60 protein-coding genes and 1 pseudogene (1 of these 61 cut by a window edge) are annotated in these 56,130 nt (G+C 53.1%); 16 read left to right on the top strand and 45 right to left on the bottom strand.

Translation table 11 applies throughout. The features are described from left to right. Positions 1-188 carry the final stretch of a nucleoside deaminase gene (locus FWJ25_RS12535; protein ID WP_149600597.1) on the top strand. 283 nt of this gene lie to the left of the window's left edge, so 188 of the gene's 471 nt are visible here — the last part of the coding sequence; its start codon lies beyond the left edge, outside the window; it ends in the stop codon at positions 186-188. On the opposite strand, the gene FWJ25_RS12530 is transcribed toward FWJ25_RS12535, so the two are convergent. Next, positions 185-1,078: a LysR substrate-binding domain-containing protein gene (locus tag FWJ25_RS12530; RefSeq protein ID WP_149600596.1), complete on the bottom strand. Its 894-nt coding sequence runs from the start codon at positions 1,076-1,078 to the stop codon at positions 185-187. The genes FWJ25_RS12535 and FWJ25_RS12530 overlap by 4 nt on opposite strands. Positions 1,079-1,196: 118 nt before the next feature. On the opposite strand from FWJ25_RS12530, the gene FWJ25_RS12525 reads away from it, so the two are divergent. Next, complete coding sequence (locus FWJ25_RS12525; RefSeq protein WP_149600595.1) at positions 1,197-2,087, top strand: PhzF family phenazine biosynthesis protein; 891 nt, start codon at positions 1,197-1,199, stop codon at positions 2,085-2,087. A gap of 113 nt (positions 2,088-2,200) precedes the next feature. After that, a complete protein-coding gene (locus FWJ25_RS19635) occupies positions 2,201-2,344 on the top strand; it encodes a hypothetical protein (protein ID WP_188093625.1) in 144 nt (47 codons plus the stop codon). Between the two features lie 81 nt (positions 2,345-2,425). Here FWJ25_RS19635 and FWJ25_RS12520 read toward each other — a convergent pair whose 3' ends face one another. The 5 genes from FWJ25_RS12520 to FWJ25_RS12500 form a co-directional block, all read right to left on the bottom strand. Then, complete coding sequence (locus FWJ25_RS12520) at positions 2,426-3,187, bottom strand: BUD32 family EKC/KEOPS complex subunit (protein ID WP_149600594.1); 762 nt, start codon at positions 3,185-3,187, stop codon at positions 2,426-2,428. Between the two features lie 191 nt (positions 3,188-3,378). Further along, positions 3,379-4,332, bottom strand: a complete 954-nt coding sequence (locus FWJ25_RS12515; protein ID WP_149600593.1) for a LysR family transcriptional regulator — start codon at positions 4,330-4,332, stop codon at positions 3,379-3,381. Positions 4,333-4,492: 160 nt separating this feature from the next. Further along, positions 4,493-5,881 (bottom strand): group II intron reverse transcriptase/maturase, encoded by a 1,389-nt coding sequence (ltrA, locus tag FWJ25_RS12510; RefSeq protein ID WP_149600592.1) that lies wholly within the window; start codon positions 5,879-5,881, stop codon positions 4,493-4,495. Between the two features lie 504 nt (positions 5,882-6,385). Beyond that, positions 6,386-6,709 carry a thioredoxin gene (trxA, locus tag FWJ25_RS12505; protein WP_149600591.1) on the bottom strand — a complete coding sequence of 108 codons (324 nt, stop codon included), beginning with the start codon at positions 6,707-6,709 and terminating at the stop codon, positions 6,386-6,388. A gap of 117 nt (positions 6,710-6,826) precedes the next feature. Then, positions 6,827-7,852: a lipid A-modifier LpxR family protein gene (locus tag FWJ25_RS12500; RefSeq protein WP_149600590.1), complete on the bottom strand. Its 1,026-nt coding sequence runs from the start codon at positions 7,850-7,852 to the stop codon at positions 6,827-6,829. Positions 7,853-8,143: 291 nt separating this feature from the next. Here FWJ25_RS12500 and FWJ25_RS12495 point away from each other — a divergent pair, with 291 nt between their 5' ends. Beyond that, entirely contained in the window at positions 8,144-8,395 is a 252-nt protein-coding gene (locus FWJ25_RS12495) for a hypothetical protein (protein ID WP_149600589.1), read from the top strand. A gap of 57 nt (positions 8,396-8,452) precedes the next feature. Here the strand turns inward: FWJ25_RS12495 and FWJ25_RS12490 are convergent, their stop codons facing one another. Beyond that, on the bottom strand, positions 8,453-9,283 hold the full coding sequence (locus tag FWJ25_RS12490) for an alpha/beta fold hydrolase (RefSeq protein ID WP_149600588.1): 831 nt from the start codon (positions 9,281-9,283) through the stop codon (positions 8,453-8,455). Between the two features lie 246 nt (positions 9,284-9,529). On the opposite strand from FWJ25_RS12490, the gene FWJ25_RS12485 reads away from it, so the two are divergent. Genes FWJ25_RS12485 through nrtS form a run of 3 tightly spaced genes read left to right on the top strand, consistent with a single transcriptional unit; the run spans position 9,530 to position 11,507 of the window. After that, a complete protein-coding gene (locus FWJ25_RS12485) occupies positions 9,530-9,823 on the top strand; it encodes a glutaredoxin family protein (RefSeq protein ID WP_246166808.1) in 294 nt (97 codons plus the stop codon). Positions 9,824-9,853: 30 nt separating this feature from the next. After that, a complete protein-coding gene (locus tag FWJ25_RS12480; RefSeq protein WP_149600587.1) occupies positions 9,854-11,275 on the top strand; it encodes a dihydrolipoyl dehydrogenase in 1,422 nt (473 codons plus the stop codon). Continuing rightward, positions 11,262-11,507: a nitrate/nitrite transporter NrtS gene (gene nrtS, locus FWJ25_RS12475; RefSeq protein WP_149600586.1), complete on the top strand. Its 246-nt coding sequence runs from the start codon at positions 11,262-11,264 to the stop codon at positions 11,505-11,507. Before FWJ25_RS12480 ends, nrtS begins: the two co-directional genes overlap by 14 nt. Positions 11,508-11,533: 26 nt before the next feature. Here the strand turns inward: nrtS and FWJ25_RS12470 are convergent, their stop codons facing one another. Next, entirely contained in the window at positions 11,534-12,103 is a 570-nt protein-coding gene (locus tag FWJ25_RS12470) for a TetR/AcrR family transcriptional regulator (protein ID WP_149600585.1), read from the bottom strand. Between the two features lie 189 nt (positions 12,104-12,292). Here FWJ25_RS12470 and FWJ25_RS12465 point away from each other — a divergent pair, with 189 nt between their 5' ends. The 3 genes from FWJ25_RS12465 (at position 12,293) to dsbG (ending at position 14,320) form a co-directional block, all read left to right on the top strand. Continuing rightward, the gene (locus tag FWJ25_RS12465) at positions 12,293-12,889 is read left to right on the top strand and encodes an RNA polymerase sigma factor (protein WP_149600584.1); all 597 of its coding nucleotides are present in this window, start codon (positions 12,293-12,295) and stop codon (positions 12,887-12,889) included. A 46-nt stretch (positions 12,890-12,935) separates the two neighbouring features. Further along, on the top strand, positions 12,936-13,406 hold the full coding sequence (locus FWJ25_RS12460; protein ID WP_149600583.1) for a nuclear transport factor 2 family protein: 471 nt from the start codon (positions 12,936-12,938) through the stop codon (positions 13,404-13,406). A gap of 146 nt (positions 13,407-13,552) precedes the next feature. Beyond that, positions 13,553-14,320, top strand: coding sequence for a thiol:disulfide interchange protein DsbG (gene dsbG / locus FWJ25_RS12455; RefSeq protein WP_149600582.1), 768 nt, complete (start codon positions 13,553-13,555; stop codon positions 14,318-14,320). Positions 14,321-14,389: 69 nt separating this feature from the next. On the opposite strand, the gene ccoG is transcribed toward dsbG, so the two are convergent. From ccoG to FWJ25_RS12415, 8 genes are all read right to left on the bottom strand, one after another. Next, a complete protein-coding gene (ccoG, locus tag FWJ25_RS12450; protein ID WP_149600581.1) occupies positions 14,390-15,784 on the bottom strand; it encodes a cytochrome c oxidase accessory protein CcoG in 1,395 nt (464 codons plus the stop codon). Between the two features lie 114 nt (positions 15,785-15,898). Beyond that, positions 15,899-17,299 carry an aminotransferase-like domain-containing protein gene (locus FWJ25_RS12445; protein WP_149600580.1) on the bottom strand — a complete coding sequence of 467 codons (1,401 nt, stop codon included), beginning with the start codon at positions 17,297-17,299 and terminating at the stop codon, positions 15,899-15,901. Positions 17,300-17,436: 137 nt separating this feature from the next. After that, a complete protein-coding gene (locus FWJ25_RS12440; RefSeq protein WP_149600579.1) occupies positions 17,437-17,775 on the bottom strand; it encodes a thioredoxin family protein in 339 nt (112 codons plus the stop codon). A 107-nt stretch (positions 17,776-17,882) separates the two neighbouring features. Next, positions 17,883-18,338, bottom strand: coding sequence for a DoxX family protein (locus FWJ25_RS12435; protein WP_121206439.1), 456 nt, complete (start codon positions 18,336-18,338; stop codon positions 17,883-17,885). A gap of 12 nt (positions 18,339-18,350) precedes the next feature. Further along, positions 18,351-19,100: an HvfC/BufC N-terminal domain-containing protein gene (locus FWJ25_RS12430; RefSeq protein ID WP_149600578.1), complete on the bottom strand. Its 750-nt coding sequence runs from the start codon at positions 19,098-19,100 to the stop codon at positions 18,351-18,353. Next, on the bottom strand, positions 19,097-19,999 hold the full coding sequence (locus FWJ25_RS12425; protein WP_149600577.1) for an MbnB/TglH/ChrH family RiPP precursor modification enzyme: 903 nt from the start codon (positions 19,997-19,999) through the stop codon (positions 19,097-19,099). Before FWJ25_RS12425 ends, FWJ25_RS12430 begins: the two co-directional genes overlap by 4 nt. 5 nt (positions 20,000-20,004) lie before the next feature. Beyond that, positions 20,005-20,289, bottom strand: a complete 285-nt coding sequence (locus FWJ25_RS12420) for a BufA1 family periplasmic bufferin-type metallophore (protein WP_149600576.1) — start codon at positions 20,287-20,289, stop codon at positions 20,005-20,007. An 84-nt stretch (positions 20,290-20,373) separates the two neighbouring features. Beyond that, on the bottom strand, positions 20,374-20,844 hold the full coding sequence (locus tag FWJ25_RS12415) for a YHS domain-containing (seleno)protein (protein ID WP_014421588.1): 471 nt from the start codon (positions 20,842-20,844) through the stop codon (positions 20,374-20,376). Between the two features lie 110 nt (positions 20,845-20,954). On the opposite strand from FWJ25_RS12415, the gene FWJ25_RS12410 reads away from it, so the two are divergent. Then, positions 20,955-21,824, top strand: coding sequence for an AraC family transcriptional regulator (locus tag FWJ25_RS12410; RefSeq protein ID WP_149600575.1), 870 nt, complete (start codon positions 20,955-20,957; stop codon positions 21,822-21,824). Positions 21,825-21,889: 65 nt separating this feature from the next. Here the strand turns inward: FWJ25_RS12410 and FWJ25_RS19630 are convergent, their stop codons facing one another. Continuing rightward, complete coding sequence (locus tag FWJ25_RS19630; protein ID WP_188093624.1) at positions 21,890-22,060, bottom strand: hypothetical protein; 171 nt, start codon at positions 22,058-22,060, stop codon at positions 21,890-21,892. Between the two features lie 75 nt (positions 22,061-22,135). Continuing rightward, a complete protein-coding gene (locus tag FWJ25_RS12405; protein WP_149600574.1) occupies positions 22,136-23,116 on the bottom strand; it encodes a LysR family transcriptional regulator in 981 nt (326 codons plus the stop codon). 183 nt (positions 23,117-23,299) lie between these two features. On the opposite strand from FWJ25_RS12405, the gene FWJ25_RS12400 reads away from it, so the two are divergent. After that, on the top strand, positions 23,300-23,764 hold the full coding sequence (locus FWJ25_RS12400) for a MarR family winged helix-turn-helix transcriptional regulator (protein ID WP_149600573.1): 465 nt from the start codon (positions 23,300-23,302) through the stop codon (positions 23,762-23,764). Between the two features lie 7 nt (positions 23,765-23,771). Here FWJ25_RS12400 and FWJ25_RS12395 read toward each other — a convergent pair whose 3' ends face one another. The 7 genes from FWJ25_RS12395 to FWJ25_RS12370 all read right to left on the bottom strand — a co-directional run bounded on the left by FWJ25_RS12395 (position 23,772) and on the right by FWJ25_RS12370 (position 28,345). Beyond that, positions 23,772-24,341 (bottom strand): pyridoxamine 5'-phosphate oxidase family protein, encoded by a 570-nt coding sequence (locus tag FWJ25_RS12395; protein ID WP_149600572.1) that lies wholly within the window; start codon positions 24,339-24,341, stop codon positions 23,772-23,774. A gap of 100 nt (positions 24,342-24,441) precedes the next feature. Further along, entirely contained in the window at positions 24,442-24,855 is a 414-nt protein-coding gene (locus tag FWJ25_RS12390; protein WP_149600571.1) for a hypothetical protein, read from the bottom strand. Between the two features lie 97 nt (positions 24,856-24,952). Beyond that, positions 24,953-25,795: an NAD(P)H-binding protein gene (locus tag FWJ25_RS12385; RefSeq protein WP_149600570.1), complete on the bottom strand. Its 843-nt coding sequence runs from the start codon at positions 25,793-25,795 to the stop codon at positions 24,953-24,955. Between the two features lie 105 nt (positions 25,796-25,900). Further along, complete coding sequence (locus FWJ25_RS12380; protein WP_149600569.1) at positions 25,901-26,902, bottom strand: AraC family transcriptional regulator; 1,002 nt, start codon at positions 26,900-26,902, stop codon at positions 25,901-25,903. Between the two features lie 493 nt (positions 26,903-27,395). Then, positions 27,396-27,608: a GNAT family N-acetyltransferase gene (locus FWJ25_RS20050; RefSeq protein WP_368732301.1), complete on the bottom strand. Its 213-nt coding sequence runs from the start codon at positions 27,606-27,608 to the stop codon at positions 27,396-27,398. Further along, positions 27,520-27,822, bottom strand: coding sequence for a hypothetical protein (locus FWJ25_RS19885; protein WP_246166806.1), 303 nt, complete (start codon positions 27,820-27,822; stop codon positions 27,520-27,522). Before FWJ25_RS19885 ends, FWJ25_RS20050 begins: the two co-directional genes overlap by 89 nt. 310 nt (positions 27,823-28,132) lie before the next feature. Then, a complete protein-coding gene (locus tag FWJ25_RS12370; protein WP_149600567.1) occupies positions 28,133-28,345 on the bottom strand; it encodes a DUF1127 domain-containing protein in 213 nt (70 codons plus the stop codon). A 99-nt stretch (positions 28,346-28,444) separates the two neighbouring features. Here FWJ25_RS12370 and FWJ25_RS12365 point away from each other — a divergent pair, with 99 nt between their 5' ends. Then, positions 28,445-29,338, top strand: a complete 894-nt coding sequence (locus FWJ25_RS12365; protein ID WP_246166804.1) for a LysR substrate-binding domain-containing protein — start codon at positions 28,445-28,447, stop codon at positions 29,336-29,338. A 339-nt stretch (positions 29,339-29,677) separates the two neighbouring features. Here the strand turns inward: FWJ25_RS12365 and FWJ25_RS20035 are convergent. The 10 genes and pseudogenes from FWJ25_RS20035 to FWJ25_RS12315 form a co-directional block, all read right to left on the bottom strand. After that, positions 29,678-30,038, bottom strand: a pseudogene (locus tag FWJ25_RS20035) (transposase); the annotation flags it as partial. Positions 30,039-30,206: 168 nt separating this feature from the next. Beyond that, positions 30,207-30,647 carry a GNAT family N-acetyltransferase gene (locus FWJ25_RS12355; protein WP_149600566.1) on the bottom strand — a complete coding sequence of 147 codons (441 nt, stop codon included), beginning with the start codon at positions 30,645-30,647 and terminating at the stop codon, positions 30,207-30,209. A 142-nt stretch (positions 30,648-30,789) separates the two neighbouring features. Further along, entirely contained in the window at positions 30,790-31,590 is an 801-nt protein-coding gene (locus FWJ25_RS12350) for an SDR family NAD(P)-dependent oxidoreductase (protein ID WP_149600565.1), read from the bottom strand. A gap of 49 nt (positions 31,591-31,639) precedes the next feature. Continuing rightward, positions 31,640-31,999 (bottom strand): YybH family protein, encoded by a 360-nt coding sequence (locus FWJ25_RS12345; protein WP_149600564.1) that lies wholly within the window; start codon positions 31,997-31,999, stop codon positions 31,640-31,642. An 84-nt stretch (positions 32,000-32,083) separates the two neighbouring features. Further along, entirely contained in the window at positions 32,084-32,551 is a 468-nt protein-coding gene (locus FWJ25_RS12340) for a cupin domain-containing protein (RefSeq protein WP_149600563.1), read from the bottom strand. Between the two features lie 823 nt (positions 32,552-33,374). Then, entirely contained in the window at positions 33,375-34,337 is a 963-nt protein-coding gene (locus tag FWJ25_RS12335) for a helix-turn-helix domain-containing protein (protein ID WP_149600562.1), read from the bottom strand. Between the two features lie 105 nt (positions 34,338-34,442). Next, positions 34,443-35,237, bottom strand: a complete 795-nt coding sequence (locus FWJ25_RS12330) for a hydroxyacylglutathione hydrolase C-terminal domain-containing protein (RefSeq protein WP_149600561.1) — start codon at positions 35,235-35,237, stop codon at positions 34,443-34,445. Positions 35,238-35,293: 56 nt separating this feature from the next. Further along, positions 35,294-35,797 (bottom strand): lactoylglutathione lyase, encoded by a 504-nt coding sequence (gene gloA, locus FWJ25_RS12325; protein ID WP_149600560.1) that lies wholly within the window; start codon positions 35,795-35,797, stop codon positions 35,294-35,296. Positions 35,798-36,297: 500 nt separating this feature from the next. After that, positions 36,298-36,912, bottom strand: coding sequence for a tyrosine-type recombinase/integrase (locus FWJ25_RS12320; RefSeq protein ID WP_149600559.1), 615 nt, complete (start codon positions 36,910-36,912; stop codon positions 36,298-36,300). A gap of 125 nt (positions 36,913-37,037) precedes the next feature. Continuing rightward, positions 37,038-38,084 carry an AraC family transcriptional regulator gene (locus FWJ25_RS12315; RefSeq protein WP_149600558.1) on the bottom strand — a complete coding sequence of 349 codons (1,047 nt, stop codon included), beginning with the start codon at positions 38,082-38,084 and terminating at the stop codon, positions 37,038-37,040. Between the two features lie 155 nt (positions 38,085-38,239). Here FWJ25_RS12315 and FWJ25_RS12310 point away from each other — a divergent pair, with 155 nt between their 5' ends. Continuing rightward, positions 38,240-39,856: a sterol desaturase family protein gene (locus tag FWJ25_RS12310; protein WP_149600557.1), complete on the top strand. Its 1,617-nt coding sequence runs from the start codon at positions 38,240-38,242 to the stop codon at positions 39,854-39,856. Between the two features lie 292 nt (positions 39,857-40,148). Here FWJ25_RS12310 and FWJ25_RS12305 read toward each other — a convergent pair whose 3' ends face one another. The 4 genes from FWJ25_RS12305 to FWJ25_RS12290 all read right to left on the bottom strand — a co-directional run bounded on the left by FWJ25_RS12305 (position 40,149) and on the right by FWJ25_RS12290 (position 45,486). Beyond that, positions 40,149-40,847 (bottom strand): PEP-CTERM sorting domain-containing protein, encoded by a 699-nt coding sequence (locus FWJ25_RS12305; protein WP_149600556.1) that lies wholly within the window; start codon positions 40,845-40,847, stop codon positions 40,149-40,151. Positions 40,848-41,178: 331 nt separating this feature from the next. After that, positions 41,179-41,439, bottom strand: coding sequence for a hypothetical protein (locus tag FWJ25_RS19880; protein ID WP_246166803.1), 261 nt, complete (start codon positions 41,437-41,439; stop codon positions 41,179-41,181). Between the two features lie 445 nt (positions 41,440-41,884). Next, complete coding sequence (locus FWJ25_RS12295; RefSeq protein WP_149600555.1) at positions 41,885-43,510, bottom strand: GMC family oxidoreductase; 1,626 nt, start codon at positions 43,508-43,510, stop codon at positions 41,885-41,887. Positions 43,511-43,512: 2 nt separating this feature from the next. Then, positions 43,513-45,486, bottom strand: a complete 1,974-nt coding sequence (locus FWJ25_RS12290; RefSeq protein ID WP_149600554.1) for an alkyl/aryl-sulfatase — start codon at positions 45,484-45,486, stop codon at positions 43,513-43,515. A 143-nt stretch (positions 45,487-45,629) separates the two neighbouring features. On the opposite strand from FWJ25_RS12290, the gene FWJ25_RS12285 reads away from it, so the two are divergent. Next, complete coding sequence (locus tag FWJ25_RS12285; protein WP_149600553.1) at positions 45,630-46,526, top strand: LysR family transcriptional regulator; 897 nt, start codon at positions 45,630-45,632, stop codon at positions 46,524-46,526. A 256-nt stretch (positions 46,527-46,782) separates the two neighbouring features. Here FWJ25_RS12285 and FWJ25_RS12280 read toward each other — a convergent pair whose 3' ends face one another. Beyond that, positions 46,783-47,781, bottom strand: coding sequence for a lipid A deacylase LpxR family protein (locus FWJ25_RS12280; RefSeq protein ID WP_149600552.1), 999 nt, complete (start codon positions 47,779-47,781; stop codon positions 46,783-46,785). 768 nt (positions 47,782-48,549) lie between these two features. Between FWJ25_RS12280 and FWJ25_RS12275 the strand changes: the two genes are divergently transcribed. Continuing rightward, complete coding sequence (locus FWJ25_RS12275; RefSeq protein WP_306462857.1) at positions 48,550-49,284, top strand: substrate binding domain-containing protein; 735 nt, start codon at positions 48,550-48,552, stop codon at positions 49,282-49,284. Between the two features lie 15 nt (positions 49,285-49,299). Here FWJ25_RS12275 and FWJ25_RS12270 read toward each other — a convergent pair whose 3' ends face one another. From FWJ25_RS12270 to FWJ25_RS12245, 5 genes are all read right to left on the bottom strand, one after another. Continuing rightward, positions 49,300-52,350: an efflux RND transporter permease subunit gene (locus tag FWJ25_RS12270; protein WP_149600551.1), complete on the bottom strand. Its 3,051-nt coding sequence runs from the start codon at positions 52,348-52,350 to the stop codon at positions 49,300-49,302. 1 nt (position 52,351) lies between these two features. Beyond that, on the bottom strand, positions 52,352-53,506 hold the full coding sequence (locus FWJ25_RS12265) for an efflux RND transporter periplasmic adaptor subunit (protein ID WP_149600550.1): 1,155 nt from the start codon (positions 53,504-53,506) through the stop codon (positions 52,352-52,354). Between the two features lie 23 nt (positions 53,507-53,529). Beyond that, the gene (locus tag FWJ25_RS12260; protein ID WP_011784907.1) at positions 53,530-54,114 is read right to left on the bottom strand and encodes a TetR/AcrR family transcriptional regulator; all 585 of its coding nucleotides are present in this window, start codon (positions 54,112-54,114) and stop codon (positions 53,530-53,532) included. 353 nt (positions 54,115-54,467) lie between these two features. Continuing rightward, the gene (locus FWJ25_RS12250) at positions 54,468-55,196 is read right to left on the bottom strand and encodes an HNH endonuclease family protein (protein ID WP_246166802.1); all 729 of its coding nucleotides are present in this window, start codon (positions 55,194-55,196) and stop codon (positions 54,468-54,470) included. Between the two features lie 53 nt (positions 55,197-55,249). Continuing rightward, the gene (locus tag FWJ25_RS12245; protein WP_149600549.1) at positions 55,250-55,567 is read right to left on the bottom strand and encodes a hypothetical protein; all 318 of its coding nucleotides are present in this window, start codon (positions 55,565-55,567) and stop codon (positions 55,250-55,252) included. Positions 55,568-56,130: the final 563 nt, after the last annotated feature.

Here is a 56,130-nt window from a genome sequence, read left to right as displayed (position 1 = left end):
TGGCAATTCGTATGGTGGGGATTGAGAAAGTTGTTGTGTTGTCGAATCGATATGAGGCGCAACAACACGGGTTTAATTATCTCTGGACATATGAGTACCTCAACGAGAGCCTCTTTCAGGATATTGAGGTGCTTACGCTTGATCACGAGCGGAAGTTGCTACCATTTCAGTTGGCCCAGATGAATTAGAGCGATTCAGAGCCGACTTCGCCAGTAATCCACGATACAAATGCGCGAACTTTGTCCGTGCGAAATTTCGCTTCTGGCGCAACCAGGTAATACTGGTATTGCGCCGGGACCGAAATTTCAATCGGGCTCTGAAGCAAACCGGCTTTAAGAAGATCGGCCACGAGGCTGTACCGCATCAATGCTATCCCCCTGCCGGCCAGCACAGCCTCTACCAGCGTCGTTCCCTCAGTTACTCGAAGCGTTATGGAGCTGTCAGGTATTTCGATGCCGAGTTCTTGCTGAAACACTCGCCAGGAGCTTTCGAGGTCGCCTGATTCATCGATAAGCCATGGAAGCTTTACCAGACTCTCAGGCGTCACGGAGCCGTTATCAATGAGCATGCTGTGACACACTGGCAGCAGTTTTTCTTCGAGCAATAACCTGGACTCCAGCCCGGGGTAATCACCGCTGCCAAAACGGATCGCGAGATCCACGCCATCACCCTGGAAACCGACGAGCTGCAGATTGGGTTGAAGACTCAGCTGGATCTCAGGATGAGCTCGCTGAAACGAATCAATTCTGGGCACAAGCCACCGACTGGCAAAGGATGGCACCGTTGCCACAGTCAGGCGTGCGGGATCTGAGTCAGGTGCGAAAAGGGCTATTCCACGCTCAAGCTCCTGAAAGCCCGTTTCCACATAGCCCGAGAGTGCCCGGCCCTCATGGGTTAATTTCACTTCCCGGGTCAGCCGGACAAAAAGCTTTAAACCAAGAAACTCCTCAAGACCGCGGATATGTGTGCTCACTGCCGCCTGAGAAATGTTCAGAGCCTCTGCCGCCGATTTGAAGCTCAGCTCTCTGGCAGCATACCGAAATGCCTGCAATGCCCTTAGCGGAGGTAGTCTCTGCATTGGCTCCACTCTACTTACGGTTAATTTTTAATTAAGCATATACCAGTTTTACCCGTTTGTTATCCGCACCGTTCATTGAAAACATTTAGTGACTAAACCCACTGAAGGAAAACGCATCATGAAAATTGAAGTCCCAATCATCAGTGCCTTTGTCGACGGCGATTCAGGCGGCAACCCTGCCGGTGTTGTGCTGCACGCCGAACGCTTCAGCTCCGCGGAAAAACAGAAGATCGCCGCTGCTGTCGGGCTTTCGGAAACGGCTTTTGTCTCCCCTTCGGACTCAGCAGACATAAAGCTGGAATTCTTCACACCAACCCAGCAAATCGCACATTGCGGCCACGCGACCATCGCAACCTTCAGCTTTCTGAGGCAAAAAGGTCTGCTAGCGAATGATTGTTCGTCGAAAGAGACCATAGATGGCCTGCGAACAGTCAACATGGAGGGCGAAGCCGCCTATATGGAACAGAAAGGTCCTCGCTTCGAGCCGCTGGACGACAATGATCTACAGACCGCCCTGCTCTCACTTGGAATAACTGCTGAGGATCTGATCGAGGGTGCCGAGCCGATGCTGGTTAATACCGGGAACAGCTTTGTGGTGCTGGGCATTCGCGACAGCGAAACGATTAAAAGTCTTGAGCCGGATTTCAGCCTCATCGAGAAACTCAGCGAAGCTCTGGATCTGATCGGGTTCTACGTGTTCTCCCTCGATGGCGTTGGCGCCGGCAGAGACGCAGGCGCCCGCATGTTTGCACCCCGCTACGGCATCCTGGAGGAGTCTGCGACGGGAATGGCTGCAGGGCCGTTGGCGTGCTATCTGCGTGAGCAACTGGGTATGCAAAGACAGGAATTTACCATCGAACAGGGTCGCTGGATGGCCACACCTTCACCAAGTGTGATCAACGTAAGGCTGACCATTGGTTCCGACGACAGAATAGAAAACCTGTTCGCGGGTGGCCGGGGCACGATTCGAGACGTTGTCGAAGTAGAGATAACCCCTCACCTGACCTGATGTGTTGTATACCGCAAAGCAATTTTTTCTGAAGACGGGAAACCAAGAGAATAACCATCAAGCCCATACGGCGATGCTGTCTAACTTAACTTTCTTAAAAGGTGGAATATCACATGAACGCAATCAACAAGTTCTTTCTCGTTTTCTCCGTAATCGCTTTCTCTGCATTCGCACAGGCTGAAGGTGTGAGCCAGGAAGATATCGATCGTGGAAACAATCCAGCAATCGAAAAAGTCGATCTTGGTGTCAGCAACTAAGCTGAGCACACCAAAAAGGGGCGGACCATGACCGCCCCTTTTTTTGTCTGCGCAAAAGCATGAGCGGCTAAATACCGCTCTTCAGGTGAAAGACACCAGCACCAGGAGCCCGAAGAACACACTGATCACAGTCGCAAGTCCGGACATATCTCCCGAGCCAGCGTCGCCTGTCACCCAACGCCTTAACGCCTTCAGGAAACGCTTGGGCGTGTAGATGTTTTTGCGGTAATTACTCTGGTAATAGTGTTGAAGAAACAGCGGCATGGATTCACTATCGAACCGATGCCAGAGCTTAAGGACGCCCAGGATATCCTTCCGACAGGCCCAACTCTGGACAGACGATGGCAGCCAACTCAAGGGGATGGCGGAGCCAAAATCGATGATTGCGGGGACGCCGCCGCGACCCGAAACCAGAATGTTGCCTGAATTGCCAAGGTCCATGTGGGCAACGCCATGCTGGTGCAAGGTTTTCACGTCACTGAAAAGCTGTGAGAAGAAGTTGTCCGGTAGCGCATTGCCGGCGGCAATGTCTTTTACCGGCCTACCCTCAATCAAGCGATAATGAATGGTAGGCGACCTGTCCGATGGCCGAGAGGCTTGATCCGGCGTGAAATTAAGGGGCTCTACTTTCTTCAACATCCTGAATTCGTGAGACGCGAGAAACCTGAAGTAATTCCCGAGCAGGCCCCGGGAAAATCTGAAAGCCTTGTATACATGCCTGTTACCGCTGCTGTCGGCGTTTACAGAAATGATTGGCTTGTACCATTTCTGGTCCGAAGCATCCGTGATTGCAGCAGGCTGCCAGCTGGACCCTATCGACGGGCATTTCGTTTGGCCGTTCATTTCCCCTCCCAACTCCAGAACATCTAGATTTTTGGGCAAGCTGGCCGGATCACTGGTGGTCTAACCAAGCCATTGCCGATGCCGCAGTCCGCGGCATCTGGGAGGGATTATTAGAAGTTTTCGGAAGGCTGAATAATTCCGTTGCGGTATCTTTGTCATCACGGAAAATGATGACTGGAATTTCAAGCACTTCAGGCGATGGCTTTTACGGCCGAATGGCCACACGGCGAATTGGTCATGATGTCATGCCAGCGCTCACGAAGGAGCCGTTCAACGTGGTTTCGCAACCAGACGATACCGGGATCGCGGTCGTGGCGCGTGTGCCAGATGAGGTAAAGGCTGGTCGGATCTACTTCGAAAGGCAGCTGACCCATCCAGAGCCCGTCTACGAACCCGCAGTCCTGGCTGATCAATTCCGGAACCGCCGCAATGAGGTTCGACTCCCTGAGAATCTGGGGAACAATCGAAAAATGGTTAACAGTGGCCGCAATGCGTCTGCTATGTCCCTTCTGATCCAGGTAACTATCCACGAAACCATGGGCATCACCCGACATCGTCACGAGCAGGTGGCGGGCCTCAAGGAATTCCTCCATGGTGATCTGCTGGCCAGCCAGCGGATGGTCAGCGCGCATTGCCAGAACATACCCGCCCTCGAATAACCAGGTGCTCCGCAAGCTGTGATCGTGCTGGGTAAGCATACCGACCGCTAGATCCACATGGGCCTCACGCAGGTCGTCGTAGGTACCCTCTGGCGTGTAGGGTACAGCGTGGACGTCCACTCCTGGCGCCTCACGCTCCAGTAGCTCAATCAGCTGACGCCAGATCATTTCGACCGTCACATCCGTTACTGCGATGCGAAACTTTCGCTTTGACGTGGCCGGATCGAACTGAGTTGCACTGACCGCATTGGTCAGCGCATACATATGATCGCCAACCTGGTCCCAGAGACTGAGCGCATAGGATGTCGGTTCAATGTTTCGGCCCTTACGAACGAACAGCGGGTCGTTCCAGATCTGGCGCATCCTTGAAATCGCATTGGACACGGCGGGCTGAGTCATGGCGAGCCGGTCTGCTGCACGGGTCACTGAGCGCTCAGTCATAATGGCATCGAAGATGTACAGCAGCTGGAGTTCTTGAGTTTTCATTCAACGATCTTGGTCATGACAACCGGACAAGTTTGGCTGGCAAATGGTTCCACCGCAATCGCGGGAAAGGCGGGTGTGACGACCTTTAATCGAGTAGGAGGGGGAGTTACCTCCCCCGTCCTCTCACACCACCGGGCATACGGTTCCGTACCACGGCGGTTCACGGTTGGCGCTGAAGCCTAACCATCGTATCCAGCAAGCTTACCAGAGACAGATCGATGAACACCCTCTTGGGCAGCGCCGCGTTCATATGAGATGCACCGCTATTCCACCAAGGACCACGACCGTTCGTCGCACTCATCCAAGCCCGTTGCTCCGTCAGACCAAGCCGCATCAGGTTGCGGGCCCGTGTATAGGGCCGCTTCCATTGTCGCCACAGGATTAACCGGAGGCGTCGTCGTATCCAGCCATCCAGTGCTTCAACCGGTCGTTTCGAGGCCGTCAGGCGATAGTAGTTCGCCCAGCCCCGTAGTACCGGGTTCAGCTTCTGGAGGGTCGCCGGTAGCGACTGCCCGCGCGATCGTCTGAGTAGCGGACGCAGTTTAGCCATAAAAGCCTGCAGACTCTTCGGTGCAATCCGCAACCGCACCTGCTTGTGCCAGCTCACACTGTATCCCAGGAAGCTCCGGCGCCACGGGCGATCCACAGCACTCTTGTCTGCGTTCACTTTCAGGCGAAGATGCCTTTCCAGGAAGCGGGTAATGCTGGTCATGACCCGGTGTCCGGCTCGTTCGCTTCGGACATAGATGTTGCAGTCGTCCGCGTAGCGGCAGAACCGATGGCCCCGGCGCTCCAGCTCCCGATCCAGTTCGGTCAGGAGTACGTTGGAGAGCAAGGGGGACAGAGGGCCACCTTGCGGTGTCCCTTCCCGCCTCGGGCTGACCAGCCCACCTTCGAGCATGCCGGCTCGCAGGTATCGTCGGATCAGAGTGAGTATCCGTCGGTCGGTGATGCGACGAGCCAGCAGGCTCATCAGCACATCGTGGTTGACCCGGTCAAAGAATTGGGCCAGATCCAGGTCGACCACCCAGCGGTAGCCGTCATTGATGTGCCGTTGCATCGTCTTGACCGCCTGATGGGCGCTTCGACCGGGACGGAACCCGTAGCTGTGGTCCGAGAAGCTCGGTTCCAGTATCGGGCTCAACACTTGGTGAAGCGCCTGTTGGATCAGGCGATCCTGTACCGTCGGGATACCCAGTATCCGTTCGCCGCCTTGCGGCTTGGGGATACTGACCCGGCGTACCGGCTGAGGATAGTAATCTCCGGCCAACAATCGCTCACGCAACGTTGGCCAATGCTGTTGCAGGTGGCTCTTCAAAGCGGTCACCGGCATCCGATCGACACCAGCCGCGCCTTTATTGGACACCACCCGCTGATACGCACGCATCAGGTTCGGGCGCTCAAGCACCTGCTCCATCAGCGTATTCGGCTCCGCGTTCGTCCACGAGTGAGCCCCCGCGTCTGCCTCGACACGGACTTCAGTACCTGCCGGGTTCCGCCCGACTCCTTCCTGAATGCCCTGACCCATCCGGGTCGCTTCTGTCTTCATTAGCGCATCACGAGAACTTACCGCCTACTAGCGGCCAACCATGTTCGGTCCTTCAGTACGCGGTGACGTACCTACTATGACCTAGGCTGAGTTCTGGCACTCCATCCCCACCTCTCGCGAAGTGAGTAGCACAGCGGCAGAGAACCAGACTTCCCAGGGTAAGACGCGTGACCTTCACACTTATGCCTGCCGCATTTACGTCCACACCTTCCGTGCAAGTATTGGGCTTTGACGATAGTAGCCGTCTTACCCGGTGTGACCGCCTCAAATGCGATTTCTGTTCGTCGGGCCAGTGTTTTGCCTGCGGCTTCCTTCAGATTCCACCTCGCGGTGGACACCCTTGCCGTCCGGCTAGTGGTTCCCCTTGCCGGGCCCACAGGGGACTTGCACCCCCAAGTCATCCGGCCAGCACCACCTGTACCGGAACAGCGCCCGTCAAGGCGCTACGCGCCATGCCTGGCGCACTACGAAGAAGCCCCCCTTTCGGGAGGCTTTGAACAGGTGTTAAAGGTGTCCTTTCACAAATGCCCTCAACTCGCCCAGGCTGCCAGCCCCGGTTTTCTGGGCAATAACGCCGCCGTCTTGGAACAGGGACAGTGTTGGAATGCCCCGGATGCGCATTTTTGCAGTAATGTCCGGGCTGTCATCCACGTTTACTTTGGCAATCGTCAGTTGCTCACCAAACTCATCTGCGATTTCCTCAAGCATAGGAGCAACCGTCTTGCAGGGGCCGCACCAGGGCGCCCAAAAATCCACCAGCACGGGGCGATCGCTCCTCACAACCTCCTGCTCAAAATTTACATCTGTTACTTCTATTATGTTGCTCATCGGCAAACCTCCTCTACGTTTAAATCTGTTTCGAACATTGAGGCCTTCTGTCACTGAAAACCAATTGCAGGACTGTATAAGTTCCATTTCCTGTAATGATGATTTCCGGTCTGGCTCTCACAGTCGTTTGCTAAACACCAGCCCACCCCACGCAAGCGTACGGTTCCCTGTGCCGGATTTGATTTCGGAACTCTGAACGCGCAGCACATAACTCAGTTCGGTGCCCACCAGGAAGTTGTGGGTGTAACCAGCCCAGACCTCGGCCAGGAGAATGTTTAGCTCATTGGCATCCAGCTCATGGTCCGAATCCCGGAATTGACCCTGCAAGAAAGCATTGTAGGCACGAGCTTTGACTGACATTCCGCCCCAGAAGTAGTTTTCCCGTCCACCCGGGGCTGACACACCGGGGGCGCGTTCACCGTAAGCCATCAATTCGGGGTTAAAGCGGTTATCCGGTGATGAGATCAAACCATCCCTGAAAACCAGGGCCGCACCGAATTCAGTCAGGTAGCCGGCTGAACCGAAATACGTCACTTTGAACTGCTGATTTGGCTGACTGGCATCCAGGTATTGATGGTATGCAGCGGAATACCGGAAGGTCAGCTCTCCGCCATTGGAAATCTGGTGGCCCCAGCCATTTGCCCGGTCGCTACCGACTACCTTGTGAACTGCATTCTGGCCGGATTTGAAAACATCCAGACCCAGCACGCCCACGGTCATTGATGTCGTCCAGCCCGATTTCGCGCCCAGGGCCTGATAGCTCTGGCTCGACGACAGGTAAACCAGGCTGCTGTATGGACGATCGCTCCGGTCAATGGCCGACTCTTTGATCTCCTCGGGCGTGAAGCCATACACCCCAAACTCGAGCGCCGCGCTCTCTGGCTCCGCCACCTTTCCTCCGAGGAATGGCAGCACATACCCATCCAGTCCCTGACTGATGCTCGAAACCGGGTTCTTAATGAATTCCTCGGAATTCGAGGAATACGTAATGGCCACCCCGGCGGTGTAATCGCGATCTGTCTGCGTTGGAGCAAAGAGATCGTTGTCCGTAGACAGGGCCATCACCGAGTCTGCGGACTCGGCATGGGCGGTAAAGGCCAACAGGGCGACCGCAAACATCGGTACCAGAAAACGAGAATTCATAGCCAACTCCGAAAAGTGTGTCGGTAAAGTTGGCGCTATTCTTCGATTGACTGGCGCTCAGGACTAATAAAGCGTTGGTATTCAAAACATCACCCATGCTTATGGGTAAGTAGTTCTACGTGCATTATTTGAGCTCTTCTGCCGAGTGCCCATCACCCAAAATGATGTGTTGCATACCGTTTGGGAATTATTCGTTACGGCTCTTCAACTCCATACTTCGCTTCATCTGATATCGGGTCCATTGGCGACTCCGGTATGAGCATCAACCCATCGAACTTTGGAGAACATGTTATGCGTAAATTTGTACTGATCACCCTGGCTTCACTCTTTGCCGCCTCCGCCCTGCCCGCTAACGCTACCCTGGCAGACCGTAAATCCGATGAGCCGCGTTCCGAGCAGGCCCAGCCCGCGCCCTATAGCGGCCAGATCGTCATTCGTGGCGAAATTCAGGGCCGGGACGCGAAACACCGGAAAGCAGAACCAGCTCCATACGGTGGTCAAATTGTTATCCGCGGGGAAGTACGTCCAGACAGACGCGGTTAAGCGTAAGCAGTTTCACCTGCGTCTGAGCACCAGGGACGGTGCGTTTTTAATCCCGAATCAGGGCCGGAACGGGGAATTGGTAAACTCGACAATTTCGCGAGCCACGTCAGGATTCTGCAACAGCCGGCTATGGCCATATCCCGTTGTATGGATCATACGGCTCCTCGGAAAAGCCTCGTGCAGGGCCCAGGATTCGGCAACCGGGACTTCTGAATCCAGATCATCGTGGATGAGCAACACAGGTGTCTTGATCGCAGGCGCAAGCGCAAGCAAATCCAGGCGTTCAACACTCAGCCCCACCGTTTCTTCCATATCACGTACGAAAACACGTTCACTCCGCTGGCCAAGGTTCACAAACCGGGCGAACCGGCTGAGAACCCCCTTAATCGTTGCCGGGCCAGAGACCAATACCAGGCGATCAAAGCACCCCTTGTTGGCTTGGGCATAAACAAGCGCCGCGGCACCCAGTGAGTGACCGACCCCAATATCAAACGAACCACCCACGTATTCATTGGCCTCCAGAACTGCCTCTATAAAACGACCCGGATGTGATTCGGTAGCTTGCGATTCGCCATGCCCGGCCGGATGGACGGCATAAACGGTGTATTCATCAGCATCTATCACACTCAATAGATCCTTGAATTGTCCGATCCAGCCCGACCATCCATGCAGGAGCAGAATTTTCTTCGGGCCACTTCCATAAATCGACAGAAAGCCTTTGTTACGGAGGGGCACGACCGTGTGGAATAGCTCTCGGGATGAAGCACGCCGTTCAGCCTTGATTCGTGGGCTGGTCATAAGCTCCACGGCTTTAGACGCAGCCCGCGATGGCAGCAATCGGCTGTAAACACCAAACGCAGCCTGGAATAGATTCAAAGAAAGATTCATTTCCGTTTTCCTCAACCTGAAAAAAGCCACTGATTCCGGGCAACCTCTTCCCATATCGAATCAGCCCATTTAAAGTGTATATACACACTTTAATGCAATGCAAGTGAAATTGTTCATTTCTTGCACATGTGGTTCACCAGCAGCGGCCGCTCAAACAGATGGACAACTATTCCAACCGTCCTGCCGCCTCCATTCCGGCCAAAGAGCAGAGAATGGCAGGCACATTCACGAAGAAGGAGACAACCCATGTCCGTCAGTTCGCAAACCACATCTTTCTCTCTGTATCACTATCGCTCATGCCCTTTTTGCGCATACACCCGCTCCGCGATGAAGCACATCGACATCAAAGTGGAAGAACGAGATATCGCCCGAAACCCGGCCTATCGGGCTGAGCTGATCAAAGGCGGCGGCAGAGCGCAGGTTCCCTGCCTAAGAATCGAATCGAACGAAGAGGTGCGTTGGCTTTACGAATCCCAGGACATCGTCCGCTTCCTTCAGCGCCATGCTGCCCAGGCAGCTGATCACGCACAAACCGTGTGAAAGATCCCAGAGACATAAAGGAGAGCAAGCATGCTCAAACGAAAAGTTGATGTTGCCATCATTGGCACGGGCACAGCGGGTATGGGTGCCTACCGGGAAGCTCGCAAGCATACCGACAGCATCGCGTTGATTGAGGGGAGCCACTATGGCACCACTTGCGCGCGTGTCGGCTGCATGCCCAGCAAGCTTTTGATAGCCGCCGCAGAAGCCGCCCATGGCGCAAAACATGCGAGTGTTTTCGGGCTAAATGTCCCGACAGTTGAAACCGACGGTGCGTCGGTCATGGATCGCGTAAGAAGAGAACGCGACCGGTTCGTCGGGTTTGTTGTTGAAGATGTCGACGACTTTGATGATAGCCATAAGGTCCGTGGTTACGCACGCTTCCTGGACGCCCATCGTTTGCAGATTGATAACGGTCTCGAAATCACTGCCGACCGGATTGTTATTGCAACAGGTTCCAGACCATTTATCCCCGAAGTACTGGAGGGCGCGGGTAACCGCCTGCTTGTTAATGACGATGTATTCGAACTGGAGCACCTTCCGTCATCCGTACTGGTTGTCGGGACAGGTGTCATCGGTCTGGAACTGGGGCAGGCTCTAAGCCGGCTCAACGTCAAGGTTACGATGCTGTCGCGCAACGAATCGATCGGTGGAATTGCCGACTCCGAAATCCGGAAGATTGCTGCGGATACTTTCCAGTCCGAATTTGATCTGGTTCTTCACGCGGAAGTCCTTGCAGCGAAAGAAACCCTGAACGGTGTGCAGGTAACCTACCGCAAATCTGGAGGCATCGTTCACACGGTCGTGGTTGACTATGTTCTGGCGGCAACCGGTCGCATTCCGAACACTGACAAGCTCGGCCTCGAAAATACCGGAATCGCCCTGGGCGCCCGCAGCGTTCCTGATTCCGACCGATACACCATGCAAACCAGTGCACCGCACATCTTTATTGCAGGTGACGCAAAAAATGAGCTGCCCCTTTTACATGAGGCCTCAGATGAGGGGCGTATCGCGGGTAGCAACGCGGGAACCTTTCCCACTGTGGAACCCGGCCATCGACGTGCTGGGCTGGGCGTTGTCTTTTCCGACCCCCAAATTGCCAGTGTGGGCAAACGAGCGCACGAACTGCTCCCTTACACCTTCATCACCGGGAAGGTCAGTTTTCACAATCAGGGAAGAAGCCGCGTAATGGCCAAAAACCAGGGCATGCTGAAAATCTACGCAGACAAGCATAGCGGCATTCTGCTGGGAGCAGAAATGTTCGGACCGGCTGCGGAGCATATTGGCCATCTGCTGGCCTGGGCCGTGCAGCAGTCTCTTACGGTAAACGAGATACTCGGGATGCCTTTCTATCACCCGGTTATTGAAGAAGGTGTTCGCACCGCTTTCCGTGATGCTGCAGAACAGCTCAAAACTATTGAACGCGAGGAGGCATCCCATGCAGTTGCTTGAACTGTTCAGGCGTTACCACACACAGGCGGCAAAGGTTGCCCTGGTAGTAGGTTCGATTCTATTGCTGATCAATCAACATGATGCGCTGTTCGGATATCAAAAAATTCAATGGCTGCCGGCAGCCTTGACCTACTGCGTTCCGTTCTGCGTTTTCATGCTTGGCAAGCTGTCCAGCGAGCGGGATTGCCAGAAATCCTCCGGGCTGAATGTGCCCGTTTCCAGGTATCGTTAACCACCCTGATTTCGCCGCGCTGACTCTCAGTGCGGCGAAATCATCCTTGAGGCAATCGCTTTTGCCTTCAGCGCCGCATCCAGGTCACCTTCAACGTGGGCCTTAACAATAGCGCCCTCTTTCAATAAAAACAGTGCATTGGCAAGCTCTTCTGCTTCAGTTTCTGAAGTGCAGATCTCCAGAGCATGTCGCTTCAGTAGCTCGAAAACCCTGGTTTTGTGAGCTGCACATCGCTTATGTACCGGATGCTCGGGATCGCTGTACTCTCCGCAGGTATTGATAAAAAAGCACCCATAGAAACGATGCAGCGTTGGTACGCGGTTATTGAACCAGTCGTGAACTGCATCAAACATCTCCATGAGAGCCTCTCTTCCCGCCGGCCGACTGTTCATTCGCGACTCCAGCCATTGGAAAAACAGCTTGTCGCGGTGTTCAACAGCCGCCTCTACCAGGCTGTCCTTGCTCTCGAAATGATTGTAGAGCGTTTGCTTTGCTACACCCGACTCCTGCAGCACCTGGTTGATACCGATAGCATGGATCCCGTGCTCGTAGAACAGTCGCAATGCCGTATCGATCAAATCCTGTCTTCGCCCCATCTGCAGGCCTCCATTTTTTTCATTGAATATATCTTGACCAAATTAGACAGATCTGTCTAGAATTAAAAATAGACCGACTTGTCTACTTCAGGAAATGCCACGAGCATAACGAACAGGGTGTTTTTTGACTGGTGTTGTTGTCGGTTCCATTTACGAACCACCAGCGAACACGGCACGGAGAAGAGCACGATGGACCTACAAATCAAAACCACGCGGAAGGCGCCCGTGTTTGGGCCTGAAGCTGATCTGATTGATGGCTTGCAGGCCGGGCACCCACAAGCCTTTGCGGAAGCTTACCGGAGATATCATCCAGTAATGCTGAGAGTTGCGGCCAAATACACCTCTGCAGCGCTTGCCGAGGATATCGCTCAGGAGGCCTGGATGGCGGCCATTGGAGCCATTGCTTCTTTCGAGGGCCGTTCTTCTCTCAAAACGTGGCTGTGCCGGATTGTCACCAATAAGGCTTTCAGTACCTACCGGGAAAAACGTAAAGAATTCCCCGCGACGCCCAGCCTTGCCCTGTTGTCCGATAACGCACCGGACAACCAATTTAATGGCGCGACCGGGCATCTCAGCGAACCGGAGTTGGCTACCCAGACTGCAAAGGTTCAGGAACGTATTCGCATTGAAATGAAAAATATGAACCGGGATCACGCCAACGCGATTCTGCTCAAGGGCATGAGCCCACTCACCGGTTCGCAGGTATCGGATGTGCTCGAAATTTCCCACGGAAACCTGCGGGTCATTCTGCACCGTGCACGAAATGAGCTGGCCGCCCTGCTCTAATCCAGGCGGCCTTTTAACTTTGTTTTGCTAAAGCTGGAGAAACCCTATGAATACCCAACGTCCACCACTACCTCCCTTCACACGGGAGAGAGCCATTGAAAAAGTCCGCCTTGCAGAAGATGGCTGGAACAGCCGTGACCCGGCGAAGGTCGCCCTCGCCTACACAGAGGACACACGCTGGCGCAACCGGGCTGAGTTCGCCAATGGCCGTGAGGAGGTTGAAGAATTCCTTACCCGAAAATGGAATCGTGAACTGGATTACCGCCTGATCAAAGAGCTCTGGGCCTACACCGACAACCGCATCGCCGTGCGCTATGCCTACGAATGGCACGATGACAGCGGGAACTGGTTCCGGTCCTACGGAAACGAAAACTGGGAATTCGATGCGGACGGTCTCATGCAGCGTCGATTCGCATGCATCAACGACAGCCCCATCAAAGAATCAGACAGGCTTTTCCATTGGCCACTCGGTCGTAGACCGGACGACCATCCCGGCCTCAGTGACCTGGGTCTCTGATTTCTGCGGTTCAAGCTACTCCGGAGTTTAGTGCCTTCGAACATTCTGCAAACTTTTAAACACATCTCGCCGCCTACCAGGCCTTTGTCAGCACTAGATTAGTGCTCTCAATTCGTCGTTCCACACCTGCATAGAAGGTAGGCATCATGGACAAATCAATCTCGGGGCTGTCTGCTTTAATCAGCGCAGCCTTTCTTTTCTCGGCAACAGCCCACGCTTCCGGCGGCCACTCAGAAATCATTAGACAGGTGACCGATCGGGGCCTGAAAGTTGTGTCGTCTTTCAAAGCTGTGGACGGAATGACCGGATATGTACTGGATTCAAAGGGGTCCCCGGTCACGATCTATGTTACCCGTGATGGCGAACACGCATTCGTTGGAACATTGATTGATAAGAATGGCGCCAACCTCTCAACGCCAAAGGTGCAGGAGTTGTTCATCGATGCCAAGAACCAACAGGCGTGGAGCAGGCTCGAAGACAGTCATTGGATACAGGACGGTGACCCCAATGCCGAAACCGTTCTTCACGCCTTCGTAGATCCAAACTGTCCTTATTGTCACAGGTTCCGGACAGCCGCATCGCCGTGGATCAATGCCGGGAAAGTTCAGATCCGACATATCGTCGTAGGCGTGTTGGCCCACGACAGCGTCGCGAAAGCTTCAACCATTCTCGGTTCGAAAAAGCCCCATGGAGCCTTGATCAAGAACTTTGAGACCTTTCGCAGCGGCGGTATTGTGCCGGTAAACGATGCGTCAGAGCGCGGTAAATCAGGGGTGGAACCCAATAACCGTCTGATGTCGGAACTTGGTGTCAGCGCCACTCCGGGGATCTACTATAAAGACGCCAACGGGAACGTGAACATGCGGCTTGGACTGCCGCCCGAAAGCGAATTCCAGCAAATCATGAATCCATAGGCTTTAGTCTGGGCGGCGTGTCGGTCGCAAGCCGCCCCGCGTCAACAACACCGACGCGCCTGCTCTAAATCACTGCTCTGACGGAGCAAGGAACGTACTGGTTTCGGTAATCAACTCCTTCTCTCCATGCAGGGTGCTAATCTGAAAAACGATGTCGTTGGCGCCAGCATTGAGGGCGGATGCAGGCAGGGCCACGGAATAAGGAACCTCAACCTTCTCTCCGGCCTCAACTACCACGCCCAAGGGGCCTGTGGTTGACACTCGCAATGGATCTTCGACTTCTATGATGAGGTACTTCTGGCTGTTGTCTTTGTTAGTGAGCTTCAGCAGATAGCTGTTTTCGACCTCTCCCGCATTGGTATACCGATACATACCCCGGTCCCTTTCAACATCGAGGGTTATCAGAGGTCTGGACGCCACGCCCCATGCAAACACCGCAATCATCAAAACCAGGAAGGCGAAATAACCCACCAGTCGTGGTCTCAACAGATTTGTTTTCCCGCCCTTCAGGTCGCGTTCACTAGCGTAACGAACCAGGCCACGGGCATAGCCCATCTTGTCCATGATCGAGTCGCAGGCATCAATGCAGGCGGCACACCCAATACACTCCATTTGCAACCCGTCCCGAATATCAATCCCTGTCGGGCACACCTGCACGCACAGCTGACAATCAATGCAGTCTCCCAGCTCCACTGAAGCTGGCATAGCATCCCTTCTCCGAGAACCTCTAGGTTCACCCCGTTCAGCGTCATAGGAAATAACCACGGAGTCCGCATCCACCATGGACGACTGGAATCTGCCGTAAGGGCACATGTGGAAACAGACTTTCTCGCGCAGCCAACCAGCATTCAGATAAGTGGCCGCAGTAAAGAACAAGACCCAGAACAGGGCCCAACCTGATGCTTCCAGGGTAAAAAGATCACCGACAAGATCGCGTATCGGCGTGAAATACCCTACAAACGTTATCGCCGTTAAGAGACTGATAAGGAGCCACAGCCCATGTTTGGAACCGCGACGAACGATCTTCTTTACGCTGAGCGGCGCTGCATCAAGCTTTATCCTTTTTGATCGATCGCCCTCCGCCACTCGCTCCGCCCACAGGAAGACCCAGGTCCAGACACTCTGAGGGCACGCGTAGCCGCACCACACCCGACCGGCCAACACCGTGAGAAAGAACAAACCGAAGGCACAAATGAGGAGAATCCCGGAGAGCAGCACCAAGTCTTCTGGCCAGAACGTGGCGGAAAAGATATGAAACTTCTTCGCTGAGAGATCCCAGAGGACCGCCTGTCTGCCACCCCAGTCGAGCCACGCCACACCAAAATACAGCGCAAAGAGAACAACACCTCCGGTAATTCGCACTCGACGATAGAAGCCGGAGAAACTTCGGGGTTGGATTTTGTGTTCGGCCTCTGGGACTTTCGAAGTTGACTCGATTTGCTTTACAGAGATAAGGCGACTCATTTTTTGCGCACCTTGCCATCATTAAGGAATAAAAGGTGACGCGAGGTTAATGGATCGCACTAAACAGGGGCAGGACCACTTTTTTAATATTTGATAGGGACAGATGGAGGATCTTCAGAACATGAGTGCAGGTAGTCTCTGCAACGCATCTGTTCGTGCTTCGTTCCAGGGATGGGCAAAACTGATTCTCAGGCAGTTCGAAAACTTTCCGGAAACCGAGAAGAGGCTACCGGGCGTTATGACAATACCCTCCTTGAGGGTTTTGGCGTAAAGGCTCAGAGTGTCGACTTCTGGCGGCAATTCCACCCACAAAGCCAAACCACCCTGAGGCGCGGTTGCTTTCAAAGGCACCGGCCAGTCCCCCAGCAGATCCAGTAGATAGTCTCGCTGCAGGCGCAAGCTTTGCCGATACCGTCGGAGGTACGATGCGTAGCCGCCCTCGGCAATAAAGCTTGCCACGCCTTGCTGCAAGAAGCGGCTACTGGCCAACTGGGAGGTCAATTTCAGCTGCAGTATGTTTCGATGCCACCGGCCACCTGAAACCCAGCCCAAACGCAGGTCTCGCGAGAGAACTTTCGAGAAAGAGCTGCAGTGGATGACGCGGTCATGGTCATCAATCGCCTTCAGGGAGTCGGGGGTGTTAAACCACCCTGACTCGCCGTATATGTCATCTTCAATGATGGCCAGATCGTGTCGAGCAGCAAGCTCGAGCAACCGTCGACGGTCTTCGGAAGGCATGACAGCCCCGGTAGGGGTGGCAAAGGACGGTGAAACGACGCAAGCCTTGATGTCCCAGACCTGAAGGCTCTTTTCGAGCGCTTGGATATCCATACCGCTTGTCGGCGAGGCCGGTATCTCGAGTACCTTGAGATCGAGCTGCTCAAGCAACTGAAGAACGCCATAAAACCCCGGCGCTTCCACCGCAACCACGTCACCGCTCTGGCAAACCGCCATCAGGGCCAGGAACAGGGACTGCTGACAACCAGAGGTGATGCAGAACTGATTGGCAACAGCCGTCCACCCTCTTTTGGCGGCTCGCAGCGCAAGCTGAGTTCTCAACTCCTGATCACCAGCCGGCTCGTCATAATACTGGAAGCTCGCGGATTGGCGACGCAGGGCCCGGCCGATTGACCGGTTCAGCTGAATTATGCCCGGTGGCGGCTCGTCGCTATGGAGATCGGGGAGCAAATCAAAGGCAGCGCTTCGGGTCATGATGTCCTGAAAAACCTGGCTCACTGAGACAGGCTGAGGCTCGGCAGGCACGGTGGCTTGCCTTGGGGGCTCGAACTCGCTATGCCCACGCGACACAAAAAAGCCGCTTCTCTCCCGGGCCTCGACCATTCCCTGAGCCTCGAGCCGTTGCAACGCATGCTGTACCGTAATCTTGGAAAAGCCGTACTGGTTACATAGTGCTCTTATGGATGGCAGTCGTTCGCCAGGCCCCCATCGACCATCCTCGATACTCTGTCGAAGAGTATTTTCAAGTGCCTGATATTTGGCCAGATCGACTGTCATTGCCTGATCCATCTCCACAACGCATTCAGGGAATTATTCGGAACATCGATTAGAAGTGCACCTTCCCCGATTTCCGAATAAAAAAAGCCGGGCTTTGGACCCGGCAAACTGAGTTTACTCTGAAAACCGCCAACAACTCACGCCAACTGCGATACCTTATGTTTCAGGCCGTCGATCCACTTGTTTAAATCTTTCAGGGATTTGGACCCGGTCTCCTGCCCCATGAACTGATCTCGTCTCAGCAGAACCAGCGTCGGAATGGCCCTGACGCCAAATTTGGCAGCGATCTCGTGCTTCTGATCCACATCCACCTTGATGACGGCGTTATCGGGATTCAGTTCACTGAACTGTTCAAGCACGGGATTCATGACCTTACAGGGCGCACACCAGGGTGCCCAGAAATCCAGTAGCAGCCATTCGTGTTTATTGGCAAGTTCGCCCAATTCGTCAAACGTATTGAGATTTACAATCGGCACAACGAGGTTCCTCCGGGAACTTTCTGAAGAATAAAAAGGGCGTATTCGGTGAACAATATCGACGCGAGGGGAAATGCCGAATACGCCAAGGGGTGAACGATTATGGATCAGGCTTTTCTCAACCGGTCGCCAATCAGCTTATCCAGGGAGAACACACCCGGACCACACATAGCCAGAGCCATCAGGATCAAGCCCCAGACCACGTGATATAACTCCGCCGCTGGCGCAATCGCTTCAAGACTGATGACCGCTACAATGTTGATGACGAAAAGCCCCAGGGAAGACACCAGCGAAAACAAACCAATCACCAGCAACACCGGAAAAACGAGTTCGCCAAAAGTCGCCAGGAAGGCCGCAAACTCGGGACTCAACAGTGGAACACTGTATTCTTCCTCAAACAGAAACAGCGTTGTTCCCCAGTCATCAATCTTTGTGAGACCAGCTTTAAAAAAGACCCAGGCCACATAAAGCCGCCCGAGAAGCAGTGCAATGGGTAGCAGGCTACCAATCAGTCGCTGAACCGAATCGTTCAAACCATAGAAACTGTATGCCAACGTTTTCATGTCAATCTCCTCTTAATGAATGGCTTTGGCGCCAACAATGACGCCTTTTGCGATCATGTCTTGCAGCCAATGGGTAAAGCTGGTGTCTTTCAGAACATCCTCGCCAAAGACTTCGGCAATACTCCGCTGGTTTCTGACTGACTCCAGCAACAATAAGTCTTTCTCAGGAATGAGTTCCGCCATCCCTTTCCAACCTGCGCGATAGATCAGCGCATTCTGGCCTCGGCCCCTGGCGATCATTCTCTTCGCCTGAGCAAAACTGAGTGTGTCCTTCGGTGTTTCGCTTTTGTGCGCCTCCCAGATACTGACCACCGGGTACATGGAGCGGAAAAACTGGAGTCCTTTGTTGAGAATCAGAGAGCAGGACGCCAGGTCTTCTCCAATTACGGCGAAGCTGTCGACGTTCACCTCTTCATATTGGCTTCTCTCGACTCGCCCGATGTAATTGTCGAGGCGCGCCACATCGGAGAGATAAGGAACCCGGTCTGAAATCCGGTTCGAGATAATCCAGCTCGGAAAGCCCCAGCCGAAATCACTCCAGTCGCCGCTCTGTTTGCGGATCATTTGGAAATAGTCGAGAGCCAGGCCTTCAAAGTCGGCAGGCCCGACCAGTGCCCTCACAGTTGGATAACTTTGTTCGAGGGCTCGAACTGCCTTTACCTCAACCCCGAATCGGTACACTTCTGAATTGGGTAACACCGGCTCGCTGGTGGCGCCGAACAGGAATTGCAGGAAATGGGCCTGGTAATCAGACAGATTCATAGGCTGCGCTCCCTTCTCAATACCTGGCGCTGTGCTTTTCTGGCCTTGCTAGCCTCACCCAGAAGTTCGCGCCAGGATGGGAGATTGTTATCCCATTCGATCAACGTAGGCCTGGGACCGACCGCATTGAGTACGCGCTGGTAGATTTGCCAGCCAGCCTCGGATACCGGGCGGGCATGGTCGTCGATCAGTAACTCTTCGTCGCCCACGGGCGTCGAGCCCGCAAGATGAATCTCGGTGATCGCAGAGTAGTCGAGTGATTCGACGTAGCGATCAACAAAGTTCTCCAGGTTTGAGACTTGCCCATTGCGGGCGTTCACCATCAGATTGTTGATATCGAGGATCAGGCCACACTGCGTGCGAGCTACGATTTCACCGAGAAAACTCGCTTCGTCGAAATCACTTTGGTCATACTCGATGTAGGCACAGACATTCTCAATAGCGATCTGACGGCCAAGGTACTGTTGTATGCGATCAATGTTATTAACCGCATGCCGCAAGCTGTCTTCGGTAAAGGGAATGGGTAGCAGATCACCACCGTGAAAAAGCCTTCCGCCGATCCTTGCCCAGGTGAAACACAGGTGGTCCGACACGAGTATCGGATCCACCCGATCCACAAGACGCTTGAGTTTCTTGAGGTAATCATCAGGAACAGCCTCAACCGACCCCAAACCTGCCGAGGTGCCATGCAGACTGATTGGCGTGCTGGCCGAGACCTCTTGAAGAAGATCGACAGCGATACCAGCGTCCGCGAAGAAATTCTCCGAATGGACCTCAAGAAAATCGAGCGCGGGTGTCTGCTCCAGAACATTCTGGTAGTGCTCGGATCGCAGCCCTACCCCAACGGCGGTCTTCTTGAGTTCCGGATTGCTGTGGGCTGTGGCCTGACGATTACTCATGGCTCTTAACCTTTGCCTTTCTCAGCAATGATTTTCAGGGCCGTTTCCTTGTCAAAACCACCCAGATCCTCGCAGGTGCCTTTCTCGACAATCTTGTACTCACCCGGGTCGTTGGCGACTTTGGACTGCCCTGCACAGGAGTGGGTTCCGGCAAGGTTCGCACAATCGTTACCACCTACAGGCGAAATGCCGTAACACTTTTCTTTGCCACCTGCGTGAGCCAGGGGCGCGGACATGGCGCCGGCCAATGCCGCCGCCAGTGCCGCGCTGAAAAGAAGTTTCTGGTTCATATCTATCACCTTCACAGTTTGTTTCAGGGTCCCCGAGCAATAACGCCAAGGACCCCGGGACGTGCTCATATCATTGGCAGGGAATTACAGCTCGGCTGCTTCCACAGTTTTGATCTCCGGCCAGATGTCGTTGGCATTGGCGATGAAACCGGGCACATCGGTGAGCCAACGCTTCTGCACGTCTTTGTTCAGGTTCAGGTACAGCTTGTTATCGACAATCCGCCAGGCTTCGGGATCAACGTCGAATTTTTTCTCCATGGTCACGCCAAACGCGCAGTAACCACCGTACTGAGGCGCATAGGCACTGGGGTCGGCACGGAACAGATCACGGTTCTCGGCGCTGGAGAAATGGTAGATCGCGTTCTTGTAGGTGGCGGTGTATTCCGCAGAACCCTTGGTGGCTTCTGAATCGGAAAAGTAAGCCACAGGATCGTAGCCGCTGATGGCAACATCATTTGCGTCGGCATTCATGTCGATATCAGCAGCAAAAGCAACAGAGGCAGCGCTCATGGCAGCAACAGCAACGAAGGCACGAAGTTTGTTGAAACGAGTCATTGGGTATCTCCTTTGAATGAATGATGACTACGTCTGAAACATTAAGGCCTTGAGCGGTACTGAATGAGTACGATCGTTCAAACTTCTATGCCAATTATCTGGAGTGGCTTATGGACAGGCTTTCTTACATTCTCGACCAACTTAACGTAAACGCCGGCGTGTTCTTTCGGGGTCAGCTTTGTGGTCTCGCTTCCTTTGAAGAAGAAGGAACCGGTTATATCCATGTACTGCGTTCGGGGGTGCTCGACATCATGGAAGGCAATCGGGAGAAGATTACGCTCACCGAACCAACCATGATTTTCTCAGTGTGCTCTCAGCCGCATCAGCTTTTCGGTGCCAACAAGGAAGGCGCCGAGATAATATGCGCGTCAATCAAGTTCCAGACTGGTTCCCGAAACCCAGTCCTCCAGGCGCTGCCCCCTTCCGTTGTACTTCCCCTGTCTTCGGTTCAGGGCCTTGGCTCATTCGTAGATGTACTGTTCGCGGAGGCCGAAGCAGCCCAGGAGGGGCGGGACGCGGTTATGAACCGACTCGTTGAGGTGATTTTCGTGAATGTGCTACGGCATATCGTTTCCGAAGGAGAAACACCCAAGGGCATGCTATCCGCGCTTGCGGACCGTCAGCTGAGCAAGGTGCTGAATTGCATCGACAGAAATCTGAATGGAGATCTTTCTGTTGATAAGCTGGCTGAAGTGGCGACCATGTCCCGCTCAACCTTCATACAGCACTTCAAAAACGTGCTCGGCCTGGCACCTGGCGAATACGTCCAGAATGTCCGAATCTCTGCAGCCAAGAAGCTCATCCTCAAAGACAAGCCCATGTCGATTATTTGTTTCGAAGTTGGTTACGAAGACGCCTCCGGGTTCTCGAGGGCTTTCAAAAAGAATACGGGCATGACGCCCAGGGAATGGAAAAAGCTGAACGCGACAGCCGCCGAAGCTGAGAAAAACGTAGTTGAGGAAAACGCTAACGTGGCCTGATAGAGCTGAAACAGACAAGGGGCAAGGATTCTGAATCCTTGCCCCTTTTTAGTTGGTATTGCGCTTTACTTCAGAATAACCTGGCCGCGGATTACTTTTTGACCGCTGTACGGGCTACTCACGGAGTGGCCGTAATCGTCGCTGTCTGATTTTCGGTCCGCCAGGGTTGCGCTGGCGGAAGCGGAAATCAGGGCGATGGAAACAAGAAGCAAGGCTTTGGCAGTGATGTTTTTCATGTTGGTTTCTCCAGTGGTTGATGTCTACGAGAGAAATAGTAACCACCGGAGCACCGTCACAAAGGGACAAGCGTTCTAGTTAATGGGCCGATTGTCCAAGCCGGGTTTAATCACGGTTAGCGGACCGCAATCAAGCGCCCTGGCCGCCATCGCGTTTGCCCAACACTCTTTTGCGACCCGCTCGATCACGCTCCGAATCCAGATAATGCCCGGATCCCGGTCGTGTCGGGTGTGCCATGCGAGATACAGGCTGGTGGGCTCCACCTCAATTGGCAGACTGGTAATGGAAATACCTGCGCAGAATTCGCAGTCGCCGGTGATAACTTCGGGGATAGTAGCAACCAGGTCGGAGTTTCTGAGCAGATTTGGAACCGCGGAAAAGTGGTTTACCGTCACTGCCACGCGTCTCTCCAGGCCACGCCGGTTGAGTGTATCGTCGACAACACCGTGAGCCTCACCAGACATGGTTGCCAGCAGGTGTTGGGCATTCAGAAATGAATCAAGGTCAACCGGACGACCACTGAGCTCATGGCCACTTCTCATGGCCAATACATATCCGGTGTCGAACAACCACAGGCTTCTGAGACTGTGATCGTGCTGCTCGAAGAATCCAATTACGAAATCAACACTTGCTTCGCGCAGATGATTCGCTGCAGTGGCGGGTGAGAAAGGTACCGCATGCAAATCAATCCCTGGCGCACTTTTCTGCAGCTCGGAGACCAGCGGTTGCCAGACCATCTCGAGAATCAGATCGGTAACAGCTACCCTGAACGTCCTGCGGGATTCACTGGGTGTGAAACGGGTAGAATTTACCGCATTGGACAGTTCGTACAGCGGATTGCGGATCTGGTCCCAAAGGCTTTGCGCATACGAAGTCGGTTCTACCTGCCGCCCCCGCTTCACAAACAAAGGATCTTTCCAGGCCGTCCGCATTCGGGAAACAACGTTCGAAACCGCTGGCTGGGTCATACCGAGTCGGTCCGCCGCTCGTGTGATTGAGCCTTCCGTCATGATGGCGCTGAACACGTGTAACAGGTTGAGTTCCTGGTTTTTCATGGTGCCTCCCTCGTGTTTGATGAGGTCGTTATAGAGTGATCTTTACTGCACAGACGTCCAGCGGGCCTATCTGTTACTGAAACTACCCCAGAATTGCAGCCATTCCGTTTACCTGATTGTCTGGACAATGCACGCACTGCAACCTACGATCATGCATATACACTTCATTAGCAGGAGCCCAACATGTCTGAGCAGTCTGTTGATCAGGAAACAACGCCGCTTGATGTTGCCAGAACCTGCGCGGCTCTTTACTCCCGCGTTTTTTCCCGGCTGGTAACCCGGCACTACAACCATCACCTTTCCGATACCGGTCTCAGGATTACCCAGTTCTCAATTCTGAATGCCATCAAACTGTCACCACCAAACTCCATCAACGAGCTGGCTGAGTTACTCGGAATGGAGCGGACATCGCTTCAGCGAACGGTTGAAAAACTGATTGCCAAGGGCTTGCTTCAGTCTCAGCCAACGGGCCATAAGCGTTCGCTAGGCCTGGCTCTGACGCCGGAAGGCGAGGAAATATATCAGCAGGCATTGGTAAGATGGGAAGAAGCTCACGGTGAGTTTACCGATATGGTAGGGGCAGATGACTGGTCAGAAACCGTAGGCAAACTCCGGCGCTACAGCGGCAAGCTTCAGTCTACCCTGTGATATCGGTTCAGCCGCCGTCTCGCATCGACTCGAGCAGGGCTTCGACCTCTGCCTGATTGTAGCGAGGGGTTATGTGTTGCGGACAATTCCAGTCGAAGGCTTCGACATGAATGAGCATGCCCTTCTCTACCTTCGCGTCATAACTATCGTCCTTCAGATCGTCCAGAATCGACGGCTGGTCGGAACCCACAAGCGCCATCCGGCCAAGCAGTTTTAGCCTCCTACGGTTCGGATAGTCCATCAGGAACAGCGCCACGCGATCATTGTTCAGGACGTTTCCCGTTGTGACGTACTGACGGTTGCCCGAGTAATCAGCGAAACCGATGGTCGACTGGTCTATTACCTTCAAAAACCCGGCCGGCCCACCCCGATGCTGGATGTAAGGCCAGCCTGTCTCACTGACGCTGGCAATATAGAAACTGTCACGAGCTTCAATGAAGGTGCGCTCCCGCTCCCTGAGCAGATGGTTTCGGTCGGGGCCGGTCTCTATGGATGCGTAACCCGACCGGCTACCCATGTCCTCCTGAACCTGCTTAACGGTCCGGGTAAAAGCGATTTCCGCAAACTTGTGGGCCATGCTGGGCTCCTGAAGGTCTTTAAGGTCTGTGTCCCCGTTACCTATCAGTAACCCAGCCGGTTCAAGTGTTACATCGCGTCGCCACTATATTTAAACAGCTTCAATTTTTCTCTGTCGCTTCCTGGCGCCCTGCTCTAACGAGCGTAAAAATGGAGCTCAGAAATACCCAGCCGAACCCAATCACGCCGACATTGACGCCAAACAACGTCTTTTCAGTGCCATCCGGATGCACCATTGATCCGCCGTAGGCCCCCTGTAAGGCATAGGCTGCGAGGAAACCGCCGGTGATCAAGAGCGCAATTACACTGGCTTTCCCCCGGCCATCCGCAGACATCCAGGTAAGCCACAGGGCAATCGCACCCAGGGAAGAGTTGGTGATCAACTGCCACACTTCGTGCAATCTTGCGTGGGCTACCCAGTCTGGGTTAAAGACGTGGGTGTCGTTGATTTCCAAATACGGAACAGCAATTGCGTAGAGAGCGATTGATATATTTAACAGTATCTTATCAAGCATTTTTTATGTTCTCTGTAAGGTAATATTGGGAGAGCATAAGGTTTGACTACTGCTGAATACTGCTGCCAAACCTGTATGTTTACCCTGGCGCAGCCCGTTACCGCCCTTGCCAAACACCGGTCTCTGCCACTTCCTCGGCATACACAGCGAAGTCTTTCGGTGGTCGGCCAAGTGCCTGTTGAACGCCGTCGGTCAATTGGGCGTTGCGGCCATCTAGAACCGTTGCGAACAGATAATCCAGCATCCAGACCACATCCTTTGGCGCTCCAGCGTTCTCCATCTCGGCGATAAAGCCGTCGTGAGGTACGTCGATGAACGAAATCTCACGGCCGGTCGCGCGGGAAAGGTCTTTGGCCACGTCCGCGAAAGTCATCAATCTTGGTCCCGTCACCTCATAGATATGGCCGTTGTGGTGGTCCTGAGTCAGAGCAGCAACAGCCACATCTGCAATGTCATCCACATCCACGAAAGGCTCGACCTGATCGCCCGCTGGCAGTGTGATCGCGCCATTCAGAACCATGTCGATGAATGCGCCTTCAGAAAAGTTCTGGTTGAACCAGCTTGCGCGGACGATGGTCCATTCCAGTCCGGACTCCTGAACAATGTCTTCGCAGGCTTGTGCCTCGGCTTCGCCACGGCCGGATAGCAGGACGAGCCGCTTCACTCCTCGTCGTTTGGCCAGGCTCACAAACGCCTGGATAGCGTCGGTTGCGCCTGGCATGGCCAGGTCTGGCGAGTAGGTGATATAGGCTGAAGTGACGCCAGTGAGGCAAGGGTCCCAGCTTTTCTCGTTGTCCCAATCAAACGATGGGATGGCTGAGCGGGATCCAACTCGAACCTCATAACCGCTGTCTTTCAGCTGACCGACGATGCGTTTACCGGTTTTGCCGGTACCGCCCAAGACGAGAATTGTCTGATGTGCCTGGTTGGATGGTTTCATTGACTTGCTCCTTTTGATTTAAGTGCAAGTCCATTTTCGTGAAACCGCGTCGCTTGTTATTGCCTCGGCATGCCAGAGTTTGTGCAGACGGCGCCAACTTCAAACTTAACGGGTCAAAAGCCGATAGGATCGTGGAGTCTGCCCTGCCCAACGCTTGAAAGCCCGCGTGAACCCGCTCTGCTCGGCAAACCCCGTCAGGAAGGCGACTTCGGCAAGGCTGTAGTCTGTCTCACGAAGAAGTCTCTGTGCGAGATCCTTTTGCGCCATGTCGACAACGTTTTGAAAGGAATACCCCTGCTCCGACAACCTTCTTTGCAATGTCCGTGCGCCCATATTCAGTTCGGACGCAATCCGTGACAGCTTCGGTACTCCCTCACTAAGCACGTTGGCGACAGCACGCCGAACTTGCTGTTGCAGGTAGATGTCGCCCTTAAGCGAATTCAGTTGCTGTTCAAGATGGCGGTCAAAGAACTGGGCGATGGATTCATCGCCCAGTCTGTTGGGGGTTTCGATGCTTTCTTTTCTTACAAGCACCGCATCTCGTCCCGTCTCGAAATGGACCGGGCAACCGAAATAATTCTCGTACACTCTGGTATCGCCTCTCGGCGCATGCTTGAAGTAGATGGCCAAAGGAATGAAATCTGAGGAGCTGACTTCCTTGATGATGGTATGCACCGCCGACATGCTGGCCTCGTTGGAGAGCAGCATGCCCGTGGAACCATCCCCGGCTTTTTCAAGGTTAAAGAATGTCCCCTGTGCCGTGTCCTCAAGCGAATAGGTTTCTGCACTGCCCAGAACATGCCCGTACCGCTCTGCCCTTGTGAATGAGCCACGCAAGGTCGGCGCGGATTTCCATGCCAGACCGAAAGCGCCGTACTCGTCGCTTCGCATCGAGGCGCCGATTCTCAACGGTAATGAGAGGCCCTTGGGATCTCGATCAACCAAAGCCGCAAAGAAATCATAGTACTCCGGTGAAGACACCATCTTTGTCGGATCGATGGGGCCGTCCACGGGTAGGCCAAGTTTGCGTATCAAGTCCCGCGTTTCGACGCCCGGACTTGCCTGACTGACGACCTTATAGACATACAGTGACGTTATTTGAGCCATGGCAAAATAGATAGTCTATAGTTGGCTGGTTACGCAACTTCTCAGAAATGACGAAGTAGTCGCGATTTGCCAGACCGGCAAATTAGCGTAGGGCCCCATGCCGACAGAATAGAAAAGAGACAAGAGGCAAGTAAGTATTGAGCCAAAAACTGCTCAATGTCTCTGATCATCAGCATAACATCGTCTTCTGAGAACTCCTGACTCGAATGTTCGCTTTATGTTTGGGAGTTTGAGAAGCTCGGCCTGGTCGCAAAGCGAACACTCAGGTTGACCATAAAGCAGACCTTTCCTAGGCCGCGTGAGCCCGCTACCTACCCCACCGATTCCCCGGATGACCTGACCCTTGGGAATACCTAGCAACGTACAACTGGGCGGAAAACTCTAATCAGCGGTGCAACTAAAGCGGGGTTGTTTACAACATGCTGTGCGAGCGATACCGAGACTTATAAAGTAGTATCAACAAAATGAACCTAAGCGACCAAGGTGAACCCAATCACAATAGCTTTCGCATTAAGTGGGATGACGCCGGACAGAGATCTGAAAACTGTATGGTCTTGCTAATACTATCTGGGGCTTGTCCGCGACAAAGCTGCTCATACCCTAGTCGCTCGAAAAAATCAGTCGCCGTTGTGGTTAAAAGATAAATGGCACTGAGCCCCATGAGTGATGCATTCAGTTCGGCGTGCTCCACTAATGCTCGTCCCAGCCCGGTGTTTCGGACTTCTTCGTGTGTTGCCAAAGAGCGAAGCATCGCCGATTTTTTTGCAGATCTCGATGCCGACGGAACCTATTAACTTGCCCTTCTGATGGCAGCCGAAGAAATAAATTGAGCCGGACTGGTTGATATCTGAGGTCGGTAGCGCAAAGCAACTCAGAAGTTCAATCAATGACTCATCAGGGTCAATAGGAACAATTTTCATGCTAATTCAGCCAAGACGGTCGCTTTTGTTCGATTCATGAAGCTCAATACCAATGTCTTTCCGTATATGGTTTGAGATACAACCGAGTTCCTTTTTTGGTTTTCGTCTGCTTTGAAATGTCTTCCAAAGACCGGCAAGCCGCGTTTTGATCCACTCTGCACGGGTTATCAAGCGTGCTTGATTCCGTCCCTCGGCTGATGAGTCGGATCCGTCTCTATTATCAGGGTGTTTGTGATCGCCCATAACTCTGTCCCTTTTCAGCGAGTAACCTTCTGTCATTTCAACTCCGATATTGGCAATGATGTCGATGTCACTCTTTCCAGAAATGTTTTCTGGCTTCCTTCTCGGCATCGCTTCTCGATACACCGATGTCTTTCAGCATGAAGTCAGGTAGTTGGGCCAGTTGCCGACGTGTTCTCCAATTCACGTACCACCGGCTGATCTTTTGAATCGCACTGGCTTTCACTGGTGTTCTGCTGTGAACGTAGCCGACTGCCTGAGCAGTGGGGGAAATGGCTGACATCGTGTCTCTCCTTTACTGTAAAGTTCAGGCTTATTGTTTCGTTTGGACTGCATGCGAACAAACGGGTTAAACTTCTTAACGATTAAGATGAAGTTAACCATGGGTGGCAATATGCAGGCGCTTCCTCCCCTGAGGGCTCTCCAGGCTTTCCGGTACGCCGCCAGGGAACTCAGTTTCAAGGCTGCGGCTGAGGCAATGAACATCTCTAATGCGGCGGTCAGCTCACACATTCGGGGGCTCGAAGAGTTCCTCGGAATGAAACTGTTCGTGAGGCTGACTCGAGAGGTAAAACTGACCCCAGAAGGGAGCCGTCTATCGGGTTTCATCGAAACGGGATTTCAGGAAATCGAAAGGGGAATTGCCACCTTCGCACCGAACTCAGATCCAACCAATTTGAAAGTGGCGACTTTGCCTTCGTTCGCGAACCGTTGGTTGATGCCCAGAATCAGCCGGTTCCAGGAAAGATACCCTCAGATAAAACTCAGCATTATGCCCGGCTTCAGCTTGGTGGACTTTCAGGGTGACGGGGTTGATCTGGCCATCCGTTTTGGCAAAGGAAATTATCCGGGACTGGAATCCCGTTTCTTCATGGAGGAGTCCCTCGTAGTGGTTTGCCACGCATCTCTTGCGGACGGCCGAAAGGTCGAACCGTCAGACCTTGCCAACATGCCCTGGCTGGTTGATGACTCGATTGATATGCAAGGCTCATGGGGCAAATTTCAGAGGGCCCTTGGCATAAAGATCCCCGATACATCGATCAGGCTCGAGGTCAATGAAGCTTCTGCACAGGTTGAGGCGGTCCTTGCAGGCCGTGGCGTTTCTTTGATTCGTCACATTCTAGTCGCCGATATGCTGAAAGACGGACTCTTGATGCAGCCGATCGATTTCTCGATGTCTGCGGAATATCACTATTATCTGGTCGCCCCGGAGGCCAAGTTCAGAACCGAAAAAGTCAGGGCCTTCGTATCCTGGATTTCCTCCGAGATTTCTTGAATTCGTTTTACTCAGGGCGCAAGCCACCGCAACCTCGATAGCCAGTGTATCCCGATATTCTCGCGGCACCATCATTTTGCGAAAATGCGGCTTCTCAGCAAAAAATACGTGAACCCCATTTAAAACCAGATTCAATTCAGAACCAGCCGGGTTTCCGGCATCTTTTTACTCCCTTTCCGCGGTTCTGTTGGTGCAAACGGTTACAGGTGTATTTGCGTTTTTGTTTACCTTTTTTTGATCGGTGTACATGATTCAAAGGGACTGTCGTTTGGTCTGCATGGGTATGATTCGTAAGTTCACGTTCTGACTGGCTCCATCAGGAACCCCCCGTAACGCTCGAAACAGCTCTTCGATCTCATCCGAGTGGCTGCTGACGAACTTGGCTAGCGTCGTGAAGTGAGTAACGGTATCGCAAGAAAGTGCTTTGAGGATGATGCTGGTCTCGCAGCAACACTAAATCTCGCGGCTGGAGGTGATTCCCTTGGAGTAGGCAAACAGGATGGCTTTCAGCAGTATCTGGATCGTAAGCCAGCCGGCCGGTGTCTTCGTTGCGGTACTTGGGGTGAAATATCGACAGGTCCAGCTTGCGCTCGATCAAATAATGCACCGCAGGTTCAAAGGTGCCAGGCTTAAACTGTTCTTAGTAGTCGATCACGACCATGGCGCCCTGGTCGTATTTGTAGTGCTTGAAGCGGGGAATGCCGCATTTCAGTTGACCCGTTTTTTGCGTCTTATCAAAACCAAGCGCTGATTTTTGGTTTTTTTCTACAGCCTCAACGCTTTTAGCAGCGGCCGTAGTGAAGGCGCGAAGCGCCGAAACGGAGTCCAGACCAGCCGCCATTTGACTGGGCGATGCTGGCTAAACTTTCTAAATTGTTGATAGTGCCATTTGCAATATTGGATAAGGCTTGCCCTGGCCGTCGAGAGGCGAACGCCCTATAACTTTGAATCCAAGCTGCCTATAGAAATCGAAAGCCCTGTCATTTTGTTCATTAACATCGACCTTTGTGGCACCTTGATTTTCAATTGCGTTTTTGGTTAACAACCTTCCTATGCCACTGCCCATTGCGGCGGGAGAAATAAACAGCATTTCTATATTTCCGTCGTGCACACCACAGAATCCTTGGATATTACCCTTACTATCTTTGATGCATGTTAAATCAACGGCATCAAAATAGTTTTCTAGGATTACAGGCTTCAATACCTCAATTTCTTCTTCGGGAAGAAAATCATGCGTAGCTCTAACTGAAGCTTCCCATACCTTAATTAACTCTAGGTAGTCCTTACTATCAGCTGATTCTATTTTCATGAACTCCTCCGATAGGAAATTTAACGCTCTGGGTTTGCGGCGTGATCTTGCACCATACTGCCTGGGAAAAAAAGGCCCTTCCAAAAAATGAAACGAGAAGGACCAAAGTGTCGAAGCTTTTGCTAGCTTGAATCTTTAAAGTTTATGCGGAGTATCTGCAAAGCGTCTCGCCGCCATCCAGACGGACAAGGTCGCCATGCATATAGCTTGAATCATCTGATGCGAGGAATACCGCAAGATTGGCAACGTCAGAAACCTCACCCCATCGGCCAAGGGGAATGCTTTCGACAAAGAAGTCGTCAAAGTTTTTGTCATCGAATAGCTGCCGGGTAAGTGCTGTCTTTGCATAGGTCGGGCAAATACCATTCACCCGAATACCGTACTTGCCGTACTCGATAGCAAAACAGCGGGTTAGATTCGCCTGTGCACCTTTGGAGATGTTGTACACTGATTGTTTGGGGTGTCCTTGCAGGCCTGCCGTTGATACTAGGTTTATGATATTGCCGCCATGTCCCTGTTTCATAAACGTGTTGACAGCCTCCTGACAACCAAACCAGGTGCCCTTCACATTAATACGCCAGCACGCTTCCAGATCATCTTCGGTAAACTCATGGGCGAACTTTCCGCCTCGAAAGATACCTGCGTTGTTGATCATGATGTCCAGTTTTCCGTAGCACTCGACACTCGCAGCCATCATGCGTTTAACATCCGCATGAGAGGTAACATCGCACTGAACGAAATAGGCATCACCGCCATTCGACTTGATCTCGTCAACGGTAGTTGTACCTGCATTTGTTTCGAAACCGCCTTGGGATGGAGCTTCCTGAATATCGGCTATAACAACCCGGACACCTTCTTTAGCCAAAGCGATAGCGATCCCCCGACCGAAGCCAGATGATGCGCCTGTGATAATAGCTACTTTGTCTTTAAGATTTTTAGCCATGAGAACTTACTCCGTGCGTATATTATTGAATTTTTTTTGGAACCCATGCTCAGAGGGCAAAAGGAGTAAAGGTTTGAATCCAGATGCGATTATTGCGAACCAACAGCGTGTCAGTAGCCAGCGGCATGAAAGGCTCGGCACTCCAAGTCAAGTAGGCAATGTCGTCTTTGACGTATTGAACCCCTACCTTGAATGCAGCCCAAAACTCTGGTGTAGCCTCTTCCAGAAACTTCTCAAAAAACGCACGGATTTCGGCTTTGCCTACATGGTTTCCAGTAGGGGTGGTGATTACAGAATCGTCGGCATAATCAGCCATTAATGCGTCTATCCCCTCTGCAAAAGCTTCCAGATGATGCTCAAACACCTTGTGCGTTGCAGATTCGTCGACTCGAACCGTATTGTCGGCCATAGGTACTTCCTCAATCTTGTGTGATCGGAGGCCTAACCGCCCGGTTGTTCAAGGGACAGTTAGGCGCTACCTAACAGAATCGGTCTATTGAGCTGCGCTTTCGGGTTGTTGCTCGCTGATGAACGCATCCCATGCTCCTTGCGCTTCCATCCAGCCAATGTTGACGGCCACGCTGCCATCAGGGCTGGTGAAAGCCAGAGGGCCGAGGAACGTCATATAGAATGCGCTATCGACAGGAAACTCAGTCTTGCCATGAAATGCGCCCGAGGACTCGTACCCATATCCAGGTGCGATAGCAGTATCGCCCCCCTTATCCTTGCCGCCACGGACGTCCATTCGTCCTTTGTAAAGGAAATACTCACCGGGACCCGTGTGAATGTGGGAGTTGAACGATGAACCGGCCGGACAATCGAACACGGCTGTCCAGGAGCCCATTTCGGGTGAGACGTGTAGTAGTCTCCAGGTAATGCCACCTTTCGAAAGCGTGTCTGGAAACGGTGCCCAAGGGCCATCGTCCATCTGTACGTATTCTTCTGCAGATTGGGGCTTCATGATTGATTCTCCTAATTGTTTTTGTGCGCTTATTCAGCAAATGCTTCTTCTCGCCGGGACTCGACAAGGAAGCTTGAGCTGATATTTCACAAGTTAAGAGGATTCCGGAATCGCGACATGCTTCTGGGTGCACGGCCTTTGCACCGTCAGTGCAGCGAAAGCTTAAGAAATCAGGGATTGAAAAGTGTCTCGGCGACGCTGGTTCCGGGCAAGCTCTGCCTGCAGCGCGAATTGCAGAGCGGCAACCTTTAATACTTAACGGTCGATACCAGTGCCAGCCGCCTCATTAGCGGACCTCGGCAGGCCGTAGGAGTCGAAGGCGACGACGTACAGCAGCACGATCAGTGCGAACCAATCGATGAACCCGAGAGCGTTCCTATGGAGCGACCCGACCACAGACGGCTCGTGTAACACGTGCTCATCGAGACAGTAGCAGTAGGACACGACAGTGCTATCGCCAGAACGATCAAAATTGCAGCGCGCTCAGCCAGATCGACATTGAGCTAGGACGGCGACTGGTTCATTGCGCCGCCCAAGGCGTCGGCATTAGCCGAACCAACGAGCACCTTTGTGACAAATACGAGCAAGAGCTAGAGCACGGTTCCCATTACGGTATTACCGATCAACGAGAGCCCGACTACTTTGGCTCGCGATCTTCCGACAGATTATGTGGACTGGGACACGTCCAACACGGCCTTGGCACCATCAGTGCAGACTCTTAAAATCAGCGGTTGGCACCAATAACGTGACAAATTGGTGTGGTGATCAAGTAGGAGGCTAAAGGTATCTGGAAGTGATCGAGAATTCCATCACTTGTGTCATTTCAGCGGGAGAGCGCAATACCAGGGTCATGCCGAAAATCGTGGGGAGTCACACCAAATTCGCTTTTGAAGCGCCGGCTAAAGTGGGTGGAGTGCTGAAACCCCCAGCTCAATGCTATTTCCGTGATCGTACGCCGTGACATGCCCGGATTCGATAAATCTCGCTGACAACGAAGCAGACGTTGGTGAATGATATACTGAAGCGCTGTCTGGCCCTCAGATTCGAACAGCGAATGAAGGTGCCGTAATGAAATACGGTGGGCGGATGCGATGTATTTTAGTGACAGTTCGGGATTACTCAAATGCTTATCGATAAACTGCTTGATCTGGATAAGCTGCTGACGCTCATAACACTCTCCCAAGCTAATCGCCGGTCCCAAAGTGCTAACCAGTGTGCCAATCATGGCGTCCGTCAACGCTTCGCTGTTCTCAAGCTTCCCTGATAAAAATTCTGGCGTCATGGTTTGTATCAGCGAACAAAGCATAGTTGCCGTGGTTGAATCTTTAGAATACTTGCTGTCGATCAAATACCAGGAACCCGGCAGCCAGCTGCGAAGGCGGGCCAAGGGCATAAGCACCGATATTTTGTGGAGCTTTTCAGTAACATCGAATTCCATAGGGCGGGTTGTATTCCACAAAAGAATATCACCAGGCATCAACTCATGGCATTTCGAATCGATAGTGAACCTTTCCCGCCCGGAAAGAACGAGTTGCATAGCCAGTGTCTCGATATCATCGCCGGCTATTTCCTTCGCATGGCGGGTAGCGCCGCACGGATCGCATACGCAGGTTACCACCTCAAAGTTTCCGCTGGAGCGATATGCAACTTTTGCCGTGAAGTCAGCGGGCACGTTTGCCCTGGGGTTCCAGAGCCCATACACCGATTTTAGTTTTTCAGTCCACTCATCGTATGGAATCGGGCTTTGAGACTCGGATAAGGCACTTACATTCTGCGTCTGAAACATTTTCAGACTCCTTTCTTGTTATCTCCAACTAACCTTACATTAGACTCCTGGCCGGAGTGTGACAAACTGCACATTGATCTTTGACTGAATCTTTAATAACCACTGCTACCAGGCATCTCTCAGCTTTCTCAAGCCAACAAAAATATCCCGTGGAGACAAAGAGGTAGCCGGAAACGCCTCACTCACTTTCTCTTGCACGGCAGAATCCGTTAGACGCAGGAAGGGATTGTATTGACGTTCATCGCCAAGACTCATGACAGGCGCCGTATGGCCAGTGGCCGATTCGAGCTTTGCCTGCAGCCTCCTTGCAACTTTATTGAGTGGGTCACAACTCAATGCAAAGTTCAGGTTATTCAAAAGGTAGTCATGCCCAGGATAAAGTAATACATCATCATGCAGCTGGCTAAATACTCGTTCGAAGGAATCGAATAACTGATGAACGTTTCCATCATTTTTGCAGTTCCCCGCCGCTGCATTGAATAGTGCATCGCCTGAAAACAACGCCTGCGTTGAAGTGCCGCCGTCGTTACTGACCAACAGACATATATGCGCTGCGGTGTGTCCTGGTGTATGCAAGACTCGGAAATCAAGGTTTCCTAAAGTGATTTGATCCCCATCGTTCAATGCATTATCGACGCCCGGTATGAGCTTTGCTGCATGACTATGAGCGGAGATAACGGCACCGGTCGCTCGCTTGAGCGTGGGGTTCCCGGCAATATGATCGGAATGCTCATGTGTGTTGATGATATGTGAAATTGACAATCCGTGTTCCGCCGCAATCTTCAGTAAGCCAGCGGTATCGAGCGGATCAACGGCCACTGCGAATCTTGAGGCCTCGCAAGCGATAAGGTAGTTGTAATTTCTGAGTGCGTTATCGACGAAGTGTCTTATTATTTTCATAGTTGTATCGCCTTACCGGTGGTTTGCTCTGGCATAGACGCCTGGGCCCATACACGCTAGGTCGAAGCAATCATTTCTGCCAAAGAACGCGCTGCCAGAATTTCAATCCAGTAACCGTCCGGATCTTTAATAAACGCCAATCCTTTCATGCTCCCATCATCTGGACGCTTCACAAAGTCAACGCCCAACTTTTCAAAACGGGCACAGGCCGCATGGACATCAGGCACAGTGATCCCAATGTGACCAAAGCCTTTGGGTTCACTGTTTCCACTGTGGTACCCAGAGAAATCGGCGTCTTTCTCAGTCCCCCAGTTGTGAGTAAGCTCAAGGGTCGCTTTCTGCTTGAAAACATACTCTGCCTTACCGAGAGGATCTGACGGGATAGGCGAGGAACTATTGTCCTGATAGGCAAGAAAATATAGTGAAAACTCCATCTCCGGGAAGTCGAATTTATTGAGAAGAGTCATCCCTAAAACATCACGATAAAATGCGACCGATACTCCGGGGTCGCGAACTCTGATCATGGTTTGATTGAAGATGTACTTTGAAGTTTCACTCATTGCGTTAAGACCGTCTCTGTTGCTGGCTGTAAACGTATGATGATCTACCAAATGGAGGAGTTTATCTTAACTCTGCGTGAGCGATGGGTTGACTGTCAGTGCGTCACTCTACGCCGAACGACCAGATTGGGAGCAACACATGCTGACCTTGGTAGATTTCTTTCCAGTTCCAACCATCGAGGATTTCACCAATACCCGCATTCAAGCGATTGCTGGGGTGAACATAAAAAACGCTTTTCAGGCGAGCAGATCATCAACGTTAGCGACAGACCGTTCTTTCAACCAGACTCACTGCTCGAAACCACTTCGATCGTAAATTTCTGAATTCTGAAAATAGTGGATATAAGAGAGGCGCCGAAGGAAAACTGGCTGGGAATGGATGGTTCTGGAATGTTCGCTTTTGTTTACGACTGAAGGAGCCTGATCGAAACCCGAAGGTGTTCATCAACCGGATCTGACAGCGTCTGCAACATCCAGCGACCAAGGAGCCAAGTTACGCTTTAGATCTCAATACTCTCGGCTATCTCCAGAGCATCCTCAACCTCCACACCAAGGTACCGCACGGTGCTCGACATATTCGTGTGTCCCAACAGCAACTGAACGGCTCGAAGATTTTTGGTCTTCTTGTAGATCAATGTCGCTTTGCTGCGTCTCATTGAATGGGTTGCGTAGACTGAAGGGTCAAGTCCGATGCTGGTAATCCACTTTTTGACAAGACGGGCGTATTGGTGAGTAGTGATATGGTCGAACTTTCGCATCCGGCTCGGCCACAAATAATCCATACCCGAAAGTCCGCGCAACTCGATCCATGCCTCGACCGATTCGCGCGTCTTTTTGGTTATCTCAAACTGAACAGGCTGACTAGTCTTCTGCTGGATGACTTGCGCCCGGTCCAGAACCTCACCGTTTCTGGAAATATCTCGAACCAATAGCTTTACCAGATCGCAGGATCGGAGTTTGCAGTCAATTGCCATGTTGAACATCGCCAGCTCGCGGATGTTCTCTGCAATCTCCAACCGAATCCGGATAGCCCATATTTGTTCGAGTTTGAGCGGCAGCTTCTGGCCAACGAGCTTTCCCTTGTTCCAGGGAGCTTTGCTGATAGGAAATGTCATGACGTGGCCCTCTTTGGAGGGTAAAGGCCTTTAAGTATGGTTCAGAATATTGTTTTCTGCTGGCCAGCCAGGTCGCAAAGCGGACACTCAGGCGGATAGAGAAACGCTCTCATTCGGAAAGGCACTCACCGTTCGAGGTTAGACCTCGGGCCTAGATAGTCATGCTTAGACAGTTGACTCGGTGAAAGTCCAAACAGGCTCCGGAAGGCTCGGTAAAACGCACTGGACTCGGAGTAACCCAACTTATCGGAAATCTTTTCCAGTGGCGTTTGTTGATTCAACTCACGAAGAATGACGTCTTTCAAAACTTCTTCTTTCAATTGTCGGAAACTGGTTCCCTGCTCCGCCAGCTGTCGCTGCAGGTTGCGAGGATGCAAGCCGAGGGCTGCAGCACAAGGCGCCAGGCCCGTTTGTGCAAGGCCGTGATTGGCAATATAGCCACGAATCCGGAACAGTTGCTCTGAACCTTTCTGTTTGGCGCTGAGAAGCCTGGTAGCGTAGTCGAGGCTTAGCTGGTAGAGGTTGTCGTCGCAACCTGCAATGGGCCGATCTATGTCAGTGATCTCTAGCCCAAACCCAAAGCCTTCCGTAGAAGTGGCCACGGGCAGTTGTAGTAGCTCTGACAACGCCCGTCTGGTTGACGCCAGCCCGTCCGGCACAACCATCTGGCGCACTGTGGCTTGTTGGTCAAATAAGTCGCGAATGTACTGAATGGTTCCAGCCGTCACTGAAAGGATTTGTTGCGCGTTAGCCGGCAATGCCGCTGGGGTTTCTTCATAACGACAATAGAGCCGTGCTGATTTGCCACTCTCCACCGAATCCACCTCGTACTTAAATACGCCATTCTCACTGATAAGGGTTTGAAACGTGGCCACATGCTTCAGTGCCAGGCCAACCGAAGGGGAGTGCCAAAGAAGAGGGGCAAGTACACCAATGCTTCGATAGTCCTGTAATTGGCCGATACGTGCCCCCAGTAGTGAGTCTTGCGACATATTAGCTGCGTTATGCCAGAGCTGACGGGCCGAAATCAGGTCGAGCCGACCACGATGGTGGAGCGGGCCTTCCTCAAATCCAGGTAGCCCCGCAACGATAGCATCCACATTGACTCCCAGTTTATGGAAGGTTCGCAGGAGTGAATTGATCCAGACATTGGCAATGGAAAGATGACTCACGGCGGGCCCTAAACATTTGGCTAACAGAAAACGTAACCCATAGTACCCATAATTTGTCGCTTAATGTCAGTAATCGTCGCGGCCAGTCACTGATATATGTCGGCGAAAAGCCAAAAATGGGAGCGTTCAACCCATTCCCAATGAGGGCCCGTGGTATGAGTGACTACAATATAAATGGCTTGGCCATTCCTCTTTTCATGATCCTGATGCTGGCCGAGTATGCACTTCTCCGCCTTCAGGGCCGGAGCCTCCATCGCTTTAATGACAGCGTGAACAGTCTGTCGATGGGGCTATTACTTCTAATTTCCGATGCCTTGCTTAAGGCCTACACTTTTGCCGTGTTTATCTGGTTGTGGGATAACCACCGGCTGTTCGAATTTGCCGTGAACGATCCAATTACCTGGGTGGTTTTCTTTCTTGGTGTCGACTTCTGTTACTACTGGTTCCATCGGGTGGCGCACGAGATCAACTTCCTCTGGGGCGCGCATGTCGGGCACCACCAGGGCGAAGAATACAACCTCACGACAGCTCTTCGTCAGAGTGCCTTTCAGTATGCATTCTCATGGCTTTTCTACTTGCCATTGGCGTTGCTGGGATGTCCGCCTGTGGTCTTTGTAATGCAGTTCATCCTTCTCAAGATGTACCAGTTTTGGCTTCACACCCAGAGTATTAAACGGATTCCGCTGATTGAAGGCTTTATGTCTACACCCTCAAGCCACCGGGTGCACCATGCAAAGAATCCGATCTATATCGACCGAAACTATGGTGGAACTCTGGTGATCTGGGATCGCCTCTTCGGTACCTGGCAGCCCGAGCTCGCCTCGGATCCATGCCACTATGGCACCACGCGCCCTCTGGACACCCTTAACCCCATCAAAGCTAACCTTCAGCACTGGTCAATGTTGGCAAAGGACAGCCGCACAACGGCACGCTGGCAGGACAAGATTATGCTGTGGTTCCGGCCGACCGGCTGGCGCCCGGACGATTGCCTGGCGATGGATGCTGCCGATCCGGGCATGCAAAAAAATGGGTCTGCAGACCGTCCAAAATATGACCCTCAGACCACCTGGGGCAAGAAGGCTTACGTTGCCTTCGCCATGGTCGTGACCTTTGTGGTTTCCACGATCTTCATCTTCCTTTCGCCTCAGCTGTCGGCAATGCAGTTGGCCGCCGGCGTGCTCTTGGTGGTGAGCGGCCTCGTGATTGCCAACGATCTTCTGGAAGGTCACGACCGTTACCGTTGGATCGAATGGCTTCGTATGCCATTGATGCTCTTGTTTGCCGCCAACCTTTGGTCTATTCCTGTGGCGACTACGGTTGTCGATACCATCGTTATCGAGCGGCCTGCGAGCCAGTCTCTGGATTACGCCCGTACGGTCAGTCGCTGGCCCGAGTGGCACCCGCAATCCGCTGTGGTACAAGTAGAGAATCAGGGCCCTCTGGAGGCAGGAGACCGTTTCCATGAAGTAATCGATACACCCATGGGCCGCAGTCGTGTCAGCTGGGAAGTCATCGCCAATTCAGCTGAAAACCAATGGCGCGTACGAGGTGTCAATCTGGACAATGATGTCGAAATCGAATTGGCTTACCGCTTCAAAGCACTCGACAACGGGCACAGCGAATTCGAACGCACTTTACGATACACCATGCCAAACTTCCCGCTTGTATTGGCCAATGTCGTGCATTTCAAAGGCGCAATTGAGCAAAAATCAGAACAGTCTTTGAAAAGGTTTAAAGAGACTATCGAAACGCTACCAGTAGGGCCAAATTGAAATGGACACAGCGCCAGGAGGCAGGCCTGATCAGATGGGAGTCTACGCGAACAGTTATTTGGAGAAACAGCGCAGGAGGTCGCAAAGCGAACATTCAGATCGACCAAAAGTAGACCTTTTCCCGAGCCGCGGGCGTCACCCCGTTTCCTTTCCAAGATTCACTTGAAGGGCAGACGCAATATGGATACCTGGCAAATCACCAATGGGCGGAAAACTCTAATCAGCGGTGCAACTGAAACAGGGATGTTTACAACCACGAATCAAACATTGGGTCGATCTTTCCTGAGGCTATTCACTTCGAACTCCGTTTTCTTTTAATGAACATCAGTGAGAGGCCGAGTGTGAGCAGCCAAGCGGTCGAGGGTTCCGGAACTTCAGTCACGATACCTAGCTCTGTAACCGTCGCGTTGACAATATATGTGCCCTCGTTGGGTAGAGTAGGGTCTTCATAAAAGCCAAGCATGATCATGCTGTCCCAATAGGTATCAATATCCGGCGCAAACAGGGGAATACTGTTGTCACTTAACAGAGTCTGGGTATAGTCGTAGACACCCAAACCAAAATAGCCAAGGGATGCGGTGGTACCTGTACCCCAAATCCCGTCATCAGTATCTGTCCAAACTACATATTGGTCCCAATCGCCATAGTAGCCGTTGTCGATGGTAAGTGTTCCTCCCGTACTTCCACCGCTGAAGCTCTCATACTGAATATCGAATCCGGTAAGGCTGTACTCAGCAAGTATGTCCCCACCTGATCCGAGAACCTGGCTCGGTGTTGCCTCTGATTCGTAGTAGAAATGACCACTAATGACACCGCCAAGCTTAAAGAGATCAGACAGCTCGGTTGACCAATCCTCAGAGGGGTCGTAGTAGGGGGCGCTAGTGAGGTTATCAGACTGATAAATCGAACCGCTGAACTCTACAGTTATTGGAACTGCGATGGCGGAAGTAGAAAACACTGAGGCGAGAAGCATACTTGCTAATTTTTTCATCTTAACGTCCCTGAAATGATTTTGTGGCAACCCTCATTATAGACACGGAATAAACGCATAACGTGAAAATCCCCGTGCAGAGTTACGAAGTTGTCCTAACTCAGACGGGTTCTATTCTGCGACTGGGGACATTTCCAATGTGAGATAGCATCGAACTTGGTTTAATCGTAGCTTCACAGCGACTTACACGCACACCCACGCGAGGTTGATTGGCTCTGCACTGCTTTTGAAGTGGGGTTATTCAAAAATGAGGCGTAAACTCATTCCTCCATAGATGAGGCGAGTGCGGATGTTCGCTTCTGTTTAGGTGCTTAGGTCGCAAAGTGGACATTCAGGCGGATAGAGAAACACTCTCAATTGCAACACCCACCGCGCTGCCAACAATGAAAAGAAAGGCCAGGCGAGCCTTTCTGCGGGCTTCCACCAGATCGTTTCGCCAATACCGGATTACCAGGCTGAGGCCATGTAGGACCACAACGTATTCAAAGAACTGGCCCAGCCGCCAACCGAAGAACACCTCGGGTGTTAACACATCACCCGGCGCCACGAACGGTCGCGCCAGTGCAGGCGCAAGGAAGCTATACAGCGCCATTGCACCCCAAACCGACAATAATCGCAGTCGCGGAGCGAAAATCAGATGACACAACAGCCAGAACAACGCCGGCAACGTGGTTTGCAGGTTAGAGGTAATCCAGCGCTATTCGATCGGGACCAAAGGATCAACCAGAAATGCCGCAGAGGCTATGATCACCAACAGAAAAATCTGGCCAACCAGCAAGTGCCGAAAATCCCGCAACGTAACCACGAAAAGGGGTAACAGGCAACCAAGTCCAAAACCAGTCAGCAACATCACTGTTCCATACCTTCTTGTTATTTTGTTGTTTTTCGAGCGTAATTAGAGCCGGAGTGCTTTCCGGTTTAGTCAGTACCCCTGTCAGATCGTTTCGTCTTTTGACCCGTTTTCCCGAAGCTTTTCAGGGGCGACCCGGTGCCACTTCAAGGAGACACAATGACACGAATGGTTTGCACAAAAGCGATCAGTTGTCCAAACCCACGGCCTGTTCGATAATCATGTCAGCAGCCTTTTCGGCAATGGCAATTGTAGGCGCGTTCGTATTACCGCTGATCAACCGCGGCATGATGGACGCATCAACCACACGCAGGCCTTCGAGGCCGTGCACCCTGAGCTTTGGGTCCACGACCGCCATCTCGTCAGTGCCCATTTTGCAGGTGCCCACCGGGTGGTACACCAGGCCTACTTTTTCCTTCACCTTTTCAATGATCTGCTCGTCTGACTGACAGTCTGCGCCCGGCTGGATTTCCTCCCCCTGATACTCGTCAAACGCCTTCGCGGCAAGAATCCGGCGGGCCTGGCGGATACCATCTACCATCACTTTGCTGTCATCGGGATCGGCAAAGAAATTGTAGTCGATGTCCGGCGCAGCAAACGGATCCGCCGATGTGATGGTCACGGCGCCTGTGCTCTTCGGCCGGAGCACACAGACATGCACGGAATAACCGGGGTTTGACATGAGTTTCAGGTCCCGCCCGCTATCATCAAACAGCAGCGGCAGCATGTGGAGCTGAACATCCGGGCGATCAACGCGGTCACTGGACCTGATGAAGCCGCCAGCCTCGGTGATGGATTTTGCCAGTTTGCCCTGTTTACTAACGATGTATCGGATCGTATCCGGGAGCATTTTCAGCAGGCCACCGGGCGAGGCCGTGAAGCCATTGTTCTTTCGGCTAGAGACCAGCACGCAGGCATCTACGTGCTCCTGCAGGTTTTTGCCCACGCCCGGCATGTCGTGCAGGCAGGGAATACCCAGTTTCTTCAGGGTGTCGCGGTCGCCGATACCGGAGAGCTGCAGTATCTGTGGTGAGTTGATCGCCCCGCCACTGAGTATGATTTCCCGATTTGCACGTAACACCCGGTCTTTGCCCTTGTGACGAAGCTCTACAGCAACGGCTCGCTTCCCCTCGAGCACAAGCTTTTTCACCGTTGCTTCGGTCAGCACGGTGAGGTTCTGGCGATTCATCGCGGGCTTGAGATAGGCATCGGCAGCACCAAACCGGCGGCCATTCTTGATGTTCAGGTGGAAATACCCAACACCCTCTTGCCGGGCGCCGTTAAAATCACTGCTATAGGTAAATCCAGCCTGCCGCGCCGCGTCCACGAAGGCCTCAGACATCGGGTATTCGGCCGATTCCGGGGCACTGATATAAAGGTTGCCCCCTTTGCCGTGATATGGGCTTCCGGAAAGGGTCTCATGGTGTTCCGATTTCAGGAAGTAAGGCAACATCTCGCGATAGCCCCAGCCTCCATTACCGAGGGCCTCCCACTCGTCGTAGTCTTCTTTCTGGCCTCGCACATACAACATACCGTTGATTAACGAGCTTCCTCCCAGCCCCTTGCCACGAGGGGTAAACAAAGGCTGGCCACCGCGTAGGTTCTGGTCGGGCCGGGCGTTGAACGCCCAGTTGAATGTCTTGATGAACATATGGGCGGCAAAAGCGCCCGGTGTCCGGATGGTGAACGAGCTCTTGCCGGGCCCGGCCTCCAGCACGCAGACCGAATATCGGCCGTCGGCTGACAGGCGGTCTGCCAGTACACAGCCGGCAGAGCCGGCACCGACCACGATGTAATCAAAGCTTTCGTTCATTGTTACTTCTCCACCGGTTCAATGATGGCGAAGTTTGCCTGCGGCTGTTCAAGCATTTGCAGCAGGCTAAAGAAAGCGTCTACCGAGCCTTCAACCTGGATCTCGCCTGCCTGCACTGCCTCCGGGAAACTGGTTCTCTGCAAAAGGATATTGTCGAGTACCGCCCGGGGCATGCTCACACTGGCGTGCGCTCCTTCGTCCAGCTCCCCTGACCGGTGAGTCAGCGTGGCATTCTGCAGGTTGAGCCGGAAATCCTCACCCTGGTCAGTGATCGACCAGTTGATCACCAGGTGCTTTCCAGCCGCTTTTTCCGGGTCGACCTTGACCGCCATGGCATCGAAAAACATGCTGGTTTCCAGTGCCTGCATCAGATCCGGCTGCAGACCCACATGTTTTGGCGTAATCACTCCGTGGCGAAGCTCGTGCGCGCCAACCAGGTAGGCGCTACGCCAGGTTCCCGCCTCAGCCTGGTAGCCAAGCTGCTCCAGAGCGTCCGCCCCCAGCTCTCGCGCTTCGCGGTTCTCGGGGTTGGCATACACCAGATCTCGCATGACCGATGCAACCCAGCGGTAGTCGCCGTTGGCGAAGTCTTTGCGGGCCTTGCGGAGCACTTCTGCCTCACCGCCCATGTAGTCGATGGTGCGCCTGGATTCTTCACGCGGCGGCAGCGGGTTGAGATTGGCGGGATTGGCGTCGTACCAGCCCATATAGCGCTGATATACGCCGCGGGCATTGTGGCTGACGGTGCCGTAATAGCCGCGCGCCGACCATTCCTGGTTCAGGCCTTCTGGCAACTGCAGGTTTTCGGCAATATCGCCGGGCAACATGCCACGGTTCATCATACGAACCGTCTGATCGTGAATGTGCTTGTACAGATCCCTTTGAACTTCCAGAAAATGCCGGATGTCCTCAGGGTTCCAGATCGGCCAGTGATGCTGGGCCACCAGAATATCCGCACGATCACCAAAGCGTACCAGCACCTTGTCAATGAACCGGGACCAGGCGCTGGCGTCCCGGATGGCGGCTCCGCGGATGGTGTAGATGTTATGCAGTTGCTGACTGGTAATCTCGGCGGTGTTGAGCACCCGGAACTGCGGAAAATACATCATCATCTCCGATTCCGCCTCGGTGCCATGGGCCATCTGGAATTCGATCTCGATACCATCAATGGTCAGAGTCGCGTTGTCCGGCACCGTGTCCGTGGGTGCAATCAGGCTGAGCCCACCGCTACCCAGGGCCTTACCAAGACCGGTGTCGACATGGCCTCTCACGCCCGGAGCCAGGCCGGCGCCGAACTGGTAGGTGGCGCGGCGAGTCATGGCATTGCCGGCAATGACGTTTTCAGCGATGGCGTGCTCCATGAATCCTTCCGGCGCGTAGACCCGAACCTTCCCGGCCCGGACATCCTCCTCATTCACCACGCCTTTCACACCCCCGAAATGATCCGCATGGTTGTGTGTATAAAGCACGGCCACAACAGGCTTTCTGCTCCGGTGCTGGTAATAGAGCTCCAGAGCGGCGCGGGCCGTGGCAGGCGTCAGCAGGGGATCGATGACAATAAGGCCGCTATCGCCCTCAATGATGGTCATATTGGACAGGTCCATGTTTCGAACCTGGTACATGCCTTCAACCACTTCGAACAGCCCATGGATCGCATTCAGTTGCGCCATGCGCCACAGGCTTGGGTTGACGGAATCCGGAACAAAATCGGCATCGAGGAAAGCGTAGGGCTCCATGTCCCAGGCCACATGACCCTCTTCGCCCATTACCCGGCCATTCGGCAGCGCACCCACAAAACCACGGCGCGCATCTTCAAATGATCCCGTGTCAGCAAACGGAAGCTCGGTCAGTACTGCCCGGTTAACCTGTGCTGTCACCGCGGTTGCCGGCTTGGAAGTCTCGGCCTGAGCGATCGTTGCGAACAGTAAACTGGCACCTAACACTGCCAGCATGGCCTTCTTGAATCGGGGTAGCATCGGGAATCTCCTCTTTTGGCGGCACGCGGGTTTTATTGGCGTTGAATCGTGCGCCAGGTAACTGAAGTATGAAGCGGGACTTTCAGCTTATCCAATGCAATGTTTCTTGCTTTTCCATGCGCAAACCGCATATAAGTATTGGCATGGACACACGGCACATCCGGCATTTCATGGCGTTGGTTGAGTGCGGCAGCTTTGCTCGCGCCTGCGAGGTCGTGCACCTGTCTCAACCGGCACTGAGCCGCAGCATCCAGGAGCTCGAGCGCCAATTAGGGGCAAGGCTTTTTGATCGGGGACGCTTCGGGGTGGTTTTGACCGCCCACGGGCGGGCCGCTCTACCCCATGTCCGGGGTCTGCTGGCCGCCGCAGAGTCTCTAAGGCAGGAAGTCGAGGCCATCGACGAGCTTGAGACAGGTGAATTGAGTATTGGTACCGGCCCTTACCCGGCGCTGGCATTGATGGATCGAGTGTGTGCCCGCTTTGCGGATCAGTACCCGGGAATTCGCCTGAACATTCGAACAGACAACTGGCAGGATCTACGACTTGCGCTCCTGGACCATGAGCTGGAGCTTTTCGTGGCCGACGCCGGCGAACTGTCTGGTGATCCGGATTTGGACCTCGTCCAACTGCCACAACCAGAGGTGGTTGTGTTTTGTCGGCCTGATCATCCTCTGACCCGGAAAAGAACGCTGGCATGGGGGGATTTGCTCGATTTTCCCCTGGCCATGACTCGCCTCCCTGACGATGTAGAGCGCAATATCCAGGCGCTAAGCGCCCAAAAAGGTGGACTGAAACGTCGAATCGAGTGTGACAACATCGCCATGCTTGCGTCCATTGTTGCTGGCAGCAAGGCGGTCAGTATCGCACCGAGGCCCGTGGTAGCTGGTCTGCTTGCCAGCGGACAGGTGGCAACTATTGCCGTAAGCGGCATCGAAACTTTGCGGACACGTTACGGTATTCTGCATCGACGCGGACGGCCGCTTTCACCGGCGGCAGGGAAGTTTCACGCCATGATTCTGGAATTCGCGAATCTGAACTGAACTGCTGATGAAAGCCATCCGCTTTACACGAAGATCACGCTTCACATGAGTCATAAAAAAATGGCTTATCGGAGCATGGACATCTCTGTCACGTAATCATTCATCGTCTGTAATGTGCTCCGCCAAGCATCGGATGAAATGGCTGTGATGGGCTTGGAGGCGCTGCAGGAAAGCCCTTACCCGAATGTTCGCTTTTGTTTAAACAGCGGGAACAAGCGCCACCACATCCCGTAAGCAACGGTCAAAACCGACCTTTCTATATTGCCCAAGAAACTGACAGTGTTCCAAAGCTGAAGTTGTCTTTATGGCGCTCGTCTTCGCTGGTCGAGGCACGCAATGTGACCGCGGCCAGAAAGTGATCCCACTGCCAGGTAGCGCCCAGACCGAGCTGGCCGATCAGCGGCCCTTCGTCGAAACGGTAAGCCCCGGCATTGTCATCGATGTAAGAATAACCTACATATTCCACGCCCAGTCCCACATACACGGACCAGCTACTGCCTGAATCCTTGAACGAGCCCGGCAAAGCGATGGTTGAGGAGGTACCAGCGTAGTCCGGCACAAAATTTGTTGGAAGGTGTCTGCCAAGCTGCCAGACCAACCCGGTTTTAGCGGAGGTTCGAAAACTCGACAGTAGTCCGGATCCGATCACCGACACACGCTGTTCAATGTTGCCGCCCTGCCCGGCTTGCAACAGTTTTCGGCCATGCGCAGCCTGTATGCCACCCACCACATCGGTTCCAAGCTGATTCCCCCACCCTTGCGGCTTGTCGCTTCCCGTGGCTTTGTGCACCCATTTCTGAACCGACTCGGCACCGCTTTCGGGCCCAATAACACCAATGTGAGCACCAAAGCCGGTAATCGTATCGGCGTTCCAGCTCCATAGTGTGCCGCTGAGCGACAGGTGGCCGGCATAGGGAATGTCGTCGAACTGCGGACCTTCAACCGTAATATCTTCAGGCGTAACCATCAATTGCCGCAAACTCAGGCTTACCGCCTGCTTTGAATCGGCAGTCCCAATACCTGGCAGAAAGTGCAGCTCATCACGCAGAACCCGGGCAAATCTTGCCGGCTTTCCATAGTTCTCGTCAGCAGTGTCCGTCAGATACGACAAGCGTACCCCGTTTGTATAGCCACGATCGGTTCCGGTAAGCAGGTCGTTATCCCAGGACAGGTTAACAACCTCTGCCTTCAGGCTGGTTGGGAAAACACTCATAGCGAAAGACAGCAGGAAAGCACATTCGCAGCGACGACTCAAATCCAGTCTCTCCGGTTGAAACTAAAAGTAATGAGCAGGCCTAATGTCGGGTCAGACCTGTTACAACGGCCACTCAATCCAGATGTGCAGACTAAGTGGCTTTCCTCCGTTTTTCGAGTTCCTCCCATCGACGCGGTCAGCTCCTCCGGATTAACGTGCCGCCGGACTGAGATAAGAACACCCGATTACTTGGAAAAGTCCAGCGTAGTCAATCGACCGACAGATACCGGCTCTTTAGCTGTCGGTAGTCTGAATTACTACACTTTATTCCAATCTCCCCGAGTGTCAGCTCTGTGATTAGCCGAATCATCCCCCGTTATTCGCGATAAACTCTGGTGCGGCCAAGCCTTGACTGTTAACGAGTGCCGATGGGTGATACTCTCGCGCAACATATAGCTTTCTACAGGCGGGCTCTCGGACTTCCCGCTGGACTGCTGTCCGATTCTGGACAATCAAAACCAGACACTTTTTTTGAGCTTGAAGTTCGCATAGTAAACTGTAAAGCTAGAAATTAAGCAGCTGGGGCAGTGGTCATTCTGTCCAGGTAGAGCCATCTCAAACCTGACAAATGCGTGCCAAAACTTGGGATAAAACGTGTAACTAGCGGTGTTAACAGAACTTTTTTGAACTTCCGCCCAGCCTGCAAGTTACTGACGAACAACGATTTAGACCCACCGACCTCACTCCAAACCGACCCCAATCGGCGCCCTCCGGAGGCAGAGGTCAGAGGTTCGAATCCTCTCGCCTTACTGCAAGCAAGCGATTGACTTGTTGAGCCAGGCGCAACAGAACCTTCGATCTGAATTTGACTCTGTAACAGGCGAAATCCGGCTTTCGGTTTCATCCGATCTTGGTCGTAACCGCGTTGTGCCCTGGATCGACGAATTGATGGCAACGCATCCAGGTTTGAACCTCAGAGTTCAGATTACTGACACCAACGTGGACTTTTACCGGGATTCGGTCGACATGGCGCTTCGCTACGGCGCGCCCAGTGACACCAACCTGTATGGCTTCAAAATTTGCGATGTGCCGCGCCTGCTTTGCGCATCTCCTGATTACCTGTCGCATCATGGTCGCCCCATTCATCCTGATGACCTTGAGAACCACAACGGGCTGTTCTATCAGTTGCAGGACATCCCATTTGACCTCTGGACGTTCAAACGCGGAGACGAGGAATATCGAGTCAAAATGACGGGCGATCGCGCCTCAAACGATGGCGATCTGGTTCGCCGGTGGTGCGTCGCTGGTCGCGGTCTTGCGATAAAATCGTGTCTTGATATGTCGGATGATCTGCTTGCAGGCCGTGTCACCACAATCATGCCGGACTATGCGCCGCCGGTATCCGAGCTGTGGCTGATTTGTCCTACCCGACAGTCAATAACGCCGGCAATGAGGTTGTTGAGGGATGACCTGCGTGCAAAAGTAGGCGAACTGATGAATGCAATGATTGCCGGAGGCTTTTTTCCTCCGGATCGCTTGTCCGGAGGAAAAAAAGACGCCTGAAAAACAGCGGGTGCGTTATTGATGATAAGAAATTCTCATTAACGTGCAGTACACCACTGGCAGCACCACTAACGTCAATACCGTTGCAACACCCAAACCGAACACGATAACCAGCGCCATGCTCGCGAAGAAGGCATCGCTGAACAGAGGAATCATTCCCAACATGGTGGTTACGGCCGCCATAAGCACAGGTCGTACCCGGCTTACCGCGGCCTCAACCACCGCAGTGAATGCATCATCCTGCTGTTCTAACTGAATATTGATCTCCTCAACCAGCACAATGGCATTCTTCAGTACCATACCGATCAGACTCAGAGTCCCGAGCAGCGCCATGAATGTAAAAGGCGCGCCGAGCAATACCAGTCCACCAATGATTCCAATCATCATGAGAGGAACAATCATCCAGATAGACAGAGCCTGTCGGAAGCTACCGAACAACAGCATCGAAATAATGAACATCCCCAGCAGTCCAAGAGGCAGCGAGGAGAAAAGCGAAGTCTGAGCTTCGGATGAGGTCTCGTACTCTCCACCCCACTCAATCGAATAGCCGTGGGGAAGCTCCAGCGCGTCGACCTGCGGGCGGATCCTCTCCAGCACACTCGCCGCCGTCTCCCCCGACAAAGGCATGGGTTCGGCATAAACCGCCAACATCCGCTCCCTGTTTCTGCGTTTTATCAACGGATCCCGCAGTTCCGTATTGATGGCATTGATGACGTTGCCCGCGCTGACATAGCGGCCCTGCTCTTCACTCCAGACATTGATCGAGGTAAGGTTTTCGATGTCAAAACGCTGCTCCTCTCTTGACCGCATAATGATCGGAATGAGGTCGCTCCCCTCACGGTACACTCCAACCTGCTGCCCCTGATTATTCAGCAACAACGCCTGGTGCAGTGATTCGCGAGATACGCCAAGGCGCCGGGCCTGTTCTTCGAGGAACTCCGGTACGATCACGGCTTCCCGATTACCCCAGGACAAGCGCACGCTGTCGGCCAGAGGTTCATTTTCAAAAATTGCCTGCACGCGCACACCGATTTTCCGGAGTTCTTCGGGATCTTCTCCAAAGATACGAGCTTCAAGACTGGCTTTGGCTGAGGGCCCCACCTGCAAAGCCTGCACTTTGTAATGCACGTTCGGGAAGTCTGTACGCAGTTGCTCAATGACTTCCTCCATACGGGCCTCTCTCGACGCCTTATCCCGGGTCTCTACGATCAATTGGCCAAAACTGGCGTATCGCTGCTCCGGTGAATACGTCAACGTAAAACGCTGGGCTCCGCCACCGGTGACACTGGTCACCTGAACGACCTGGTCCATGTCATTCACGCGCGATTCCAGCCGCTTTACGGTCTCTTCGGTTTGCAAGATGTCGGCGCCCTCGGGCAACCAAAGGTCAACAAAGAAGAGTGGCGTTGTGGCATTCGGGAAGAAAGCATTCTTAACCTGTCCCGAGAACGATAGAACCCCAGCCAGAAGCGCGATCGCAAGTGTTAATGTCACGAAGCGATAATGAATCGCGTAGGTCAGCAGGCGGCGGAAGACGACGAAAACAATTCCCTTATAGGGGTCGTTATCGGATGACTGCCCGACACTCTCGAGCTTGTCGGGATAGAACATATCAAAGAAAAACGGGGTCAGAGTGAGTGCCGTCAGCCAGCTCAGGAAAAGCGAGTAGCACAGAACCCAGAACAGGGAGCCAATGAATTCTCCGGTGGTGTCTGGTGAAAGGCCGATAGGAGCAAAGGCCGTAATGGCAATCACGGTAGCGCCGAGCAGCGGGTACCGGTTCTGCGAGACCACTTCTTTGGCTGCCTGCCTTTTGGACTTGCCCTTGGAAAGGCTAATCATCATGCCCTCGGTGACGACGATGGCATTATCGACCAGCATCCCCAGCGCAATGATCAGCGCACCCAATGAAATCTTCTGGAGCTGAATACCGTGTATTGCCATAAGCACGAATGTACCCATGATGGTAATCAGCAGGATCAGCCCCATGAGCAGGCCACTTCGCAGCCCCATGAACAGCAAAAGCACAATAATGACAATGCCCACCGCCTGAGCAAGGTTCATGAGAAAAGCAGATACTGCCTCCTCGACTACTTCAGGCTGGTTATACACTGTGTTCAGTGTCATGCCGATGGGTTGCTGTTTTTCCAGGCGTTTCAAAGCCTCATTGAGACTCTCACCTACATCAACAACGTTGGTGCCCTCTGCAAATGACACGCCGATGGTCAAAGCAGGCAATCCGTCAGAGTGGTAAAGCAAGGCGGGTGAGTCATTGGTCACCCTGCGAACTTCGGCCAGATCGCTGAGCCGGATAATACCCGAATCAGCGCTTCCAACTGCCAGTTGCTCAAGTGCCTGAACGGAATCAAGCTGACCGGTTGGCTGAACGGATAACGACAGCCCTTCACTGCGCAGGTGGCCAGCGTTGCCCACCGTATTCTGCGCATTCAGAAGGCTTGCCAGGTATTCTGGCGAGATGCCAAGAGCACGCATACGGTCACGGTCCAGTGACACGATCATCTGCTCGTCGACACGACCACCGATACTGACTTTTGCGACGCCCTCCAACAATCGCAGTTCTCGCTGAATGAGATCCGCATGGTCACCAAGATCTTTCAGCGAGTAGCCGTCACCACGCAACGTGAGCAGCAGGCCGAAGACATCGCCAAAGTCATCGTTCACGATGGACGTGTTCACGCCTGGTGGCAGACCAGGCTGGGCATCATTAATCTTTCGCCGAAGGATATCCCAATACTGGTCTAACTCCCCTTCTCTGACCGTCTTCTTGAGTTGGACAGTAATCTGCGACAAGCCGTCCGAGTTCACCGAAGTAATGTCATCGATGCCCGGCATCTGCTGGATCGCTTTTTCCAGAGGCAGCGTAACCTCCTCCTCGACTTCAAGAGGCGTTGCTCCGGGATATTGGGTGGTCACCAAGGCGGAACGTAACGTGAACTCCGGGAATTCAAGCTGGCCAAGACCCAGAAACGCGAACATGCCCCCAACCCCAAGCAACAGCGTGACCATCCAGCTGATGGACTTCCGATCAAGAAAATAATCGACCATCTCAGAGCCCGCCCTCTTTTTCCCAGGGACGGACCGAACGATCCCTGTTCATCCGGTGAGCGCCGGCAACCACGATTCTGTCGCCCGGGCTGAGCTCTCCCCGAACAAGCACGCCATCGTTCATTTTCTTACCCGGCTCGACATCCACCGGCTCGACGCTGCCCGTGTTATCGCCATTCTCACCATCGGCAGCAGCCACGTATCGCCAAACCACGCTAGTGCCGGGTTCTGCGTCAGGTGTTACAAGCGCCGCGGTTGGTATCAGCCACGACGGGGCGCTCTCTCCAGCCAATGTGCCGTAATCAAGCAGAACGGTCGCGCTCATCCCCGAAAGCACTGTGATGTCCTCGGGTTCAGGGAGCGTTACGGTAACCTCATAACTGAGCGACCCCTGAGAGGCATTGCTGTCATGCTCTTTGTAGCTCGCGGCGTAGCGTTTATCGGGAAGCTCGGGAAACTGTACCCACGCGATAGTGTTGCCATTGGCGCGAACGTTCCTGGATCTCTGTGGTTGAAGGCGGCGGACCTGTTGTTCAGGCATCTGGAACGAGACGTCGATAGAGCCGGGCCGTTGCAGTTCGGCAATGGCCTGCTGCGCTGATACAACCTGAAAGACATCCACCGGCACCCGTGAAATGACGCCATCAAATGGCGCTTTGAGAACGGTATAGGAAAGTTGGTCCTCCGCGCTGGCCAGTTGCGCTCTGGCAGAGAGGTACTCGGCCTCGGCCTCATCGAAACGGGCCTGACTGATGGCCTGGCGCTCCAACGATATTCGCATTCGCTCGAAGGTGGCCTGTGCCAGATTGAAATTTGACCGGGCGTTTTCCAGGCGGGTTCTTGCGTCCCGATCGTCCAGGCGGGCAACGACCTCCCCTTTTCCCACAGTGTCGCCTGCTTTAACGGCCAGCTCCGTCAGCTCTCCTCCCACTCTGAAAGAGAGTTCTGAATGGTCAGACGCCGAGACTCTGCCCGGATACTGATTGAGCGTGCCTGACTGCGCCTGCTCCAGCGTCATGAGCTTTACCGGGTAGACAGTTTGCTGTGTCAGAGGGGGCGCCTCCGCCGAACATCCCATCACCAGGAGGCTCGAAAGCATTGCAAGCGCTTGTAGGCCTCTCAAGGGCATGGCGGTACTGACTATCTTGAATTTCATAACGCGTCACTCTCCAGAAAAAATTAGGTATTCCGACGATCGGCAACCGCATCCCAAGCCATATTAAACGCTAATTCGATATGCTCATCGGTACCTTCGAACGACCCTTGCAGGCATCGTTGAACGAGGTGGTAAATCGGGCGGAACATAAACGTTTCGAGAAGTGGAAAAGGTACCGGTTTGATCAGCCCGGATTGCTTTCCCTGATCAACTGCATTCAAAAGATTTGCGGCTCGGCTTTCGTTTCGTGCCTGGATCTCGGGAGTCATCCAAGCAGAATGCGTGAACGTCTCGTGGTAGCGGAATAGTTCCGGACGCTCAAGGCCGATCCGGAACAGTGTGTGCCACTGGCGTCGCAGTCCTTCACGCAGATCTTTCCCGCGAGAAAAACTGTCCAGCGCCGCATCAATGACCTGATCGCTGACGTAATAAAATGTCGCCAATAAAAGCTGTTCTTTATCTTCGTAATAGATGTACAGCGTGGCTGGTGACAAACCCGCAGCCTTGGCTATCTTGCCAACCGAGGTTGCTGAAAAACCGTGATCTGCTACTTCCCTCACGGTAGCTTCCAGGAAGGCTATTCGTTTCGAGTCGTCTCTTTGCCGCATTTGTCTGCTCAACGCTTCAAATTGGTCGGCCTAAAATAATTGAACGTTCACTTATTTTCAAACCGAAAATATAGGCGTATACCGAAGTAGGTGCCCTACTGAAGCTTTATCATTGAAGAAATTTGACTGCGTCATTATTACTGACTTTGAACCATCAACCGCGCTGCACATCAATCAATAAAACAACAGGTTAGCCGAGCATGACTATTTCTGCCATATAATCATTCAGCGTATGCAATTTGCTCCGCCAATCACACTTGATGAAATGGCTGTGATTAGCTTGCACGCTCTGGGGGAAAGCTCTGACTCGAATGTCCGCTTTTGTTTAACAGCTGATCTCTGATCGATAGTTGTCATGAACGGCAACGCTGCAGAAAGTCTTGGATCCACACAGTCTCGGATGGTCGAGGTTCTAGCTGGTATTTCTTCATGATTCTCGAGAACCGCGCCACGTAAGAACACTGACCAGACGGCGGCAACCATTCCGTGGGCCCCTTTGCACCTTTACTACGATTAAGCGATGCCTCGACCGGCAGAAGATTTACGGGGTCATTGGCAAACCGTTCTCGATTTGCGTCACTCCAGTGATTGGCCCCCCGATCCCAGGCCCATTTCAATGGAACGACATGATCGATGTCCGCTTCAGACGCATTCTGAATGACATTTCCCGAGAAAGGGCTTATCCACCTGCCGGTCACGACTCGGCAGCGTCGATCTGTTGCAAATCTGACCGGCGTCGAAGACATCCGAATAAGCGCCTCTGCCCTACTATCCTGGCAATCACCATCAGAATCATCCCATCCGTGACCAAAGGCAGCTCTGGAGTAGCTCTCTGAATCAGAGGGCTTGATTGTTCGCCCGTCATTGGAGGACGGGCGAGCCATTCCTTTCGGCAGGCGTCCGCCCGCCGCAAGGCAGGCGTCGACTGAATCAAACGGCTGGAAGTTTTTCGTGCGGTCGAACCAGCTGCTCTGCGGTGGGTGACAAATGCCGCTGTTCGACATTTTTACAATAGAGGCGAAAGCTGGATTAAAGACTGTCAGAAGGATAAATACGACGATCTTAATTACTGCATTGATCAAAGTTTCTACTTCCTACGATGCCTGGGATAGTCAAAATTTAGGTGCTGGGCCGCTCAGGTGAGTCCTGATTCATCGTCCCTGGAAGCGGACTCGGCCTCGTTTTCCATTACTTCAGCCAGGAGTTCCTCGGGTACAGGATCTGCTTCTCCACCATTTTCTCGAATCACCAGATACCAGCCGAGAATCAAACCGACGACATTATCCTCAAGGCCGTTTTCGAGGTGCTCTATAGGAAGCCCCTCACTGCTCTCACAGATTTGTTTAACCACGTCCCATTCGAATTCGATTTTGCCTGTCTCCGGGCGTTTCAGCCGGAGATCTGTGAACGAAAGATGGTCTGGTATCACCACACGTGCCTGACGTTGCTCCATGGAAGAGCTCCCTGCTAAGCCAGATGCTCAGACCTTAATCATTCTTAGCCTATCGATCAAATTCATGAATCGCATCCCAAAGGTGAATTCCGAGCCATCGAGCAAGGCGTTCATAATCTCCTATGAGCGCAGTCCTGCCAGCCGAGGTCAAAGGCCGACGTTGCGTGAAAACTTCACGCCTTGATTTGTCGTTCAAAACAGCGTTCAGCTGGTAAACAACGCCGGCTGATTTCGGATCGCCGTCCGAGTAAAAGAATGAGATTAACTGGAGAGAATAAATGTCGACCAGCTCGACTTTCCCCGTAAGCCGGGATTCTCTTGAGCCCCTCCAGAAGGTCCCAGATTTGCGGTCAAACACGGGCCTGGCCGCCGAGCGATAGAAAACGTACCCAATTGTGAGGTACCGGGAATCAGGATGAACGGTGCAATAAACGCAAACTTACTCCAGGTGTCGACGACGAGAGTCATCGGCAAGGTGACACGAACAGGCGTCAGGATCAGCAAGATCTTCAGCGAATTTGGCAATGTGAATGTCAGAGCAAGAGGCTGAATGGAGACGAGTC

The organism is Marinobacter salinexigens, from assembly GCF_008370345.1.
Classification (GTDB): domain Bacteria; phylum Pseudomonadota; class Gammaproteobacteria; order Pseudomonadales; family Oleiphilaceae; genus Marinobacter; species Marinobacter salinexigens.
The sequence above is the reverse complement of the archived record's forward strand: the minus strand, read 5'-3'. Positions and strand labels throughout refer to the sequence as shown.

Coding starts and splice junctions, on each gene's coding strand:
- FWJ25_RS12265 (WP_149600550.1), bottom strand. CDS start 53,506: ATGAAATTCAAGATAGTCAGTACCGCCATGCCCTTGAGAGGCCTACAA.
- gloA (WP_149600560.1), bottom strand. CDS start 35,797: ATGAGTGAAACTTCAAAGTACATCTTCAATCAAACCATGATCAGAGTT.
- ltrA (WP_149600592.1), bottom strand. CDS start 5,881: ATGAAGACAGAAGCGACCCGGATGGGTCAGGGCATTCAGGAAGGAGTC.
- FWJ25_RS12295 (WP_149600555.1), bottom strand. CDS start 43,510: ATGAACGAAAGCTTTGATTACATCGTGGTCGGTGCCGGCTCTGCCGGC.
- FWJ25_RS12525 (WP_149600595.1), top strand. CDS start 1,197: ATGAAAATTGAAGTCCCAATCATCAGTGCCTTTGTCGACGGCGATTCA.
- FWJ25_RS12410 (WP_149600575.1), top strand. CDS start 20,955: ATGGACAGGCTTTCTTACATTCTCGACCAACTTAACGTAAACGCCGGC.
- FWJ25_RS12425 (WP_149600577.1), bottom strand. CDS start 19,999: ATGAGTAATCGTCAGGCCACAGCCCACAGCAATCCGGAACTCAAGAAG.
- FWJ25_RS12340 (WP_149600563.1), bottom strand. CDS start 32,551: ATGAAGCCCCAATCTGCAGAAGAATACGTACAGATGGACGATGGCCCT.
- FWJ25_RS12380 (WP_149600569.1), bottom strand. CDS start 26,902: ATGGCTCAAATAACGTCACTGTATGTCTATAAGGTCGTCAGTCAGGCA.
- ccoG (WP_149600581.1), bottom strand. CDS start 15,784: ATGAGTCGCCTTATCTCTGTAAAGCAAATCGAGTCAACTTCGAAAGTC.
- FWJ25_RS12260 (WP_011784907.1), bottom strand. CDS start 54,114: ATGCGGCAAAGAGACGACTCGAAACGAATAGCCTTCCTGGAAGCTACC.
- FWJ25_RS12530 (WP_149600596.1), bottom strand. CDS start 1,078: ATGCAGAGACTACCTCCGCTAAGGGCATTGCAGGCATTTCGGTATGCT.
- FWJ25_RS12395 (WP_149600572.1), bottom strand. CDS start 24,341: ATGGCCCACAAGTTTGCGGAAATCGCTTTTACCCGGACCGTTAAGCAG.
- FWJ25_RS12420 (WP_149600576.1), bottom strand. CDS start 20,289: ATGAACCAGAAACTTCTTTTCAGCGCGGCACTGGCGGCGGCATTGGCC.
- FWJ25_RS12405 (WP_149600574.1), bottom strand. CDS start 23,116: ATGAAAAACCAGGAACTCAACCTGTTACACGTGTTCAGCGCCATCATG.
- FWJ25_RS12480 (WP_149600587.1), top strand. CDS start 9,854: ATGCTCAAACGAAAAGTTGATGTTGCCATCATTGGCACGGGCACAGCG.
- FWJ25_RS12495 (WP_149600589.1), top strand. CDS start 8,144: ATGCGTAAATTTGTACTGATCACCCTGGCTTCACTCTTTGCCGCCTCC.
- FWJ25_RS12355 (WP_149600566.1), bottom strand. CDS start 30,647: ATGAAAATAGAATCAGCTGATAGTAAGGACTACCTAGAGTTAATTAAG.
- FWJ25_RS12445 (WP_149600580.1), bottom strand. CDS start 17,299: ATGACAGTCGATCTGGCCAAATATCAGGCACTTGAAAATACTCTTCGA.
- FWJ25_RS12460 (WP_149600583.1), top strand. CDS start 12,936: ATGAATACCCAACGTCCACCACTACCTCCCTTCACACGGGAGAGAGCC.
- FWJ25_RS12485 (WP_246166808.1), top strand. CDS start 9,530: ATGTCCGTCAGTTCGCAAACCACATCTTTCTCTCTGTATCACTATCGC.
- FWJ25_RS12415 (WP_014421588.1), bottom strand. CDS start 20,844: ATGACTCGTTTCAACAAACTTCGTGCCTTCGTTGCTGTTGCTGCCATG.
- dsbG (WP_149600582.1), top strand. CDS start 13,553: ATGGACAAATCAATCTCGGGGCTGTCTGCTTTAATCAGCGCAGCCTTT.
- trxA (WP_149600591.1), bottom strand. CDS start 6,709: ATGAGCAACATAATAGAAGTAACAGATGTAAATTTTGAGCAGGAGGTT.
- FWJ25_RS12330 (WP_149600561.1), bottom strand. CDS start 35,237: ATGAAAATAATAAGACACTTCGTCGATAACGCACTCAGAAATTACAAC.
- FWJ25_RS12430 (WP_149600578.1), bottom strand. CDS start 19,100: ATGAATCTGTCTGATTACCAGGCCCATTTCCTGCAATTCCTGTTCGGC.
- FWJ25_RS12465 (WP_149600584.1), top strand. CDS start 12,293: ATGGACCTACAAATCAAAACCACGCGGAAGGCGCCCGTGTTTGGGCCT.
- FWJ25_RS12385 (WP_149600570.1), bottom strand. CDS start 25,795: ATGAAACCATCCAACCAGGCACATCAGACAATTCTCGTCTTGGGCGGT.
- FWJ25_RS12270 (WP_149600551.1), bottom strand. CDS start 52,350: ATGGTCGATTATTTTCTTGATCGGAAGTCCATCAGCTGGATGGTCACG.
- FWJ25_RS12245 (WP_149600549.1), bottom strand. CDS start 55,567: ATGGAGCAACGTCAGGCACGTGTGGTGATACCAGACCATCTTTCGTTC.
- FWJ25_RS19630 (WP_188093624.1), bottom strand. CDS start 22,060: ATGAAAAACATCACTGCCAAAGCCTTGCTTCTTGTTTCCATCGCCCTG.
- FWJ25_RS12335 (WP_149600562.1), bottom strand. CDS start 34,337: ATGTTTCAGACGCAGAATGTAAGTGCCTTATCCGAGTCTCAAAGCCCG.
- FWJ25_RS12370 (WP_149600567.1), bottom strand. CDS start 28,345: ATGTCAGCCATTTCCCCCACTGCTCAGGCAGTCGGCTACGTTCACAGC.
- nrtS (WP_149600586.1), top strand. CDS start 11,262: ATGCAGTTGCTTGAACTGTTCAGGCGTTACCACACACAGGCGGCAAAG.
- FWJ25_RS12490 (WP_149600588.1), bottom strand. CDS start 9,283: ATGAATCTTTCTTTGAATCTATTCCAGGCTGCGTTTGGTGTTTACAGC.
- FWJ25_RS12400 (WP_149600573.1), top strand. CDS start 23,300: ATGTCTGAGCAGTCTGTTGATCAGGAAACAACGCCGCTTGATGTTGCC.
- FWJ25_RS12365 (WP_246166804.1), top strand. CDS start 28,445: ATGGGTGGCAATATGCAGGCGCTTCCTCCCCTGAGGGCTCTCCAGGCT.
- FWJ25_RS12435 (WP_121206439.1), bottom strand. CDS start 18,338: ATGAAAACGTTGGCATACAGTTTCTATGGTTTGAACGATTCGGTTCAG.
- FWJ25_RS12520 (WP_149600594.1), bottom strand. CDS start 3,187: ATGAACGGCCAAACGAAATGCCCGTCGATAGGGTCCAGCTGGCAGCCT.
- FWJ25_RS19885 (WP_246166806.1), bottom strand. CDS start 27,822: ATGAAAATTGTTCCTATTGACCCTGATGAGTCATTGATTGAACTTCTG.
- FWJ25_RS19880 (WP_246166803.1), bottom strand. CDS start 41,439: ATGGCGCTGTATAGCTTCCTTGCGCCTGCACTGGCGCGACCGTTCGTG.
- FWJ25_RS12290 (WP_149600554.1), bottom strand. CDS start 45,486: ATGCTACCCCGATTCAAGAAGGCCATGCTGGCAGTGTTAGGTGCCAGT.
- FWJ25_RS12345 (WP_149600564.1), bottom strand. CDS start 31,999: ATGGCCGACAATACGGTTCGAGTCGACGAATCTGCAACGCACAAGGTG.
- FWJ25_RS12285 (WP_149600553.1), top strand. CDS start 45,630: ATGGACACACGGCACATCCGGCATTTCATGGCGTTGGTTGAGTGCGGC.
- FWJ25_RS12350 (WP_149600565.1), bottom strand. CDS start 31,590: ATGGCTAAAAATCTTAAAGACAAAGTAGCTATTATCACAGGCGCATCA.
- FWJ25_RS12305 (WP_149600556.1), bottom strand. CDS start 40,847: ATGAAAAAATTAGCAAGTATGCTTCTCGCCTCAGTGTTTTCTACTTCC.
- FWJ25_RS12470 (WP_149600585.1), bottom strand. CDS start 12,103: ATGGGGCGAAGACAGGATTTGATCGATACGGCATTGCGACTGTTCTAC.
- FWJ25_RS19635 (WP_188093625.1), top strand. CDS start 2,201: ATGAACGCAATCAACAAGTTCTTTCTCGTTTTCTCCGTAATCGCTTTC.
- FWJ25_RS12500 (WP_149600590.1), bottom strand. CDS start 7,852: ATGAATTCTCGTTTTCTGGTACCGATGTTTGCGGTCGCCCTGTTGGCC.
- FWJ25_RS12310 (WP_149600557.1), top strand. CDS start 38,240: ATGAGTGACTACAATATAAATGGCTTGGCCATTCCTCTTTTCATGATC.
- FWJ25_RS12320 (WP_149600559.1), bottom strand. CDS start 36,912: ATGACATTTCCTATCAGCAAAGCTCCCTGGAACAAGGGAAAGCTCGTT.
- FWJ25_RS12390 (WP_149600571.1), bottom strand. CDS start 24,855: ATGCTTGATAAGATACTGTTAAATATATCAATCGCTCTCTACGCAATT.
- FWJ25_RS12515 (WP_149600593.1), bottom strand. CDS start 4,332: ATGAAAACTCAAGAACTCCAGCTGCTGTACATCTTCGATGCCATTATG.